Source organism: Enterococcus sp. BWR-S5 (assembly GCF_016745255.1).
Taxonomy (GTDB): domain Bacteria; phylum Bacillota; class Bacilli; order Lactobacillales; family Enterococcaceae; genus Enterococcus_L.
In genome coordinates, this window is the sequence record NZ_JADOEQ010000005.1 from 1 (window position 1) to 57671 (window position 57671).

General features: G+C 39.9%; 49 protein-coding genes (1 of these 49 running past the window's edge). 33 read left to right on the plus strand and 16 right to left on the minus strand.

Annotated elements, in window-relative coordinates:
* Positions 1 to 102: 102 nt before the first annotated feature.
* The 3 genes from IW510_RS07700 to IW510_RS07710 all read right to left on the minus strand — a co-directional run bounded on the left by IW510_RS07700 (position 103) and on the right by IW510_RS07710 (position 2935).
* Complete coding sequence (locus IW510_RS07700; RefSeq protein WP_202058329.1) at positions 103 to 555, minus strand: GNAT family N-acetyltransferase; 453 nt, start codon at positions 553 to 555, stop codon at positions 103 to 105.
* A 190-nt stretch (positions 556 to 745) separates the two neighbouring features.
* The gene (locus IW510_RS07705) at positions 746 to 2059 is read right to left on the minus strand and encodes a murein hydrolase activator EnvC family protein (RefSeq protein WP_202058330.1); all 1314 of its coding nucleotides are present in this window, start codon (positions 2057 to 2059) and stop codon (positions 746 to 748) included.
* A gap of 267 nt (positions 2060 to 2326) precedes the next feature.
* Positions 2327 to 2935 carry a helix-turn-helix domain-containing protein gene (locus tag IW510_RS07710; protein WP_202058331.1) on the minus strand — a complete coding sequence of 203 codons (609 nt, stop codon included), beginning with the start codon at positions 2933 to 2935 and terminating at the stop codon, positions 2327 to 2329.
* Between the two features lie 245 nt (positions 2936 to 3180).
* Here IW510_RS07710 and IW510_RS07715 point away from each other — a divergent pair, with 245 nt between their 5' ends.
* The 16 genes from IW510_RS07715 (at position 3181) to IW510_RS07790 (ending at position 23489) form a co-directional block, all read left to right on the plus strand.
* Positions 3181 to 3744 (plus strand): hypothetical protein, encoded by a 564-nt coding sequence (locus IW510_RS07715; protein ID WP_202058332.1) that lies wholly within the window; start codon positions 3181 to 3183, stop codon positions 3742 to 3744.
* Between the two features lie 105 nt (positions 3745 to 3849).
* Positions 3850 to 5958, plus strand: a complete 2109-nt coding sequence (locus tag IW510_RS07720) for a heavy metal translocating P-type ATPase (protein WP_330932632.1) — start codon at positions 3850 to 3852, stop codon at positions 5956 to 5958.
* 224 nt (positions 5959 to 6182) lie between these two features.
* Positions 6183 to 7655, plus strand: coding sequence for a helix-turn-helix domain-containing protein (locus IW510_RS07725; protein ID WP_202058333.1), 1473 nt, complete (start codon positions 6183 to 6185; stop codon positions 7653 to 7655).
* A 63-nt stretch (positions 7656 to 7718) separates the two neighbouring features.
* Entirely contained in the window at positions 7719 to 8630 is a 912-nt protein-coding gene (locus tag IW510_RS07730; protein ID WP_202058334.1) for an aldo/keto reductase, read from the plus strand.
* A gap of 21 nt (positions 8631 to 8651) precedes the next feature.
* Positions 8652 to 9362, plus strand: coding sequence for a HEAT repeat domain-containing protein (locus tag IW510_RS07735; RefSeq protein ID WP_202058335.1), 711 nt, complete (start codon positions 8652 to 8654; stop codon positions 9360 to 9362).
* An 882-nt stretch (positions 9363 to 10244) separates the two neighbouring features.
* Complete coding sequence (gene polA / locus IW510_RS07740; protein ID WP_202058336.1) at positions 10245 to 12890, plus strand: DNA polymerase I; 2646 nt, start codon at positions 10245 to 10247, stop codon at positions 12888 to 12890.
* A 135-nt stretch (positions 12891 to 13025) separates the two neighbouring features.
* Positions 13026 to 13871: a DNA-formamidopyrimidine glycosylase gene (mutM, locus tag IW510_RS07745; RefSeq protein ID WP_202058337.1), complete on the plus strand. Its 846-nt coding sequence runs from the start codon at positions 13026 to 13028 to the stop codon at positions 13869 to 13871.
* Positions 13868 to 14461, plus strand: a complete 594-nt coding sequence (coaE, locus tag IW510_RS07750; protein ID WP_202058338.1) for a dephospho-CoA kinase — start codon at positions 13868 to 13870, stop codon at positions 14459 to 14461. The genes mutM and coaE overlap by 4 nt, the downstream gene beginning before the upstream one ends.
* Before the next feature lie 156 nt (positions 14462 to 14617).
* Positions 14618 to 14899 (plus strand): hypothetical protein, encoded by a 282-nt coding sequence (locus IW510_RS07755; RefSeq protein WP_202058340.1) that lies wholly within the window; start codon positions 14618 to 14620, stop codon positions 14897 to 14899.
* Positions 14863 to 15330 carry a hypothetical protein gene (locus tag IW510_RS07760; RefSeq protein WP_202058342.1) on the plus strand — a complete coding sequence of 156 codons (468 nt, stop codon included), beginning with the start codon at positions 14863 to 14865 and terminating at the stop codon, positions 15328 to 15330. Before IW510_RS07755 ends, IW510_RS07760 begins: the two co-directional genes overlap by 37 nt.
* 155 nt (positions 15331 to 15485) lie before the next feature.
* Positions 15486 to 15971: a transcriptional regulator NrdR gene (gene nrdR / locus IW510_RS07765; RefSeq protein ID WP_202058344.1), complete on the plus strand. Its 486-nt coding sequence runs from the start codon at positions 15486 to 15488 to the stop codon at positions 15969 to 15971.
* A gap of 12 nt (positions 15972 to 15983) precedes the next feature.
* Positions 15984 to 17396, plus strand: coding sequence for a replication initiation and membrane attachment family protein (locus tag IW510_RS07770; protein ID WP_202058345.1), 1413 nt, complete (start codon positions 15984 to 15986; stop codon positions 17394 to 17396).
* Positions 17396 to 18325 (plus strand): primosomal protein DnaI, encoded by a 930-nt coding sequence (dnaI, locus tag IW510_RS07775; RefSeq protein ID WP_202058346.1) that lies wholly within the window; start codon positions 17396 to 17398, stop codon positions 18323 to 18325. Before IW510_RS07770 ends, dnaI begins: the two co-directional genes overlap by 1 nt.
* Before the next feature lie 445 nt (positions 18326 to 18770).
* Complete coding sequence (locus tag IW510_RS07780; RefSeq protein WP_202058347.1) at positions 18771 to 19247, plus strand: hypothetical protein; 477 nt, start codon at positions 18771 to 18773, stop codon at positions 19245 to 19247.
* A 482-nt stretch (positions 19248 to 19729) separates the two neighbouring features.
* The gene (clpB, locus tag IW510_RS07785; protein ID WP_202058348.1) at positions 19730 to 22348 is read left to right on the plus strand and encodes an ATP-dependent chaperone ClpB; all 2619 of its coding nucleotides are present in this window, start codon (positions 19730 to 19732) and stop codon (positions 22346 to 22348) included.
* Positions 22349 to 22556: 208 nt separating this feature from the next.
* Positions 22557 to 23489 (plus strand): TMEM175 family protein, encoded by a 933-nt coding sequence (locus tag IW510_RS07790; protein ID WP_202058349.1) that lies wholly within the window; start codon positions 22557 to 22559, stop codon positions 23487 to 23489.
* Positions 23490 to 23542: 53 nt separating this feature from the next.
* Here IW510_RS07790 and IW510_RS07795 read toward each other — a convergent pair whose 3' ends face one another.
* Positions 23543 to 23989, minus strand: a complete 447-nt coding sequence (locus tag IW510_RS07795) for a hypothetical protein (protein WP_202058351.1) — start codon at positions 23987 to 23989, stop codon at positions 23543 to 23545.
* Between the two features lie 58 nt (positions 23990 to 24047).
* Positions 24048 to 25403 (minus strand): MATE family efflux transporter, encoded by a 1356-nt coding sequence (locus IW510_RS07800; protein ID WP_202058353.1) that lies wholly within the window; start codon positions 25401 to 25403, stop codon positions 24048 to 24050.
* Between the two features lie 186 nt (positions 25404 to 25589).
* Between IW510_RS07800 and IW510_RS07805 the strand changes: the two genes are divergently transcribed.
* Positions 25590 to 26606: a hypothetical protein gene (locus tag IW510_RS07805; RefSeq protein ID WP_202058355.1), complete on the plus strand. Its 1017-nt coding sequence runs from the start codon at positions 25590 to 25592 to the stop codon at positions 26604 to 26606.
* A gap of 135 nt (positions 26607 to 26741) precedes the next feature.
* Here the strand turns inward: IW510_RS07805 and IW510_RS07810 are convergent, their stop codons facing one another.
* The 5 genes from IW510_RS07810 to IW510_RS07830 form a co-directional block, all read right to left on the minus strand.
* Positions 26742 to 27689: an alpha/beta hydrolase gene (locus IW510_RS07810; protein ID WP_202058357.1), complete on the minus strand. Its 948-nt coding sequence runs from the start codon at positions 27687 to 27689 to the stop codon at positions 26742 to 26744.
* Positions 27690 to 27916: 227 nt separating this feature from the next.
* On the minus strand, positions 27917 to 28606 hold the full coding sequence (locus IW510_RS07815; protein WP_202058359.1) for a hypothetical protein: 690 nt from the start codon (positions 28604 to 28606) through the stop codon (positions 27917 to 27919).
* A 26-nt stretch (positions 28607 to 28632) separates the two neighbouring features.
* Complete coding sequence (locus IW510_RS07820; protein ID WP_202058361.1) at positions 28633 to 29112, minus strand: nucleoside 2-deoxyribosyltransferase; 480 nt, start codon at positions 29110 to 29112, stop codon at positions 28633 to 28635.
* 21 nt (positions 29113 to 29133) lie between these two features.
* On the minus strand, positions 29134 to 29634 hold the full coding sequence (locus IW510_RS07825; protein WP_202058363.1) for an AAA family ATPase: 501 nt from the start codon (positions 29632 to 29634) through the stop codon (positions 29134 to 29136).
* A 15-nt stretch (positions 29635 to 29649) separates the two neighbouring features.
* On the minus strand, positions 29650 to 30870 hold the full coding sequence (locus IW510_RS07830) for a GNAT family N-acetyltransferase (RefSeq protein ID WP_202058365.1): 1221 nt from the start codon (positions 30868 to 30870) through the stop codon (positions 29650 to 29652).
* Between the two features lie 247 nt (positions 30871 to 31117).
* On the opposite strand from IW510_RS07830, the gene lepA reads away from it, so the two are divergent.
* Positions 31118 to 32953, plus strand: coding sequence for a translation elongation factor 4 (gene lepA / locus IW510_RS07835; RefSeq protein WP_330932638.1), 1836 nt, complete (start codon positions 31118 to 31120; stop codon positions 32951 to 32953).
* A gap of 116 nt (positions 32954 to 33069) precedes the next feature.
* Here lepA and IW510_RS07840 read toward each other — a convergent pair whose 3' ends face one another.
* From IW510_RS07840 to IW510_RS07850, 3 genes are all read right to left on the minus strand, one after another.
* Positions 33070 to 33753 (minus strand): phosphoribosylaminoimidazolesuccinocarboxamide synthase, encoded by a 684-nt coding sequence (locus IW510_RS07840; RefSeq protein WP_202058367.1) that lies wholly within the window; start codon positions 33751 to 33753, stop codon positions 33070 to 33072.
* 317 nt (positions 33754 to 34070) lie between these two features.
* On the minus strand, positions 34071 to 35342 hold the full coding sequence (locus IW510_RS07845; protein ID WP_202058368.1) for a RidA family protein: 1272 nt from the start codon (positions 35340 to 35342) through the stop codon (positions 34071 to 34073).
* A gap of 453 nt (positions 35343 to 35795) precedes the next feature.
* Positions 35796 to 36818 carry a LacI family DNA-binding transcriptional regulator gene (locus IW510_RS07850; protein WP_202058369.1) on the minus strand — a complete coding sequence of 341 codons (1023 nt, stop codon included), beginning with the start codon at positions 36816 to 36818 and terminating at the stop codon, positions 35796 to 35798.
* 272 nt (positions 36819 to 37090) lie between these two features.
* Here IW510_RS07850 and IW510_RS07855 point away from each other — a divergent pair, with 272 nt between their 5' ends.
* From IW510_RS07855 to IW510_RS07895, 9 genes are all read left to right on the plus strand, one after another.
* On the plus strand, positions 37091 to 38497 hold the full coding sequence (locus IW510_RS07855; protein ID WP_202058370.1) for an L-fucose/L-arabinose isomerase family protein: 1407 nt from the start codon (positions 37091 to 37093) through the stop codon (positions 38495 to 38497).
* 2 nt (positions 38498 to 38499) lie between these two features.
* Positions 38500 to 39336 carry a transketolase gene (locus IW510_RS07860; RefSeq protein ID WP_202058372.1) on the plus strand — a complete coding sequence of 279 codons (837 nt, stop codon included), beginning with the start codon at positions 38500 to 38502 and terminating at the stop codon, positions 39334 to 39336.
* The gene (locus IW510_RS07865; RefSeq protein ID WP_202058373.1) at positions 39323 to 40264 is read left to right on the plus strand and encodes a transketolase family protein; all 942 of its coding nucleotides are present in this window, start codon (positions 39323 to 39325) and stop codon (positions 40262 to 40264) included. Before IW510_RS07860 ends, IW510_RS07865 begins: the two co-directional genes overlap by 14 nt.
* Position 40265: 1 nt before the next feature.
* Positions 40266 to 41687 (plus strand): FGGY-family carbohydrate kinase, encoded by a 1422-nt coding sequence (locus IW510_RS07870; protein WP_202058374.1) that lies wholly within the window; start codon positions 40266 to 40268, stop codon positions 41685 to 41687.
* A gap of 41 nt (positions 41688 to 41728) precedes the next feature.
* Positions 41729 to 42595 (plus strand): alpha/beta hydrolase, encoded by an 867-nt coding sequence (locus IW510_RS07875; protein WP_236674658.1) that lies wholly within the window; start codon positions 41729 to 41731, stop codon positions 42593 to 42595.
* Between the two features lie 20 nt (positions 42596 to 42615).
* On the plus strand, positions 42616 to 43896 hold the full coding sequence (locus IW510_RS07880; protein WP_202058376.1) for an apiosidase-like domain-containing protein: 1281 nt from the start codon (positions 42616 to 42618) through the stop codon (positions 43894 to 43896).
* Between the two features lie 5 nt (positions 43897 to 43901).
* On the plus strand, positions 43902 to 45224 hold the full coding sequence (locus tag IW510_RS07885) for a PTS sugar transporter subunit IIC (RefSeq protein WP_202058377.1): 1323 nt from the start codon (positions 43902 to 43904) through the stop codon (positions 45222 to 45224).
* Positions 45225 to 45495: 271 nt separating this feature from the next.
* Positions 45496 to 46170: a methyltransferase family protein gene (locus tag IW510_RS07890; protein ID WP_236674659.1), complete on the plus strand. Its 675-nt coding sequence runs from the start codon at positions 45496 to 45498 to the stop codon at positions 46168 to 46170.
* Positions 46171 to 46387: 217 nt separating this feature from the next.
* A complete protein-coding gene (locus IW510_RS07895) occupies positions 46388 to 47158 on the plus strand; it encodes a carbonic anhydrase (RefSeq protein ID WP_236674660.1) in 771 nt (256 codons plus the stop codon).
* A 103-nt stretch (positions 47159 to 47261) separates the two neighbouring features.
* On the opposite strand, the gene fabZ is transcribed toward IW510_RS07895, so the two are convergent.
* Together fabZ and fabF are read right to left on the minus strand one after the other, a co-directional pair.
* Positions 47262 to 47696 (minus strand): 3-hydroxyacyl-ACP dehydratase FabZ, encoded by a 435-nt coding sequence (fabZ, locus tag IW510_RS07900; protein WP_202058378.1) that lies wholly within the window; start codon positions 47694 to 47696, stop codon positions 47262 to 47264.
* Position 47697: 1 nt separating this feature from the next.
* Positions 47698 to 48936, minus strand: coding sequence for a beta-ketoacyl-ACP synthase II (gene fabF / locus IW510_RS07905; RefSeq protein WP_202058380.1), 1239 nt, complete (start codon positions 48934 to 48936; stop codon positions 47698 to 47700).
* A 466-nt stretch (positions 48937 to 49402) separates the two neighbouring features.
* Between fabF and IW510_RS07910 the strand changes: the two genes are divergently transcribed.
* From IW510_RS07910 to IW510_RS07925, 4 genes are all read left to right on the plus strand, one after another.
* Complete coding sequence (locus IW510_RS07910; RefSeq protein WP_202058382.1) at positions 49403 to 50068, plus strand: response regulator transcription factor; 666 nt, start codon at positions 49403 to 49405, stop codon at positions 50066 to 50068.
* The gene (locus IW510_RS07915; RefSeq protein ID WP_202058384.1) at positions 50065 to 51075 is read left to right on the plus strand and encodes a sensor histidine kinase; all 1011 of its coding nucleotides are present in this window, start codon (positions 50065 to 50067) and stop codon (positions 51073 to 51075) included. The genes IW510_RS07910 and IW510_RS07915 overlap by 4 nt, the downstream gene beginning before the upstream one ends.
* Before the next feature lie 125 nt (positions 51076 to 51200).
* Complete coding sequence (locus IW510_RS07920) at positions 51201 to 51962, plus strand: ABC transporter ATP-binding protein (RefSeq protein WP_202058386.1); 762 nt, start codon at positions 51201 to 51203, stop codon at positions 51960 to 51962.
* Positions 51952 to 53955: an ABC transporter permease gene (locus IW510_RS07925; protein WP_202058388.1), complete on the plus strand. Its 2004-nt coding sequence runs from the start codon at positions 51952 to 51954 to the stop codon at positions 53953 to 53955. The genes IW510_RS07920 and IW510_RS07925 overlap by 11 nt, the downstream gene beginning before the upstream one ends.
* Before the next feature lie 140 nt (positions 53956 to 54095).
* Here IW510_RS07925 and IW510_RS07930 read toward each other — a convergent pair whose 3' ends face one another.
* The gene (locus tag IW510_RS07930; protein WP_202058389.1) at positions 54096 to 54473 is read right to left on the minus strand and encodes a hypothetical protein; all 378 of its coding nucleotides are present in this window, start codon (positions 54471 to 54473) and stop codon (positions 54096 to 54098) included.
* A gap of 342 nt (positions 54474 to 54815) precedes the next feature.
* On the opposite strand from IW510_RS07930, the gene licT reads away from it, so the two are divergent.
* Complete coding sequence (gene licT, locus IW510_RS07935) at positions 54816 to 55658, plus strand: BglG family transcription antiterminator LicT (protein WP_202058390.1); 843 nt, start codon at positions 54816 to 54818, stop codon at positions 55656 to 55658.
* A gap of 143 nt (positions 55659 to 55801) precedes the next feature.
* Positions 55802 to 57671: the 5' portion of a beta-glucoside-specific PTS transporter subunit IIABC gene (locus IW510_RS07940; protein ID WP_202058391.1), read on the plus strand. Its footprint extends 20 nt past the window's final position; 1870 of the gene's 1890 nt are visible here — the first part of the coding sequence; its start codon is at positions 55802 to 55804; its stop codon lies off the right edge, out of view.

Here is a 57671-nt window from a genome sequence, read left to right on the forward strand (position 1 = left end):
CTAGAAAAAAATAGAGAGATAGCGGTTGGCGGTCTCTTAAAAAGCTCCCTTGAAGGGAGCAGCAAGTAATGAGCCCTTCTAGGGCTATTAAAAAGCCACCCGCTATGCGGGTGGATAATTACTTCTCTTTCTCATATGCAAAATAGGATAGGGATAGCCTTGCCCATCAATTAGAGATTCTCGAATGACCTCGAAACCATTTTTTTGATAGAAGTGAAGGGCTTGGGTATTTTGCTTGTTTACATCGACAGAAAGAATGACTTGTTTCTTGGCTAGTGAACAAAGGATTTCAGTTCCATAGCCTTGCCGATAGAAGGCGGGGTCGAGAAATAGCATCTCTAGGTGTTCTTCGTTAGTTCCGGAGAAACCGACGATTTTTTCCGTGGAGTCATACCAGATAAGAACATCGACAAGTTCAAAATAGGTGGGTAGATTTGTCTTTATGATTTGCTTATGTTCATGCTTTAGAAAATCATGTGTAGCATCAACAGAGCGTTCCCAGAGCTCGATGAGTGAATCGTAATTCTCTTTTTGAGCTGGTTGGCAGTATAGCATAATTAATACCTCTCTTAGACTTTTTATAGTAATCTTCATATTTCTTCGTTTAACGGCTGATTAATCAAGAAATGGGTTGCTTGTTCAGTTTGAAGAATGCCGAATAAGTGTTTATCTTCTATAGCAATAAAAACCAGCTGAAGCAATCGGATGAGTCCCAATTGATTCAGCTGGTGTGTCTCTTGACTATTTAGATACCTAGAAGCGGTGCTGGATTTACGAATCCAGACCATAGTCCGGTTGAAATACCAAAGTGAAGATGGACACCGGTAGAGTTTCCTGTTGTCCCCATGAAGCCAACTTGCTGTCCTTTACCGACAGTTTGACCGGCGCTCACTGTTGCGCTACTCAAATGGGCATATAAAGAGTAGTAACCATCTCCATGATTAATAATCACGTAGTTGCCAGACATTCCGTCATAGCTGGCTTCAACGACTGTTCCTGATTTGACAGCCATGATAACAGTAGAGGAGCTTCCCCCAAAATCAATCCCATTGTGGAAATTCCCGGAAATACCGGTTGGATCTTCGCGATAACCGTAGCCGCTTGTTACAATAACATTGCTGACAGGCAATCCCCAGCCGCTACTTGTATCTGCAGGTGTTTCAGGCGTAGGTATTGAGCTTTCAGGAACGGATACAGCATCCTCAGTGTCTGCTTCCACATCTGTTGTTTCAGCTGGTGTCACTTCTGCTTCAGCAATTTCTTCTTTTGCCGCTTCAGCCGCCGCAGCCGCTTCCTGTGCTAAACGTTCTTTTTCTTCTTTTTCAGCCAATGCTTGTGCTTCAGCCATTTTTTGTTTTCTTTCTTCAATTGCTTTTAGTTCTTCTTGGCGTTTTCTTTCTGCTTCCGCTTTTTGTTGCTCAAATTGTTCTTTCTCAGCGGTTTCTTCAGCAAGACTAGCTGCCAGCTCGTTTAATTTTACATCTTGGTCAAGCTTTGCTTGAGCCAATTGTTCTTCTTGCTCGGCAAGCGCGGCTGTTTTTTCTTCTAAAACAGTTGCCTGCTCTATCAAAGAATCCTTTAAGGTATTCAGCTCCTGTTTATCTGCTTGCTGTGCTTCGATAATTTCGTTATTGGCACTGACAATTGTATTGACTGCCAATATTTTTGAAATTGCGTCGGAAATAGATGTCGCATTCAGCATAACAGAAAGGATAGAGGTATCTTGTCCGGTTTGAGTCGCACGAGCCTGTGCATCCAACTGTTCATTGCGTTTTTCTATTTTTGTTTCGAGTGTTGCAATTTCTGTAGTCAAGTCATTGATTTCTTGTTCGACTGTTTGCTTTTCGCTTAGTACAGTATTATATTCTTCTTCGAGTTCACTGATTTCAGCTTCCAGCTCGCTTTTATAAGCCTGAGCCTCTTCTTGCGTGCTGATGATTTCATTAATTTTTTGATTTTGTGCTTCGATTTTTTCATCAATTGTTTCTGCTAGGGCAGCAACTGGTGTGCTCCCAAGTAATAGAACAAATGAAAGTGTCAAAATTAATTTTTTCTTCAAACCATAATCCTCACTTTTTATCGTTAAATAGTTTTTCTCTTTTATAATAGCTTATCCATTATTAGATAATGATGAATGAAACCTACATATAAGTATACAATAGATTAAGAAAAAAAGAATCTTCTTTACCTTTTTTTAATCAGAACGCAAAGAGAAAATACAATTGTAACATATGACATTAGAACTTAAAAATCCGTATAAACAAATACTGTAAGGGAAGGGGAGCAGCCATTTATAGATTCTATCCTATTAAAATGGCTAAATCATTTATTTCTTCGTCTTTTTTCTCTCAAGGAATGCAATCGTTTCTATATCTTCTTCTATAAGGAGATACGCAGCGGTTGTCAAAAGCTCAAAGCTGCTGGGTTTATCAGATAGTTTATCAATCAAAGGCAGTAAATGATTACGATAACCATTCTCTCGCTCAACCAGGTAATCAGGTTCTGTTTCTGCAATCAATGATTGTGGTTGCCGCATTTCTTCGCTGTATGGTCGATTAAATAAATGAGGCAGCAGTCTCTGTGCTTCTTGCAGGATTCTGAGATCATCTTCATAAGAGATTGCCTTTTTTAGGAGATGATTAGTTAATTGATCCAGCTCTTCATTTGAGAGTGCTGAAACTGCAGTGGAATCATTCAATAGATTCTGTATGTAGTCTTTGAAATTCCCGTACTTAATCCAATCAGAGCTCGTGTTACCCAAGATGGCAATTTTTTCTAGACGATCGGCTTTGGGAAGGTTATTTCCTTTCTCCCAATTGTTTACTGTACTGGCACTGGAGTTTCCTACCAGCTTGGCAAAGGCTGCCATAGAATAATTGTGTTTTTTTCGAATGTGTTTAATACGGTTTCCGGTCTCAATTAGATTAATAGGCACAGAAACAACCTCCTTACCTCAAGTAATTTCCTTCTTTTATTCTAATATACCATATTTTCACCGTACATTCATCCCGTTTTTTATTCATTTTCATCTTGAGTTTCTTTTTGAAGAATGATATGATTGGTTTACCGAAATTCATTCATTTACTTGTTGCCTACTCATTAGGATATGATAAACCAGCATAGTAAAGAGTGTTTTTATTAGAATTAGTTTACCGAAATTCATGCATTATAGGAGGAGCTATGAAAAAAATAATGGTAATTGAAGAAAGAAACAGGCAACAGGTTTATAGAGTATTAAATGAGCTATCACAACGGATGCCGTTAAATAGTGCGGACACAATTATTTTCGATCTGTATATTCAACAATACGAAAAGGTAGTAAATAGGTTATTCAGTGCACATGTTTTTTATAGAGGGATGAATCACGCTTGTGGTGTATATAAGCATCTGGTAAAGGTGGAATATAGCCGGTTTTGTTCATTGATTATTCAGAAAATAGCCGATGATTTCATAAGAGAACAGCTTTTGTGCAGTATGAGAAAGAAAAGAAATCATTTATTGAAAACTTCCCCTTCTGAGTCAAAGCCGGATAGTGGATTTGAGATATTTTATGGCGTTACAGGTGGATTCAGAAAGAAATACAAAAAGGATCGAAAAGTCATCGAGCAAATGTGCAACGAGATTGAACAAGCCGTGTCAAAACCATTTTATCCAGTGTATTATTGGAGTAAAAAGATTGTTCGACTTTCTGATTATCTGAAAAAGCGACTGCTTTGGCAACTGCGCTCTTGCATCAGAGAATGAAAGGAATTTGAAAGTCAATTAGTGTGAAGGAATATAAACTTATGCTATTCTGTAATTGAGTGAGAAAAGTCTTTCAAATCAAGACTTCAGGAAGGATGGCTTACTATGAAAAAAGATGAGATGCATACAGCACATGAAACACATGAAGAAATGAAGATGACCCATAACATGGACGATCATTCTATGGAGGACCACAATCATTCAATGCACGACCACTCGCATGGTCATGCCATGGAGGGCATGGATCATTCGATGCATATGGGTAATTTTAAGAAAAAATTTTGGTTATCACTTATTTTGGCAATTCCTATCATTTTTTTGTCACCCATGATGGGGGTAGACTTGCCCTTTCAATTTACATTTCCCGGCTCTGATTGGGTCGTTCTTGTTTTGGCTAGTATTTTATTTTTTTATGGTGGACAGCCCTTTTTATCAGGTGCAAAAATGGAGCTTCAGCAAAAGGCGCCTGCAATGATGACCTTGATTTCTATGGGGATAACAGTTGCCTATGTTTATAGCCTCTATGCGTTTGTTGTGAATCATATATCGCCACATCAGCACACTATGGACTTTTTCTGGGAGTTGGCAACATTGATTGTCATCATGCTCTTAGGCCATTGGTTGGAAATGAATGCTATTTCAAATGCCGGAGATGCGCTGGATAAGATGGCCGCTCTTTTGCCGGATACCGTAAGGAAACTATCCGCTGCTGGTGAAGAGGTAGAGATACCGATGAACGAAGTGAAGGAACAGGATCATTTGATTGTTCGTTCAGGAGATAAAATTCCGGCAGATGGAAAAATTCTCTCTGGTTCCACTTCGGTTGATGAGTCAATGGTAACCGGAGAGTCCAAAATGGTCATGAAACAAAAAGGGGATACAGTTATTGGCGGTGCAATCAATGGGAGCGGAACCCTTGAGATAGAAGTAACCGGTGTTGGCGAATCTGGCTATTTGTCTAAGGTGATGCAGTTAGTCCAACAAGCGCAGTCGGATAAATCCAAGCTTGAATCACTTTCGGATAAAGTGGCTCGTTGGCTCTTTTATATTGCGTTAGCTGTAGGTTTGGGCTCCTTTGTTTTGTGGCTTATAGTAACAGGGGATTTGAGTATGGCTTTTGAGCGGATGGTCACAGTATTTATCATTGCCTGTCCCCATGCGCTAGGGTTGGCTATCCCGTTGGTTATTGCGCGGTCTACATCCATTGCCGCCAGACATGGCTTGTTGATAAAGAATAGGAACGCGATGGAACAAACTGAAAATCTTCGTTATGTATTGCTTGATAAAACAGGGACATTAACAGAAGGGAAATTTACAGTTTCCGGTTTGGAGTTGTTCAACAACACATATGATAAGACTGAAGTTCTTAAGTATATCGGGGCTTTGGAAGCAGGCGCAAATCATCCGTTGGCTTTGGGAATCATGAATTATCTTGAGTCCCAGCAGATAGCTCCTTACAAGGCTGAATCGCTTCAAAGCCTTTCCGGAATTGGCTTGGTTGGAACAGTTAACAGTAAACAAGTGAAAATTATCAACGAAAAAGAAGTTAGCCGCTTGTCATTGCATGTAGAAGAGAATCGAAAAGAGAAATATTTACAACAGGGAAATACACTCAGTTATTTGATTATTGAAGACGAGCTTATAGCGTTGCTTGCCTTAGGTGACAAAATAAAACCGCAGGCAAAGGCGTTTATTACTGAACTGAAGAAGCAGGAAATAATTCCAGTTATGTTGACAGGAGACAATCGAACTGCAGCAACTGCAGTGGCTGAATATCTAGGCATTGATGAATTCTATAGTGAGTTGTTACCGGAAAATAAGGAAGAAAAAATCAAAGAATACCTATCAAAAAATGAAAAAGTAATGATGGTGGGAGATGGGATTAATGATGCACCCAGTCTTGCACGTGCGACAATCGGTGTAGCAATCGGTGCAGGAACAGATGTTGCGATTGACTCAGCCGATGTTGTTTTAGCTGACAGTGACCCGATGGACATCATAAGATTCTTGGATCTTGCCAAACAGACCAGAAGAAAAATGGTTCAAAATCTATGGTGGGGGGCAGGCTATAATATTTTTGCCATTCCATTGGCAGCTGGGATACTTGCACCTATAGGCTTTATATTGAATCCTGCTGTTGGAGCCGTTTTAATGTCACTGAGCACAATTATTGTAGCATCAAATGCCATGACTCTACGGGTAAAAGGCGAGTGAGTTTCCTCAATTGGTAAGCAGTTTGTTTACATGTTGTAGGAGCTAGAACCTCTGTACAAATATTGGCTTTAAGTAAAGAGGAGTAAGGCGTTCTTTATTGGCATAATGATGAAGCGTGAGACTAATAGTTGGTCTCGCGCTCATTTTTTATTTAAAAAAATAGAAAAATGGGAAAATAGAGTAATTTATATTGAGAAACGACTAATCAAAATGTGAGGATTTTTATGGATATAACAGAAATATTAGATTTTGAAACAAGAAAAATGTTGGAAATACTGAAGTCTCTTCAAAAACAATCAAAAGAACTGTCACTTAAGAAGCTTGCTGATGAACTAGCAGTACATGTCAAAACAGCTGTGAAATATGTTGGCAAATTGCAACAGCTGATTGGTGAGTACCATTTAAAACAGCAGTTAATTTTATCTGTTCACAAGAGAGACACGTTAAGTTTGGAAATGGAGAACCCGTGGTATTTAGAAAGACTTCGTACTTGTCTGATTCAAAGAGCACCCGAAACAATGATTCTTGATAAGGTGATTCATTCATCCTTTACTACTAGGGAGCTTTCAATGTACTTGGGCGAGAGTGAGCCTCAGGTGAAAAAGAGGTTGACGAAAATAAGACGATGGCTTCAACCTCTTCGACTGACTTTGAGACGGAATACACTTGAGCTGATAGGGGATGAGATTCAACTAAGAGTCTTTATCCACCAGTTTCATCAGGTGTGTTCCTATCATATGGACAAAGACATGATTTCCTTTTCTTCCGAACGAGAGGAGGCTGAGCGGCTTTCTCGTAAAATTATTCTGTTTTTTCACATGAGGCTCAATTATTTGCAGGAACAGCAGTTGTCTTCGCTTATCTTGATTCAACAAATCCGTGTGAACAGAAGGAAAACGGCAGCAGTCAGTGAACCTTTGAAGAACTACTGTCTGAATAGTACGCTTTATTCATCTTTGACGGCACAGCTAAAAGCAGGAGGCAAGGGAAAGCTTTCAGCAGAGGAATATATGTATTTATTTCTCATGGTCCAATCAAAATTTTCCGAAAATTTCAGTCAGGGACTAAAAGAAAAGTTCATTTATGAAAATTATCTAAATAGAACGACAGCTTATATTCAAGCTGCTTATGGTGCGCAATTGCTAAAGAATAGTTTTAAGGAGCAGGAGTTTCTATTTGATAAGCATGTATATACTTCATTGTTAAGCTTCCATCTCTACTATGAACTGACGCATTTTTTATTGTATGAAGATATTTCATTATTTAAGCAGCTGCTTACTACATACCCAGTGCTGTTTTATAAACTAAATAAAGGATTTCGAAAAACCTTGAAGGAGAATGTGCATTTTCAACGAATGACAAAAGCCCAGCTATTCTTTCGATACTTTTTCATTTTTTCCGAGATGCTTTCACCAGTATTGCTGGAGCCACCAAAAAATATTTATCTTGTTCTGGATTGGGGCCCTGAACAGAGACGGTATTTGGTTAAGGCGATATCTGCTCATTTCAGGAATAGGAAGAATATTCGGTTTGTTGAAGGGAAGATTTACAGTGAATATAAAAATGCCAGTGTAATTTTGACTACATCTATTCATCCGTTTTTTATTGAGCAAGAAATTAATTGTCCGGTATTGATGATTACGCAATTACAAGAGGATACTGTACTGAAACAGCTAGAGCGAATATTATCAGATTAAAAATTAAAACCCTTTCAGTAAATTGTGCTAAAATAGATGTATTAATGAATGGGAGGCTTTTCGATGAAAAAAATTCAGTTTGGTACAAGTGATTTAAGTGCAGCTTCAGTTATTTTAGGATGTATGCGGATGAACAATGCAGAGGATCCGCAACGTGTATTGGAGACCGCATTTGCTCAAGGTATTGATTTTTTTGATCACGCAGATATATATGGTGGTGGTGAATGTGAAACAATTTTTGGGAAGGCATTGAAAGACAGTAGTATTTCCAGAGATGACATTATTATTCAAACCAAGTGCGGGATTCGTAAAGGGATGTTTGATTTCTCTAAAGAGCACATCATTGAATCGGTTGAAGAAAGTCTAAAACGACTGGGGATTGATTATGTAGATGCGTTGTTGCTTCACCGTCCAGATACTTTGGTTGAGCCGGAAGAGGTTGCGGCAGCATTTGATCAACTGGAGCAGCAAGGGAAAGTGAAATACTTTGGTGTAAGTAATCAAAAGCCGATGCAGATTGAATTGCTGAAAACAGCTGTTAAACAACCGCTAGTTGCAAATCAATTGCAGTTTGGTATCAAGCATACAGAGATGGTTGACCAAGGGATTCATGTAAATATGACAGATACAGGAAGCTTTGACCATGATGGCAGTGTTCTTGATTATTCCCGATTGAAGCAAATGACAATCCAAGCATGGTCACCCTATCAATATGGCTTTTTTGAAGGTGTATTTATCGGCAACGAGAAATTCCCTGAGCTTAATAAGAAAATGGAAGAGATTGCTGAAAAATACAATACAACTCCGACAGGTTTAGCAACTGCTTGGATTTTGAGACATCCAGCGAATATGCAGGTAATCGCCGGCACAATGAATCTTGGTCGAATCGAAGAAATAGCAAAAGCATCAGAGGTTGTATTGAGTCGTGAAGATTGGTATGCGATTTATTTAGCGGCGGGCAATATTTTACCGTAGAAATCAAGACTGGAGACACACATGAAATCTTCACAAGAGCAGCTTTCTTCTCGGGGATATTTACCGAAAGAAATGATTCTTAATAATTCAATTGGAAGAGAAGGATTATTCAACCAACTAAATAATTCAGATCCCGTTCAACGTTCAATGGCAGCTCGAGCATTAGGAAAGTATTACATTCTCCAAAAAGAGACCGCTCAAAAATTGCTTGAACAATTGTGCATTGAGAAAAAGCTGTACACACGCATAGAGATTTGTGATGCTTTGACTAAGGGAGACAGTGAGACAGTTTCTGCGATGATTCCATATATAACTTATCTTGGAAATAATCAATATCGTTCCATAGAAGAAGCGAAAACTTCCAAAAAGAAATCTTACCCGCTTCCAAGAGGTCTTATTGCTCGTACAATTGGACGTATGGAGGCATCGATAGCAGACACGTTGCTGAAAAATTTATCACAGGAAGAATATGCACCGGAAATACTCGAAGGGTTGGGCTATTTAATTTTCAATCATCCTGAGCTGCAGACAGTGGAAAACTATGAAGAGGCAAGGGGCTATTACGAACAATATAAGAATAACTTGTTATTTGTATGGAAGTTCGTTATTTTTAGTTCTGTTTTTCCATATAGATACGTAGATAAAATCTTATCTGATGTAGCTTTAGAGTTTCCTCAAGAAGCGATTCAACGAGAATTGAAAAGAACGCTTGTTATTTGTAAAAAACATTGATTGAGCGTCAAAAGTTTACAGAATGAAAAAGTTTCAGTCACAAAAAATTCAAATTTTGGCAGTAGAATGTAATCAAATAAGAAATTGAAATTAAGTGTGAATTTCATTTGTGTAAACTCCAATGACCCATTCAGTCCTCCTAAACTGAAACGGTCGTCAAAAAGAATCTCTTCAGCTAGTGTGTGGGCTGAAGAGATTCTTTTTTTGTTTTAGTTAATCCCAAACGACTGGAAGAAGACCTTATTGTGTAGGTGGGTTCTACAAGGCATTGCTAATAAAATTTTTTAGGGGGAACAAGAGAACAAATGTTTTCTAAGATGGAACGCTTCTTACTGCAATTTCTCTCAATATTTGTTAAAATGGTACAGTATACAGTTCTGTAATAGAAAATATAGATACAACTTTTATAAAGAAAAATCAATAGAATAATGAGGTTTGTATAAAAAGTGTTCGATAAAAGAGTTAGCTGTTCTTCATTTTCTTTTTGAGTAAGGATAACAGAAATAATACATCCAAATTTTCTAGGGAGCCAAATATCAGGACACAATAATGAAGAAATGGTTCAATGACTTGAATGATTTCCTCAATATATCAAAGGAGAGCCATTTCCCTTTTACCAAGAATTTTAGAGTATGGAAATGTGCTCCTACGGTTCTCGTATCACTGCGATCCTCGTCGCAAAGCATTAAGCCTAGATCGCTTGGCTACCGGACCACAAAAATGAAGAAAGTAGACAATTACTTGACTACATTCCTCAATATATCAAAGGAGAGCCATTTCCCTTTTATCAAGAATACTAGGGAACTGGACATCGGACCACAAAAATGAAGAAATCAGTCAATGACTTGAATGATTTCCTCAACATAAAAAAGGAGAGCACAAATGGCAAAAAACAAATTATTATTAGTAGATGGAAATAGCGTGGCTTTTCGAGCATTTTTTGCTTTGCACAATTCTTTAGAGCGTTTTAAGAATAAAAATGGGCTGCATACTAATGCTATTTATGCCTTTAACAACATGTTTGAAAACGTGATGACAAAAGAACAACCGACCCACGTGCTGGTTGCATTCGATGCAGGAAAAACTACTTTCAGAACGGAATTTTATGCAGAATACAAGGCTGGACGCTCGAAAACACCTGGTGAATTCAAAGAGCAGATGCCTTATATTCGTGAATTGTTAACGGGACTGGGTGTTCAATATTACGAACTGGAAAATTACGAAGCAGATGATATCATTGGTACTTTGGCAAATAAAGTACCAAAGGAAGAGTTTGATGTGGTTGTTCTTTCGGGAGACCGAGATTTGACTCAACTTGCAACCGAAACGGTGAAGGTTGACATCACGGTGAAGGGTGTCAGTGATATTGAATCGTACACACCTGAATATGTTGCAGAGAAATATGATGGTCTTACACCATTGCAAATTATTGATATGAAGGGCTTGGCTGGAGATACTTCTGATAACATTCCAGGTGTAACCAAAATTGGAGAGAAAACAGCAATCAAGCTTTTGAAAGAATATGGCTCTGTTGAAGGTGTTTACGAGCACATTGACGACATGAAGAAAAGCAAGATGAAAGAAAATCTGATTAATGATAAAGAAAATGCCTTCTTATCAAAACGTTTGGCAACAATAGAAATAAATGCACCGGTTGAGGTTGATATAGACAGCCTGAAATATGAAGGAAAAGACTTGGAAAAGCTTGTACCTTTCTATAAGGAAATGGAGTTCAAGCAATTTTTAAGCAAGCTGAATATAGAAGAAGAAGTTCAGCCAATGGAAGATATTCATTTTGATGTGGTGCATGAATTTACTGAAGATATGTTTACTGACGACATGGCACTTTACGTAGAAATGCTGGAAGACAATTATCATACCTCTCCTATCGTTGGGGTTGCATGGGGCAATGATAAGAAAATTTATACAACAAATGATTTGGCATTGTTTGAAACCCCTGCATTTGTAAATTGGTTATTATCTGATAGCTACAAGAAAAAAGTATATGATATGAAACGGACATATGTGGCATTGAATCGTTATACGGGAAAAATGCAGGGCGTAGTTTTCGACGTGTTGCTTGCAGCTTATCTACTCGATACCAATGACAATAGTGCGGATATTGAAGGCGTGGCACAGCATTACGGCTATACAGATATTCAATCCGATGAAGCAATCTATGGCAAGGGCGCAAAAAAAGGCTTGCCTGAAGATGAAGAGAAATTCTTTAGCCATCTTGCAAGAAAGGTACAGGCAATCAATATTCTTTCTGAAAAACTGGATGAAGAGTTAACAGAAAAAAATCAGGCAGACCTTTTCTATAAGATGGAGCTGCCGTTATCCAAGATTTTAGGTGATATGGAGATTACAGGGATACGTGTAGATGCTCAGCGCTTGAGAGAAATGGGTCTTGAATTCTCCGAACGATTAACAGAAATCGAACAGAAAATTTATGCAGAAGCAGGAGAAGAATTTAACTTGAATTCTCCGAAACAGCTTGGTGTAATTTTATTCGAAAAAATGGGCCTTCCTGTTATCAAAAAGACGAAAACGGGATACTCAACAGCTGTTGATGTCTTGGAACAGTTGAAAGAGCAGGCACCGATTGTTGAAGATATTTTGACCTATCGACAAATTGCAAAAATTCAATCAACCTATATTGAAGGCTTGCTGAAGGTTATTCAGCCGGACGAAAAAATCCATACTCGTTATGTCCAGACACTTACGCAGACAGGTCGTTTAAGTTCTGTCGATCCGAATTTACAGAATATCCCTATTCGTTTAGATGAGGGACGAAAGATTCGTCAAGCGTTTATTCCAAGAGCGGAAAACTGGCTAATTTTTTCTTCTGACTATTCTCAGATTGAGTTGAGAGTATTGGCGCATATTTCAGACGACGAACATCTGAAACAGGCCTTTATTGAAGGACAGGATATCCATGCCAGCACAGCGATGCGTGTATTTGGCTTGGAGAAAGCAGAAGATGTGACACCGAATATGCGTCGTCAAGCGAAGGCTGTAAATTTCGGAATAGTATATGGAATCAGCGATTATGGACTGTCGCAGAATTTGGGGATTACTCGTAAGCAGGCGCAGCAATATATCGATACCTATTTCGAAAAATATCCGGGTGTTAAAAAATATATGGAAGATATTGTACGTGAAGCGAAGGACAAGGGCTATGTAGAGACTCTTTACCATCGCAGACGTTACTTGAATGACATCAATTCACGCAATTTCAATCTTCGTTCATTCGCTGAGCGAACAGCAATCAACACACCGATTCAAGGAAGTGCAGCAGATATTTTGAAGCTTGCAATGATTAACATGGCAGAGCGATTGAAGAAAGAAAAGCTTGAAGCAACCATGCTTTTACAGGTTCATGATGAGTTGGTTTTTGAGGTACCTGAAAAGGAATTGGATACGTTGAAAGAAATTGTTAGAGAAGAAATGGAAAATGCTGTAAGCCTTCATGTTCCGCTGATTACAGATAGCAGCTGGGGCAAAACATGGTATGAAGCAAAATAGGCTGTCGGTACAACGGAAATAAGTGGATGAGTGAAGTGGGATGTTAGCGATTCGGCTAATGTCCCATTTTGTACTATTACCTTGTATAATTAACGTATAGGAAAATGAAAAAGAGCATAGATTGGAGGCGTAAATATGCCGGAATTACCAGAAGTAGAAACAGTTCGTAAAGGGCTGGAAAAACTAGTTGTCGGGAAAGAAATTGCTGCTGTAGAAGTGTTATGGGGAAGAATCATCGAGCAGCCTGAAAAGGAACTATTCGAGTTATCTCTAGTTGGGCAGACAATTGAAAAAATGGAACGACGAGGAAAGTTTTTGATTTTTAAGCTAACAGATTTTGATATGGTCTCTCATCTGCGAATGGAAGGAAAGTATGAGTTCCATGAATCGAAAAATGATCCAGTGATGAAGCATACCCATGTCCGTTTTGCATTTACTGATGATACAGAGTTACGTTATTTAGATGTGCGAAAGTTTGGGCGAATGGTACTGGTTGAAAAAGATACATCTAATGACTACAAAGGAATTTTGTCATTGGGACCGGAGCCAGTTCCGGAAAAGTTTTTACTGAAGCCTTTCCAAGCGGGACTGAAAAAGCATCATAAGGCAATCAAGCCACTTTTGTTGGACCAGAAGCTAGTTACAGGATTAGGAAATATCTATGTGGATGAAGCACTGTGGGAGGCGAAAATTCATCCGGAGCAGCCGGCAAATACGCTGACCAAAAAGGAAACAGAGCTTCTTTATCAAGCAATTATTGATGTACTAGCTCGTGCTGTTGAAGCAGGGGGAACTACGATTCGCAGCTATTTAAATGCATTGGGAGAGGCAGGAAAATTTCAAATATCGCTTCATGCGTATGGTCAAACGGGAGAACCATGTCTCCGCTGCGGTACACCTATTCAGAAAATTAAGGTCGCTCAGCGAGGAACGCATTTTTGTCCGAATTGTCAAAGAGTGAAAGCGAGGAGAAGCAAATGACTCTTGTATTAGGACTGACAGGCAGTATTGCGACGGGAAAGAGTACAGCAGTTGAAGTGTTTCGAAAGGCTGGTTATCCTGTGGTGGATTCTGATTTAATTGCACGCGAAGTAGTAGAGCCTGGAACACCTGGTTTGGCAGCAATTGTTGCTTATTTTGGCAAGAACATACTAAACTCAGACGGCACGCTAAATCGGAAAGCTTTAGGACAGCTGATTTTTTCTGATGACCAGAAGAGGACAGCGCTGAATCAACTACTGGCTCCTTTTTTGGAAGAAAAAATTGTAGGAGATATTCAAGCGGCAAAAAAGACAAGTGATTTAGTGATTGCAGATATTCCATTGCTTTATGAGCAGGGCTATGAGCGCCATGTGGATCAGGTAGCCGTTGTTTATATTCCGGAAAAGCTGCAGGTTGAACGGCTGATGAAGCGTAACCATCTAACAGAAGATGAGGCACAGCAGCGAGTGAAGAGTCAGGAATCAATCGAAATGAAAAAAAATAAAGCAGATGTTGTATTCGATAATCAAGGAACAGTGGCAGAGCTTGAAAAACAGATTCATGAATGGTTAGAAGGAACGTATTATTAACCTGCTTAAGCGATTATTTGGGTAGAACCGGTAGACAGTTTAGGATGGACTGTTTTTAGAGAAACTGTCTATGGTTTTTAATCGTATGAGTAGCTGTTGCAAAGCTAAATAGGAAGAATTCTTTCTATATATTAAAAAGGAAAAGAGGAGAAAAAAATGAAAAAGAAAATAAGTATATTGGTGTTGCTATGTCTATTGTTAGTCGGCTGTTCTGCTGAAAAAGAACCCGAGAAAACAGGTGCTTCTGAAACTGCCGAGCCGTGGATTACCTTTGATACGACAGTAATTGAAGCGAATGAATATGGCAGCTTTGATCTTTCAGGAACATCAGAAAGTTCATTCACTATGCGCTATAAGAAGTCTGTCAAAACAATTCTGGTAAAGGATAATCAATTCAAGCGATGTATGACAAAGATTTTCCGGACGAGCTGGAAATAAGCTTTGAGCGTTCAAGCGATGACGAACCGATTGTCCAAAGATTTACACTGGATTACAGCAAATATATAGCAAAAAATGAAGCAGATGAACAGTTGGTTAAGGACGTTGCGGAGCGGATGCCGCCGCTTTTGGAAACGATTGTTGCTGAGTCCGAAGGTCAGATTCTTCAAATTGAGCCGGTTCTTGGTAACTACAGAATGCTGAAGGTTGTTGTTCCTTTGAGTGTGAAATATGAAAGGAACGGGGAGAAAAAACGGATTATGGACACTCTGGGCCATGATATTCAGGCAAGAACGGCAGAAGTATTATATCCGGATGGAGAGAAGATTCCCTATCTGTATTTCCGTTATAATGAAACCAATGAACTGTTGGGATCGTCTCAGCTGCTTTATAGAAATAGATTTACACTTAGCGATGCGGAGAGCTATTGATTAATCGAGAGTATAGACTGCAAAATCAATGCAGCTCAGCTAGCTGTTTCCTCAGAGCAGCAAGTCATAAGAAATCACTTTGAATAACTGGTATATCAAACATTTCATGTTATAATATAACTACTACTTAAATAAATAAAAATGAGGTGATCATTGTGCGTTGTCCAAGATGTCATCATAATAATTCCAGAGTCATTGACAGCCGTCAAGCTGATGATGGAAGAGCCATTAGAAGAAGAAGAGAATGTGAAAGCTGCCATAACCGTTTTACTACCTTTGAACGAATTGAAGCCGCTCCGCTGCTTGTCATCAAGAAAAATGGGGATCGTGAAGAATTTAACCGAGATAAGATTTTGAGAGGGTTGATTCGCTCTGCGGAAAAGAGACCTGTAACAATGGAACAAATGGTCAAAATTGTAGATAATGTGGAAAACCGTGTACGAGAGCTTGGTGAAAATGAAGTGTCTACTACACTGATTGGCGAGTATGTCATGGAAGATTTAGTTACCTTGGATGAGATTTCGTACATCCGTTTTGCCAGTGTCTATCGTCAGTTTAAAGATATGAGTGTATTCTTGAAAGAGCTTCAGGAAATTGTTGACAAAGCAAACGCTGAAAAAAAAGATGCGGAGCAGGAATAGGGAGGTCTTTCCGTGAAAAATAACAGGAAAGAGGTCCAACCGAAACAGCTATTCAAAGTATTGGTAAATGCCCCGTTTTCCGATGTAGAAAAGGAAATACTGACTTTTTTATATCAGCCAATTGTTGGTGCTGGTGCGTATAGTTTATTTTTGACCCTTCTGTCGGAGGTTCGTTATTCTGGTTTAAGTGAGGCACTGTTTCACAGAGAATTGATTTTGCTGCTGGATATGGGAAGTAAACAGTTGGAGGAAGCACGTACCAAGCTAGAGGGAATCGGTCTTTTAGACACCTTTGTTAAGGAGGATGCCGAGCTGGGATTCACGTATATCTACCGCTTGAATCGTCCGGAAACTGTGGAGAGCTTTTTTAAGGACGAGATATTATCCTTAACCTTATTGAACCAAGTTGGTGAGAAGAAGTTTAATCAGTTGTTTGAACGTTTTCAGCCTCAATATATTGAGCTAGATGATTATGAAAATGTTTCGTCCGGTTTTCGTGAAGCCTATAGCTTTAGAGAAGAACAGCTTATTACAGAGGCTCCCCGTTTACAGGAAATAAAGAGTACATTTGAAGACCCTGTCTCAAAAAGAGACATTTCCGTTGTGGATTCAACGGCGTTTGATTGGGAATTTTTCTTATCGCAGCTAGAGCATTTTGGTTTGAAGCTGCCTGAAAATAAGGATGGGCTGAAGGAAGAAATTTATCTATACAATCGCTTGTATGGGATGGATGAACTGGAAATGTTGGATTTTGTCAAAGATTCTTTTGATTATCATACCAATGAAATCAATCGAAGAGTTTTAAGACAGGTTATTGATCGCTCGTATCGTGAAAATAAACAGCAAAAGCCAAGCCAGGTGAAAAGAAATGATGAGGTTTTACTGACTGAAGAAGAGCAGCGCTCCTACCGTTTCAACTCGTTAAAAATGGACGGCTTCACGGAGGCGGACATTCGCTCAATTATTGACAGTGAAAGCATTCCACCGTTGAAATATCTAGCGGCTGTTCAGAAGCAGACAGGTGGCTTTGGCACAGGGCAAGAGGAACGAATTGTTGAAAATCTAGTAAGACGTTCCGGTTTGCCGAACAGTGTTATCAATATTTTGATATCCTATGTCTTGGTTATCCAAAAGCAACCAACCTTAACGAGTAGTTATGTCAATACGATTGCCAACGACTGGGCGAAAAAAGAGATTTTCTCTCCTGAAAAGGCAATGACTTATTTAAAAGAAAAGCAAACAGAAAACCAAAAGAAACGCCAGAATAGAAGCTATTCATCGAATAGGAATCAGCAAGTTGTGCGGAAAGAGAAGCTACCGGATTGGGTGGATAATCCAGTACCGGAAGAAAAGCTGTCAAGAGAAGCACAGGAAAAGCTGGATAAAGAAATGGAAGATTTTTTACGGAGACGAGGTGAACGATAATGGAAGATGTAGGAAAAGAAATGTCCAAAATCATTCGGAGCAGAGAGTTGAACGATCGTTTTAATCAATTGGTTCAAACGGTGATGGATGATCCCGATGTAAAACAGTTCATTGCTGAGCATCGAGAAAAGCTGACAGATGAGGATATTGAGAAAAGCTACTCAAAGCTTTATGAGTTTGTTCAGGAAAAGAAGAAATTCCATTTGAACGATCCGTCAATGATTGCTCCGGGCTACGAACCAAAGCTAACCTTGAATTTCCATTATATTGATGTCACTTATGTTCCAACCGAACTATTAATTGCACGTCAAAAAGAAGAAGAATTGCGCAAACGTGTCAGTGCAATGACAATGCCGAAGGATGTGCGTCAAGCAACCTTTGCAAAATTTGATCGTTCTTCCAGTGGACGTTTTGAAGCGCTAAGTGAAGCAACAAAATTTATTGATGCCTATGTTGCAGCTCCAAGGGAATTTCATAAGGGGCTATATCTACAAGGAACCTTTGGTGTGGGAAAATCGTATCTTCTCGGTGCAGTTGCCAATGAATTGGCAAAGGATGGTGTTCTAACAACAATCATCCATTTTCCAACCTTTACCGTTGAGATGAAGCAGGCGATTGCGAAGGATCTTGTAGGCCAAAAGCTTGATGCCGTGAAAAAGGCACCTGTCTTGATGATTGATGATATTGGTGCTGAGTCAATGACAAGCTGGATTAGAGATGATGTATTAAGTGTCATTCTGCAATATCGTATGCAGGAACAGCTGGTAACCTTTTTCTCTTCTAATCTGGATATGCGAGCTTTGGAAGAGCATCTGACGATTTCACAGCGTGGCGAGCAGGAGCCATTAAAAGCCAAACGAATAATGGAACGTATCCGTTATCTAGCAAAGGAAATCACCTTAAGCGGTCAGGATCGTCGGAATGGGTAATGGTTTCTATCTATAAGATGTGTAAGTCAATAAAATTATCAAAGAGTTTGGAACAAAATAAAGTTCCAAACTCTTTTCGTGTCTAAACACAGATAAACGGGGTACAAAGCTTCATCATGTTTTGATGATTAGAGCAGCAAAGTGAAAACCGTATAGGAAAAAGCAACAGTTAATCCTAATTCATACTAGCGAAATTATTTTTTAAAAAAAATAATCCCTATCTTCATACACAGATCATTCCGCTACCTTATTTGTTAAGTAGAATTGACATTTCAGAGCTAATCGCTTTTGTCTTGGGCTCTATTTTTTCATCGCTCATTTTATAATAAGAAAAATCAGTTTCATTAATTTTTCTTAATAAAACTCCGTGATTATTTACAGCAACCACTTTTGCTTTTAAAATAATAGTAGCTCGTTTAATTATGAATGTTGGGAGAGTGGAAAGATGAAAAGACTGAAAATGGTTATAGCAGCAGCTGCGATGCTTGTTTTATTAGGTGCATGCGGTCAGAAAAAAGATGCTTCAGAGGAAAGTAGTGAAACAAAGGTGTCAACAGAACAATCGACGAATCAATCAACTGAAAATAGTACTGATTCGGCAGATAAGGTTTCCGAAGTTTCTGTATTTACAGGTACGTTAACAGAGGATGCAACTGTTATGGATAATGATAATGGTATTCGAATTTCACTTAATGGAATAGAAGTGGTCTCTGATCCTGAGGCTATTTTGCCAATGATGGAAAATGATGGTGTAATATTGAATGCACAGGAGAGTCAGCTTTCAGAAGGAGTCACCGTGGATACGTTAAAAGCGGGAGATAAGATTCGTTTTACTCTTACTGGACTTCCGATAATGACTATGTCTATTCCACCTCAAATACCAGGGAATTCAATTTCATTAATCGAAAAAATAGAAGAATAATTATATGATAGCGACCCGTAATCTATTTGACCTTTATCAAATGGATTACGGTTTTTTTGTGTAATCAAGTACTGGTGAAGCAATCGAAAAATTAGCAGCTTGTTTATTCAACCGATTAAAATGCGCAGGGCTTAGTTGAGTTTAGTCCTGTAGACTGATTTCTATTTCCGACAGATTTGCTACACTGGAACATAGGAAATCAAAGGAAAATATTTTTGAAAAGCTCATAAAAAAATAGGAAGATAATGTTTGACCTTTATTGACCAATTGAGTATAATTTATTTATGAGTAGTCGTTATCTTTGAATTTTAAGAGGGACAAGCTCATAATGAACTCGAGGATAGTCAGTCATAAACTCTATTGACGGACGGAACCAGTAGTTGTTTATATTTCACTATAGCATTGAGAGAGTTCAGCTTTTTTATGTACTAAAAACCTTTGTAGGATTTATATAGATTACGATGTTTAGGAGGAAAAAATTTATGAAGATTGAAAAAATGACGACAACATTACAAGAAGCAATTGCTGAAGCGCAGAAAATTGCAGTCACACGTCGACACCAAGAGATAGATATCGCCCACTTATGGAAAATATTTTTACAGCCCAATCATTTTGGACGTAATTTTTATACAGATGCCGGCTTGGATGTGGATGCCTTTGAACGAGAGGTTGACTTGGCATTAGATGAGTATCCCAGTATAGAGGGCGGCAATGTTCAATATGGCCAGACGATGAGTCAGAACCTTTTCAATTTATTTAGTGAAGGGGACAAATTGCGAGAGGCGTTTCAAGATGAATTTCTCTCAACTGAGATTGTGGTCTTGGCATTGATGAAGCTGAAAAATTATCGTTTGACGAAATATTTGCACAGCCAAGGGATCAATGAAAAAGAATTACGAAAAAATATTGAAGCGATGAGAGGTGGGGAACGAGTGACTTCTCAAAATCAGGAAGAGCAATATAAGGCATTAGAAAAATATGGTGTTGATTTGGTTCAGCAGGTCAAAAGCGGAAAGCAAGACCCCATCATTGGTCGTGACGAAGAAATCCGTGATGTCATCCGTATTTTATCAAGAAAAACAAAGAATAACCCTGTTCTTATGGGAGAACCGGGTGTTGGTAAAACAGCGATTGTTGAAGGCTTGGCTCAGCGGATTGTTCGAAAGGATGTCCCTGAAAACCTGAAGGATAAAACAATCTTTTCTTTGGATATGGGTGCGCTAATTGCAGGGGCAAAATTCCGAGGTGAGTTTGAAGAGCGTTTAAAAGGTGTATTGAAGGAAGTGAAGAAGAGTGATGGACGAATCATTCTTTTCATTGATGAAATCCACAACATTGTTGGAGCCGGTAAAACAGAAGGAAGTATGGATGCAGGGAATTTGCTGAAGCCAATGCTTGCTCGTGGTGAGCTGCATCTAATTGGTGCGACAACCTTGGATGAATACCGCCAATACATGGAAAAGGATAAGGCTTTGGAGCGACGTTTCCAAAAGGTACTTGTCAAGGAGCCGACTGTTGAAGATACAATCAGTATCCTAAGAGGGCTAAAGGAACGCTTTGAGATTCACCATAGTGTAAACATTCATGACAATGCATTAGTTGCTGCTGCGACACTTTCAGATCGCTATATCACGGACCGATTTTTACCGGATAAGGCGATTGATTTGGTGGATGAAGCAAGTGCGACGATTCGAGTGGAAATGAATTCTATGCCGACGGAACTGGATCAGGTTACCCGTCGCTTAATGCAGCTGGAAATTGAAGAAGCTGCGTTGAAAAAAGAATCGGATGATGCCAGCAAGAAGCGTTTAAATAACCTTCAAGAAGAGCTGGCTGATTTGCGAGAAGAAGCCAATAGTATGAAGCTGCAGTGGGAAACTGAAAAAGACGAGGTTAACGCTGTTAGCAATAAGCGGGCAGAAATTGATAAAGCAAAGCACGAACTGGAAGATGCAGAAAATAACTATGACTTAGAGCGAGCAGCAGTTTTACGTCATGGTACGATTCCAGATTTGGAAAAAGAACTAAAAGAGCTGGAAGCCAAGAACAGCAACAATAATATAAAAATGGTGCAGGAAGCTGTAACAGAAAACGAGATTGCTCAGGTCGTTGGCCGCTTGACAGGTATCCCTGTAACGAAGCTGGTCGAGGGAGAGCGCGAAAAACTGATGAAGCTGAATGAGACGTTGCATAAACGTGTCATTGGTCAGCATGAAGCAGTTGATGCGGTGAGTGATGCGGTCATTCGCTCACGTGCCGGATTACAGGACCCGAACAGACCATTAGGCTCCTTCTTATTCTTAGGGCCAACAGGTGTTGGTAAAACAGAGCTGGCAAAAGCTTTGGCTGAGAATCTGTTTGACTCCGAAGAGCATATGGTTCGAATTGACATGAGTGAATATATGGAAAAGCATAGTGTTTCTCGTTTAGTTGGTGCGCCTCCGGGCTATGTCGGCTACGAAGAAGGCGGTCAGCTGACAGAAGCCGTTCGTAGAAATCCATATACCATTGTTTTATTAGATGAAATCGAAAAAGCGCATCCTGATGTGTTTAATATCTTGTTGCAGGTATTGGACGACGGTCGTTTAACAGATTCTAAAGGGCGAGTGGTAGATTTCAAGAATACAGTATTGATTATGACCAGCAATATTGGGTCACAATTGTTACTGGAAGGTGTGACTGCGGATGGCGAAATACCGGAAGCGGTGGAAGAACAGGTTCGAACGATTCTGAGAGGCAACTTCAAACCGGAATTCTTAAATCGGATTGATGATACTATTCTATTTACACCGTTGAGTCTGGAAAATGTCAAAGGAATCATTACCAAGATGACAGCACAGCTTTCTAAGCGTTTGGAGCATCAAGAAATCGAGTTGGTGATTTCAGAAGAAGCAAAAAACTGGATTGCTCAACAGGCCTATGATCCTGCATACGGTGCAAGACCACTGAAACGTTTCTTGACGAAAGAAGTGGAAACGCCGCTTGCCAAGGAGATTGTATCAGGCAGAGTGATGCCGAAAACAAAAGTGACTGTTACCTTGCTCAATGATCAATTGGTATTTGAAAACGAGGCAATCGAAGAGGTTGTTATGAGTAAGTAATAGTTGGAAGCTTAGGAGAAGCATTCGAAAGGATGTTATCTTAAGCTTTTTTTGTTGTGGTGGTTAGGGAACGGGCGTAACAAATGGCAGTATGTTGTAATCGTGCTATACTGAAAACAGAGTAATTATTGGTTCTATTAAGTAGAGGAGATGTAGGTTCACAATCTCCTAACTTTATAGAATGCCGTCGTTGAAGGGAAGATGTGTCATGGAGAAAATGAAGGAAAGAATCGTTGCTTTTGGAGATGCGATTATTGCAATTATCATTACTATTATTGTACTGGAACTGCCGATTAAGCTCTCCTCATCAGGAGAAGTGGACATGTATATTTTGTTCCGCTCAATCGGGATTTATTTTATCAGCTTTTGCTTTGTTGCTGATTTATGGTATCAGGGTGCCCAAAAGTTCAATCAGATAAAGAAGATTAAAAATAAAGATTTTGTTATCTATATGCTTTTTCTTTTTGCACTGTCTCTGGTTCCGACGTTTACCCGCTTATTGATTGAGGATACAAATAGACAGGTTGTTTTCTTTTACGGTATTCTTAGTTTTATTGTAACGTTTTTGTGGACACGCCTAATTTATTCTTTAGGAAAGCAAATCGAAGAAAAGGATAAAACTCCGGAGTTCTTTCGGAAACGTGAAAATAAGCGGCAGATGATTCTATTGGGATTCCGGTTAGTGGTCTTAGTGATAGCCTATTTTCTCCCTAAGTGGGGGCTGGTTGTCTATCTGGTACTACCAATTATTGGATTCATGCAGAATATCATTGATAAAGAAGAAGATCGTTACGTTTCTCAAATGAATGAAGAGCAAAAAGATTACTATGTCGGTGATTTGAAAAGAGAACGCGGCAGCAATGTGCGAAAATATATGGAGCTGCTTCGTTCTTCTTTGGGAGATGATTCTAAAAGTGCGGCAGATAGACAGCAATGGTGGCTGAATTTCAATAATCAATGGCAGAAGGAATTGGAGAAACAAACCATAGCTGTTGATGAAAAGATAAGTAACTCAACGAGCCAATCTGAAAAGCAGCATTTTGAAAGAGAAAAGCAACGGCTGATGATGGAGCAACAAAAGATTCAGCAAATTATGAAAAGAACCGGTGAGCGACTGAACCATCCGAGAGGAAGAAGATAAACAAAGTCCCTACAAATCAGTGATGACTAGCTGATTTGCAGGGGCTTTGTTACTTAACTGATTTCCATTAAATACTGTTCAACCTCTTCCGCAGTTAATCTGCGTATTTGCGTATTGGCAAAAGTCTGATAAGAAGTAGAACGATAGACAGGAGCATTATCGGTACATTGTTTACTGCTGTTTTTTTTCAGATAATGAGTCAGCGCTTCGTCAGAAGAAAAAATTTTATAGGATTCTCGTCCATGCTGATTTGTTAGGCAATAAATTCCGCATGCTGTACCTTCAGACACATCGGCTGTTCGTAAATAGAGCAAAGCAATTTCAAGCGAGCGAAAGGGAAAGTTCCATCGTTGAAGTCCACGTTTCTCATCTTTTTGAATACAAATGCAACGACCACAGCTTCCACAAATATACTGTTCATGCTTCTCTAAACATTCTCTCACACCATTTAATGGGGTAATCCTGTTGTGCTTACTGTAGCACTCCTTACAACTACTCATGGCACGTCCTCCTTTTGTTCATACACATCTTCATTTTTCGTTTCAAGGGCAAATTCTATTAATCTATAGCTAAAGCAGCAGCTTCACGCTGCTTTAGCTGGCGAAATGTTAAGAAACAGGCAATGGATAGTGGAATTGCGGCAAGAGCCCAGGCTAAAGGATTTGCCAGTGTCAAACCAAGAAAACCAAACTGCTTAGATAGAAGGAAGGCTGCGATGAACCGACTAATCAGCTCCATAACACCGGAAACTGTAGGAATCACGCTTTTACCAAGCCCTTGCAACGTAAAACGACAGATGAATAAGATAGATAACAGCCAATAGCTCAATCCGTTGATTTGCAAGATTTGAATGCCTAAGTTGATTACTTCGCTTTCATTGCGATTAACAAAAATACCAATCAATTCAGCGCCGAACAGCCAATTGAATGCCCCCATTACAACAGCAATGAGTAGTGAGAGCAGCAGCAGTCTTTTGAAGGCATAGCGAATGCGGTCAAATTTCTCAGCTCCAAGGTTCTGACCGGCAAAGGTAGCGAGCGCTGTTCCCAGTGCTTGGACAGGCATAGAAGAGAAGTATTCAATTTTGCCTGCTGCGGTGAAAGCAGCGACTGCGGCTGTCCCCAGCTGATTAAGAGAATATTGTAGTGCAACCTGACCTAAGCCAATAATAGAGTATTGAAAGCCCATTGGAATTCCTAAGGCCAGTTGTTTTCGTATTTCTTGTGTTTTTAAAGTAAAATCCTTCTTTTTAACCTGTAGTAACGGAAAACGATACGCAATAAATAATCCGCAGCCTATAGCTGCAACTGCTTGTGCGATAACCGTGGCAATAGCTGCACCACGCACGCCCATAGGAATGACCTGAACTAAAAACCAGTCTAGAAAGACATTCAGAATACAAGCAACAATCAAGAAGTAGAGTGGTGTTCGACTATCTCCTAAAGCTCTTAGCATATTGCTTAGCAGGTTAAAACCAAAAGCAGTAATGTTACCTAAATAAATAACTGATAAATATTGATAGGAAAGTTCCATGATTTCGGGTGGTGTCTGCATAAAGACAAGCAGCGGACGAATCGCAAGAAAACTGCCAATCGTCACAATCACAGCGATTATCAAACTAAGGAAGATACTGGTTGCAAAGCTCTCCTTCACTTTTTTCTCATCTTTACTGCCAAAATGCTGAGAAAGAATAATGGAAAACCCGGCACCACAGCCTTGTGTAAAACCCAGCACAACAAACATCAAGCTGCCTGTTGCCCCAACCGCAGCCAACTCATTGACACCGAGCAATCGTCCAACAATCATTGTATCGGCAAAATTATAGAATTGTTGAAATAAATTTCCGATAAAAATCGGAACCATGAACCATAGAATCTTTCGTATTGGCTCACCGTAAGTTAAGTCCTTTTCCATACTATTTTTCGACTCCTTTTTATCGAACCTATGTTCTTTTTCAGTCTAGCATTAGTCTGTGAGCCAGTCAAGATGGTAATGAAGGAACCATAAATTTTATGAAAAAAAGATTCATCCGGAATTTTAGCTATTTCTCGCTCGCTGTATTTGCTATGATGAATATATGTTAGATAAAGGAGCAAGTAAATGGGACAAAGAGCGAATTTGATTATTGTAGAAAATAATGAATACACCCTGTATTATGACCATTGGGCCGCCAATTCTTTGGACTCCTATCTTTTCTGGGGACCGGAACGAGCGACCGCCTTTTTTAGAGACCATGAAAAATCAGGGGAAGAATATTGGCTGGACACAGTCTGGTGTGAAGGCGGTGCTGTGATCGATTTGGATCTGAAAGTTCTGTTGTTTTTTGGCGGAGAAGATATTTACTACGATATTCCCTTGCGGAAGATGTATTTGAAGCTGCTAAAGGCGATGTGGCCGGGTTATTTGATTAAATGGGCATTCAACGGTGTCTTGGATTTGGCAGCGTATGTTAGCTACAATCAAATGGATCGATTGGGTGAGCCTACACAACCAATGAGGAAAGCGGATTTGGAAAGCTGCTTTATTGGCGCAAAAGGCAGGGAATTGGAGGGCGTACTGAGTGTCACTAATCAAAAGGTAGTATCAATACATCCTTTTTTTGGCTATGATGCCGGCAGTAATATTCTTTGGTCAGGTGAGAAGACAGGACAGAATATAAACAAACAGACTGGCCATTCGTATTTTGAGTTTCCAGATTTGTCGACAGAAAGCTATGCTGATTTTGCAAGGGAAGGAATACATTTAGATTTTGATAATCATGTGCTGTTTTATTGGTTGAATAGGCCGCTTGTCGTTCTTGAAAAGCAGTTGGAACTTCTCTGGCCAAATTGGACTATAGTGAATCTTTTGGATGATTACAAAGAGCATGAAGCGCTCACTCAGATGAAGTTGACCTTTTTTGGCTGTGATAACCAGAAGCTGATTGAACAAATTCGTAAAATTGTCTGTCGTCCTTATAGGGATGAAGCAGATACTGCGGAGAATCTAGTAGTGACGCTGGAGGAAAATGGAAAAAATGTTCAAGTCAATCCATTCATTTTTGCGACAAACCTGTTTGATATGCCAGTGGCTTTGAGGGAACAGCTATTTGCTGATATCATCAATGAAATGAAGTAAAAAGCAGTAGAAGTGGTTTTTCTACCAGTGGATAATGCTGAGATAAAAAAGCATGTAGTCTGTGAGAGAGTGTCTAATGGCATCTCTGAACACAGGAGCTACATGCTTTTTATTAAAGAAAAAGTTGGGAATTTTTTATCCCACTGAAAGAACATCCTTCAAGAAGGCCACTCTTTTCGCAATATTTTCATGTGTGATACTGCTTTCTGTTTCAGCATCATAGCAGTGAATTGTTCTCTTTGTTTCATTGAGCTCGACAGGAACGCCGGCTTGCTTCATTGCTTTGGCATACGCGATTCCTTCGTCTCTGAGGCAATCAAACTCGGCAGTTTCCATATAGGCTTTAGGAAGGTCTGCAAGAGAGCTTGCCTGAAGCGGCGAAACATAGTGAGGTGTTCCAAGGTCGCCATTCTTTAGATAGATATCCCACATCGTTCCTGAAAGGGTAGAATTCCAAATGGGTGTATCAGTAAAGGCCTTCATTGAGTCGGTGGACATACTGGCATCCGTTGTAGGGAAACACATCATCTGACCAGCAATCGCCGGACCATTTTTATCTCTTGCCATTTGAGCAACTGCAGCTGTCATGCAACCGCCGGCACTGTCTCCGCCAATCGCAATCCAATTACGATCGATGCCAAGCTCATCTGCGTGTTCCGCTGCCCATTCAAGTAAGGAGTAACAATCTGTTAAGGCGGCAGGGAAGGGATGCTCAGGTAATAAACGGTAATCGATATAAATGACTTTACAAGGAATGGAAAGCGCGTAATCACGTAATAACCCAATGTGATGAGCCATACCTGTCATTAAAAAGGCACCTGCGTGGTAAAACAAAAGGCAAGGAGAGTTTGCTGCATCTTTTAGAGTATGAGGCTCAATAATTTGTATATCACACATGTAGCCGTCAGCGCTTTGAATTTTCTTCTTGGTAACGCTTACCAAATCGTCACTTTTATTTTCTGCCCAAAGCTGACGAAGCTCTACATTTAATGCGGCGAAATCGTCTAAGGTTGCTGAATTTAGAAAATCATACTGCTCACTAATGCTGTCGAAATCTGGATGATAATCATATTTCTTAATCATAAAATCCTCCTTAGGAAATGTAATTTCTTACATGATACCATCACATTGTGAATATATCCACATAAAGAGTGGAATAATTTTTCCAATATAATAAAAGAAAGATTATAAGATAGAAATGAAAAACAAAAAGAACCGGAAAACAGTATGTCCGGTTCACTAAAATCAACTAGTAACTAATGCGCAGCCTCTTTCTGAAGCTCTGACTGTCAGGAGTTCGTGATAACGTATTATGATTTTTTTGAAGCAGTCTCTTTTCTAAATGCGTAGGCTTTAAAATATTCAGGCTTATGGCGCTGAGTAAAGCTGTAGACGGTCAAAATCAATGCACCAACTGTGTTCGTCAACAAATCACCCATCGTATCCATCAGCGCTTCTCTACCAATATAAGGTTGTCCGGCTTCAGTCATGTAACGTTGCAAATTCATATTTCCAAGACTGTCACAAAGAAATTCCCAAAATTCCCAGAAGACTCCGCAAAGGCCTGCAAAGGCAAAGCCCATCACAATGAACAGCCAGGGACTAACCTTGGAAAAATCACTGTCTTTCATGTAATAACCAATCAATGCATAACCAACGGCAACGAGTAAAATGGGACTAACCGCATGAAGAATCTTATCCCAAAAAGGAATGACGATAATCAGTCGTAAGCCGGTTCCTAAAAAAACAGAAATCCATAGGAAAAACCAGTAATAGAGACGAACGATTTTGGGAAAGACAAGTCCGGTAAATCGTGTGAAAAGAAATGGCAGAAAAATGATGGCAATACCGGCAATCATTTCTACTGTCAGCAGCTGATACTGGCTGACAGGCTCCATAATGAACATTTTAACGATGTTTACGCCTAAGGTGATAATGCCAAAAATCAGCAGGAAGAAGAAGGCTGCTCGTTCCTGTTTGTCTTCAAATTGTAGTTTCATTATATTTCCTCCTGAATAATTGCCTGTTATTTTTCAATAAATTCCTGTATAGCCTCTAAAAATGCTGCTTCTGTTGGGAAGACAGCACCGTTTAATTTTACCAGCCCTACAGTATAAAGATTTAGATAGTGGAATTGGTTTTCCGCAGTTTCTTGTAAGGCAGCCAGCTTTTGAGAATTATCAGCACCTTGTTGTCGAGTATCTGTATAGAGAGCCAATACTGGTATTTTCTTTGCGTAGGCCACTCCGATTTCGGAAGCAACACCGGCATCAATTGTCAGACCATCAAGAACAGCGACAAGCAGGTCACTTTCCAATACCTTTTCAGTATCTGCCAATGCAATCATTTTACTGTTGGCATAAGCTGTTTTGTCATTGATGGCTTCATTTTCTTGCGGTAGATAGACTTGAATATCTGAGCTTAACGCCCGAATTTCCTTAACTAAATAGTCATTATAAAGCAAATCTGCTTTGGCGAACATTGGACCAGCGAAGTAAATTTTCATGTAATAATATCCTCCTAAAAATTAAATCAATAATTGCTGCATTAAAATGTCAGTCGTTTCTTGAACCGAATGTGCTGAAACATCAATGCATGTTGTGTCTAGCTGTTGATAGAGCGGCAATCTGTTTAGACTGTTTGTCAGATTCTCAACTGCTCGTTTTCCCTGTGCGGCATCCTTCATAAAGCGTTCAGTGAGTGCCTGCTCATTGCTGATTAGTGAAAAAGAATGGAACTCAAAAGGTTCATCTAAACCATCAAGTAACTCATTGATGATTGCTTGTTCGTGCATGACCCAACAAAAAATCACTGTGTTGATTGTCGAGTTTCTCAAAAAGGAGCCAAGTAGAAACGTAATATTTTTTATGACCATCGCTTTGTTTTCTTCGTTTACGACAAATGGATGAAGGTCCCAGCACCAGTCGCCATCGAGAAATACAGACTGCGTCAGTCGGCTTGCCAATTCTTTGCTGACAGTGGTTTTGCCAATGCCCATTGGACCGCCGATAAAGATGAGCTTCTTCATTTGCGAGTACCTCCTTTAGAAATCATCACTGAAATAGGCTTCCTGGTCGGGAAGAATTCTTTCCAGTGTGTCTAAGGTTTCTTTATCAGTCTCTAATCGTTCAATACGATAAAGATAGTTTGGTCTGCGGTAGTTCATGAACAGACAAGTCAGGGTTTGAATATCTAACGTTATCGAATGACCCAAGGGCTGGTCTCCAACTGTTACTTGCCCATTTTCATCCCATTGAAGAGAAAAAATACCATTATTCCATTCTGCTACAGGATCTTTTACTACAAAATGAAAAGGAGCAGCGGTACTCTTGAATGGGTAAGAGGTCAAAAAGCCTTTAACATCAACAATTCTCGCCATAAAATAAGGTTCGATGGTTTCTTTAATTTGACTGTCCTCTAACAGAAAGGCAAGCGGTTCATTTTTGTAGATGTCTCCCTGTACCCAATAAATCATTGAGAAGTGAGCGGTGATAAAGTTCCAGAGGCCATTCCTAGCTTCTTGATTCAGATAAAACATTTCTTTGATATGAAAGACTTCTTCTGCAACCCAGTAAAACAACACACCCGTAGGCTTTTGATTGGCGTCGTAATAGATAGCTGCGGTTCGTTCTTCCTCATTTTCAAAGCGCCAGTATTCCTTCCAATTAAATTTACTACGAATCATTGCCCCGTGATTTTGTAAGGCAAATTGATCATAAACGGTAAATACATCTTCGTGATCAACTGCTGTTCGTTCAACCATTCCGGATACTTCAACAGCTTTAGGCAGCTGAGTATCTCTAATTTTGAAAGACAGCTTATCCGACATGATTTCCCAGCCTTTTCTTCGATAATAGGGGATGCTGTACGGATATAAATAGGAAATCCATTGCTTGTCTTCCTTCATTGTTTTCAGAGCCACATGAATCAGGTCTTGCATTAAGCCATGATTCGCATATTCCGGGTAGGTTCCGACACCGGTGATTCCACCCATTTCGTAGAGCGATCCATGAATGTTTACACGACAAGGGTAGATGGAAATCTGAGAAATCAGCTTATTTTCATGAAACCATCCAAACACCTTGGACAACTCAAGGATTGGTCGTTTAGAGCGGACAAACTCCCGTTTATTATCGAAGCCGCTTTCTTCTAAATCGGATTCAGTAAATTGAAAGACATAGCTGAGCAGCTCATTGAATTGGTCAAGATATTCTTCACCAACCGGCTTCAGCTTCAATTGTTTTCGAAAGTCATTCTGATCCATTTTTTTCCTCTCCAATTTCCATTTTGATTTATAACAAGTATATCAAAAAACACGAAAACATACAGAAAAGTAGTGTCTATTACAAAAATACTGGTGAAATATGCGCATGAATAGGCTTTTTCCCTTTGATTGGGAGGGAAAAGAACAGAATCGGATGAATCAGAAATGCATTTGATGAAAGTTCTTTAAATCTGTAAAAAACCTTGTTATAATGAGAACTGCTGATTGAAAAGAAATGAGGAAGACAATGAATATAAATGATATGAAGAAACGACAGGAAAAAATTCGTAATTTTTCCATTATCGCCCATATAGACCACGGAAAATCAACACTTGCGGATAGAATCTTGGAAAAAACAAATACAGTGACTTCGCGAGAAATGCAAGCCCAGCTATTGGACTCAATGGATCTTGAGCGTGAACGCGGAATCACAATTAAGCTTAACGCGGTTGAACTGAATTATACAGCTAGAGATGGCGAAACCTATATTTTCCATTTGATTGACACACCGGGACACGTCGATTTTACTTATGAAGTATCTCGAAGTCTGGCAGCCTGTGAGGGTGCTGTACTTGTTGTGGATGCGGCACAGGGAATTGAAGCGCAAACTCTTGCGAACGTTTATTTAGCATTAGATAATGACTTAGAGATTTTACCGGTTATCAACAAGATTGATTTGCCTGCTGCTGATCCGGAACGAGTTCGTCAAGAGATTGAAGATGTTATCGGAATTGATGCCAGTGAAGCTGTATTGGCAAGTGCCAAAGCAGGAATCGGGATTGAGGATATTCTTGAGCAGATTGTTGAATATGTACCTGCTCCTGCAGGAGATGTAGACGCACCGCTGAAAGCCTTGGTTTTTGACTCAGTTTATGACAGCTACCGTGGTGTCGTGTTGAATGTCCGCATCATGGATGGTGTCGTGAAGCCGGGAGATAAAATTCAAATGATGAGCAACGGCAAGACTTTTGATGTAACAGAAGTCGGAGTCTTTTCACCTAAAGGGATTGCCAGAGATTTCTTGATGGTAGGTGATGTTGGTTATATCACTGCCAGTATCAAGACGGTTCAAGATACTCGTGTCGGTGACACTGTCACTTTGGCAGACAATCCGGCAGAAGAAGCGTTGGACGGCTATCGTAAAATGAATCCGATGGTGTATTGCGGCTTATATCCAATCGATAATTCCCGTTATAATGATTTGAGGGAAGCATTAGAGAAATTACAGTTGAATGATGCAGCGTTACAGTTCGAACCAGAAACATCACAGGCTTTAGGCTTTGGGTTCCGTTGTGGTTTCTTAGGTCTCTTGCATATGGATGTTATCCAAGAGCGATTGGAAAGAGAGTTCAATCTGGAGCTTATCACGACTGCACCATCTGTTATCTATCATGTGAATAAGACAGATGGGTCATTAGTGGTCGTGGATAATCCAGCTGATTTCCCAGACCCGGGTGTGATTGATTCTGTAGAAGAGCCGTATGTAAAAGCACAGATCATGGTACCGAATGATTACGTCGGCGCAGTGATGGAGCTTTCTCAAAGAAAACGTGGCGAGTTTATCACTATGGATTATCTAGATGATTATCGTGTAAACGTGGTGTACTATATTCCGTTATCAGAAATTGTTTTTGATTTCTTTGATAAGCTCAAATCAAGCACGAAGGGCTATGCGTCACTGGATTATGAGATGAGTGACTATCGTACAAGCCGTTTAGTGAAGATGGATATTCTTTTAAATGCAGAGAAAGTGGATGCGCTAAGCTTTATCGTCCACAGAGATTTTGCTTATGAACGTGGAAAAGCAATCGTTGAAAAGCTGAGAAAGCTGATTCCAAGACAGCAATTCGAGGTGCCAATCCAAGCGGCGATTGGACAGAAAATCGTTGCTCGTTCTGATATTAAAGCTCTTCGTAAGAACGTACTGGCGAAATGTTACGGCGGTGACGTGTCTCGTAAACGTAAGCTGTTAGAGAAACAAAAAGAAGGTAAGAAGCGAATGAAACAAATTGGTTCTGTAGAAGTGCCACAGGAAGCCTTCATGGCTGTACTGAAAATGGATGAGGATGAACCGAAGAAATAGTATCAAAACTAATAACACAGGAGCAATCACCAGTTTGATGATTGCTCCTGTGTTATTGCTTTTTTTGAAAAATGGGACTGACAGGATATTCCCATCAGTCCCTAAAAGTATAGTTTTTAGATTTTATCCAAAATCAATTGAGCGCAGTCAATTTGGTTAGGAATATTGCCTTGCTCATCTTTGACACGCCAAATATCTGGTGTGATTTCATCAACGACATACATTTTTCCGTCAGCATCATACCCAATTTCAATTTTGAAATCAATGAGGGTTAGATTCATTTCCGCTAACGCATCTTTAAGAACCGCCCCAACTTTTGTTAAAATCTCAAGTGCTTCATCATATTGTCCTGGTTTTAGAATGCCTTTCATTTGGCATAGACGGTCAGTAATCAAGGGATCGCCCTGCTCATCATCCTTCAATGTCACTTCAAGATACGGCGGATCAAAAGGTAATCCTTCCGGTAAAGTAAAACGACGACACATACTACCAGCAGTGAAATAGCGCAAAACAAATTCTAAATTCGGTACCGTTAGTTGGCGAACCTTCATGATACCTTTTTCAATGTCTGCATCTAAATAGTGAGTAGGAATATCATTTTTTTCCATCAGTTCAAAGAAGTATTTAGAAACAGTCAAACCAATTTTTCCTTTGCCATCAACGCTGCCGCCAACTGTGTTAGAGCCTGGATCAAAGACACCATCTTCGCCAGTTGCGCTATCCTTAAATAATAAGTAAACCTCTTTGTTTTCTTCATCAAGTAAGACCGTTTTTGTTTTGCCGTCGTACAATTCCTTCATGTTTTTCCCGCCTTCGTTAAAATTTCTAGTATTTAAATTAATGATACCATTGGATATTTTCACTGTCGATTATTTTTCGGATTTTAGTCTAAATAAGTTGATTAAAGTTCGTGTTTAGCTCGTTATGTGTGTTTAAATCGTATTAAAAGTTTTCCTGATTGATTTTCGTTCGTGTTTTTCGAGTGTCACAAGAATTTTTTAGAGTGCTTTTCACTCCCCTGGTTTTGAAGAGGGGAAAGGAGCAGTTTTTATGTAGCGTTATTGAAAAAGATGCCAGTGATTTCTCACTGACATCATAATTCGAGTGTTTTAATTTCTTATTTTACAATCGGTGGAGTTCCTTCCGCGTTTCCGGCGATTGCTTCGATTTGAATCAACGCATTTTTAGGCAGCTCAGATACGCCCACGACTCTTCTGGCAGGGGTGCCGTCTGGGAAGAAGGTACCATAGATTTCATCTACTGCAGCAAGATTGGCGATATCTTTAAGATAGATATTTACCTTCACTAAATCCTCCAAAACATGGTTCACGCTCTCAATAATCGTTTTGATATTTCTCAGGCATTGCTCTGTCTGCTCTTTGATACCACCAACTACAATTTCACCGGTTTGTGGATTCAAAGGCAATTGAGCTGAGATATTATTATAGTGAGAAAAAGCAACTGTCTGTGTAGCTAGAGAGCAAATAGGTGCTTTTGTTGTATTGTTTGCTTCAAGGATAAGTCCGTGTCGGTCCTCAATTGCTTGCGGAGGAGTACCATCTCCATGAGAAACAACCGCTTCGATTTGTACCAGAGCATCCATAGGCAAAGCGGCAGCTGGAACAACTGACCGTGCTGGAACATAGGCTACAGCTCTGGCAATCGCTGAGTCAGGGAAAAAGGTTTTATACACTTCATCGATAGCGTCAATATCTGCCAGATTTTTAACGAAAACAGTGATTTTAACAATATCATCAAATGGTACATCGATGCTTTCTAAAATCGTTTTAATATTTTTCAAGCATTGGCTGGTTTGTTCCCCGATCCCGCCAACGACTACTCTGTTTGTTTTAGGATCAATTGGTAACTGGGCAGAGAGGTTGTTGTAGTGGGAAAAAGAAACTGTCTGCGTAGAAAGCGAATTGACTGGCGCTTTATCAGTATTGTTCGTCAGTTTTATAAGATCCCCGGCCTGCGGAGCATCAGGGATGGTTCCTTCACCATTTGAAAGAAGTGCTTCGATTTGAACAAGAGCATTCATAGGTAGAGCATCGACTGCAACGACAGTTCGCGAAGGAAGATAGGTTGTGAAATATGTCTTATACACCTCATCTACAACCTCGACATCTTTAATATCTGTCACGAAAACAGTGATTCTGATGATATCACTCATTACATGGTGGATACTGTTTGTAATCGCTTGAATATTTTTGAAGCATTGCTCGGCTTGCTCTTTGATGCCACCGGCTACTAATTTACCGGTTTGCGGATTTAACGGTAATTGAGCTGAAAAATTGTTGTAGTGAGAAAAAGCGACCGTTTGAGAAGCCAGAGGATGCATAGGTGCTTTATCAGTGTTCCTTGCTAATACAATGTTATCTTTTGTCATATTCACGTACTCCTTTGATTTTCATTTTTGTTTGTCGTTCAAGATAAAAGTCTAATCTATTAGATAAAGTTAGTCAAGCGCTTTCATTGTTGTTTTTTAAGGGTTTTGTGTTTTTTTTAGAAGAGAAGAGAACATTTTTTTTACTATGATAAATTGATAGAATAGCTAACGTGAAAATCGTCAATAGTTATCTGTCAGAAAATCGGCATTAGTTATGTTAAATTCTACTCAAGCAAGCTGTAGCTCTGTGATTATGTCGCTTCACATAATAGCGAGAAAATATTCAGATGAAATAGTGGTCTTATTGTGGTTTTTTATCTTACTGAGAATAGTGCTTAAATTGCCAAGTTTGATAGGTTGTCTGGCAATACACTTCAACCAAATAAGAACTCCTACTGCAGCTTTATCATCTGTAGTAGGAGTTCATTTATGATAGATGTTTTATAACCTAAATCAATTCAGCTTTTTTACAGAATCCCGACACACGAGCTTTGTGTTAAGAAAAAGCTGTTTTTTTACTAATGATGCTGTCGATCCTTGTTCAATCAGGGAAATCGCTTCTTGAGCAATTTCTTTGATTGGTACATGTACAGTTGTCAGTTCCGGTGTAATGACACGGCTTTCAGAGATATCATCAAAACCAATGACAGATAAGTCTTCAGGTACACGGATACCAAGCTTTGCCAATGTTTTGATGACGCTGATGGCGATGTAATCGTCCTCGCAAAAAACAGCAGTAATTCCTTTAATAAATTCCAAAAACTGCTCCTGTTTGTTTTGGATTGGATTAATTTCCATACCGGGCAGATAGAATTTAGGCATATCTGCAGGAGTAAGACCGAATGAGTGGATAGCTGCTTTGAAGCCTCGTCTACGATCATAGAAATTGTTGATTCTCTGGATACCCTTGATATAGCCAATACTTCGATGCCCCATATCCAGCAAATGTTGCGTGGCATCATAGGCACCAAGAAAATTGTTCATGGTGATTGTATTGCAGTCAAGACTGCTACACTGTGTATCGAGAATAACTAAATTCTCGAAGTGTTCATTGATTGTTTTGATATGAGAAGCAGTCAGATTTGTTCCTAAAATGATAATACCATCGCTGCTGTCATGCTCCTCGATGGTGGTTAACTCGTTGTAAAGAAGCTCCTTTGGCAAGCTGTTTGTCGTTAAAACATGTCCCTTTGCGCCTATTTCAGTAGAGATATAGGAAAGCAACTCCTTGAAAAAGGGCAGCTGGTCATAGTTTTCGGGAACGACATCTTCATTGGTACAGGCGATAAAGCGAATTTTTAATTTGTGCTCTTCTTTTTTTGTCCGTTTTCTTAATGGACTATAGTTATATTTTTCAGCAATCTCCAAGATATATTTTCTTGTTTCGTCACTTACTCCCGGCTTGCCATTCAATGCCAGCGAAGCAGCCGATTTTGATACCTTGGCGAGTCTAGCTACATCTTCTAATTTCATCATTCATTCCTCCGCATGTTCAATTTATCATACAACTGAAAAACAAGCAAATAAATTTAGTGGAATAATTTATCTGTTTTAGTGGTTTTGTTTTATATACATTATTATTTCTTGATTTTCTAGCAGTATACACCATAAAAACCTTTAGTTTACTAAACTAAAAAACATTTTTAATAAAAATTTACTTTGTTTATTGTTTGTTCAGTTGAACGATGCTATTCTGATTTTGAAGAAAGCGTTTCATAATTATTATCGTTGGAATGGAGTTGGAAATAATGGATAAAATCACGATTGGTTTTGCTCCTACAAGAAGAAACTTATTTAGTGCTGAAGCAGCTATTGAGTATGCAGAGTTAACACGAAAGAAAATGGATGATATGGGAATTTCATATATTGATATCCAAGACATCAACCAAGATGGTTTACTTTATGACGATGAAGGTGTGGAGAAAATCGCTGCTAAATTCAAAGCTGAGGGAGTCGATGGCTTATTTTTGGCAAACGAGAACTTTGGTACGGAGTATGCCTGTGCTCGTCTGGCGAAGCAGCTTGACGTTCCGGTTCTGCTATGGGGGCCAAAAGACGAGATGCCGGCAGAGGATGGCTCACGTTTGAGAGACACTCAATGTGGACTGTTTGCGATTGGGAAGGTTCTGCGAAGGTTCAATATCCCGTTTACCTATATGAAAAACTCTGATATTGATTCGCCTGAATTTGAACGAGGGCTGAATGATTTCATCAAGGTTTGTAACGTGGTGAAAACCTTCAAAGCAACCAGGATTTTACAAGTTGGTCCACGACCGTTTGACTTCTGGACCGTAATTTGTAACGAAGGTGAGCTGTTAGAGCGTTTCAATATCTCACTTTCTCCGGTTCCTATTAAGGAAGTTGTTCAGGAGATTGAGCGAATAAAAGCAAAGGAATATGGAAAAATTGCAGCTGTGATGGACTATTTCAAGAAAAATACAGAGGTACAAATTACAGAAGAGCGGCTAGAAATGGTCGCGGCGCTAAAGGTCGCATTGCAAAGTCTTTGTGTATCCTATGGCTGTAATGCAGGCGTTATTCAATGCTGGACAGCATTACAGGACGAAATCGGTATATTGCCTTATGCTTCGTTGTCACTTCTTCAGGAAGAGGGGATTCCCTTTGTTTGCGAAACCGATGTTCATGGGGCGATTTCAGAATTATTGGTTGAAGCAGCGTCACTTGGCGAGCATCGCGCGATTTTTGCAGATGTGAACTGCCGTCATCCTGAAAATGAGAATGGTGAGCTTTTACAACATTTAGGTGTTTTTGCCTTTTCGACAGCAGAAACCAAGCCTATTTTGCCTAAACGCCATTTCGTTTTTGACTATCCTGGTTCTGTAGCTTTTCGAGCAATTAAGGATGAATATACCTTATGCCGTTTTGACGGAGACCACGGCGATTATTCTCTATTGATGGGGACCGGAAAGGGCATCGACGGTCCGTTCAACCAAGGGACATATCTCTATTTGGAATTTGAAAACCTGAATCGTTTGGAGTTCAAGCTAGTAGAAGGGCCATATATCCATCATGTAGCTGCAGTAAGAAAAAATGTTGTACCGATTCTATATGAAGCCTGTAAGTATATAGGAATTCAACCGGATTTTTATGACCCCATTGAAGAAGAAGTCAAAGCCTATTTGAGAGGAGAATAAGGATGGAAATTATTGAACTGAAAAAAAAGGCAATTGACATTCGAAAGGATATCCTTCAATTGGTTTATGAAGCGAAAACAGGACACACAGGTTCTGATTTATCCTGTACCGATATTCTAGTTGCTCTTTATTATCAAGTCATGACTATTGATCCCAATCAACCGCAAATGGCTAATCGTGACCAATATATTCAGAGTAAAGGACATGCTGCCGAAGTTTTATGGGCGGTACTTGCGGATAAGGGATTCTTAAGTAAAGAAGAGCTGCGAACCTTTTCTAAATTTGGGTCACGCCTAATTGGGCATCCAAATAATAAGGTGGACGGGGTTGAAATGAATACTGGCTCCTTAGGGCATGGACTTCCGGTAGCTGTAGGCATTGCCCTTGCCGGAAAAATGGATGATGAATCGTATCATACGTATACGTTATTAGGTGACGGCGAGCTTGCTGAGGGTTCAGTATGGGAAGGTGCCATGGCAGCGGCGAACTATCGGCTGGATAATCTGACAGCCATTATTGATCGTAATGGGTTGCAGATTAGCGGACGATCGGAAGAGGTTATGTCAGTTGAACCATTGGATGAAAAATGGCGGGCCTTTGGCTGGGAGGTACTGGTCGTGGATGGAAATGATATGGAGGAGCTTGTTCAAGTACTTTCCGAGCCCAATCAGCCGGGGCAACCCAAGCTAATCATTGCTGAAACAATAAAGGGGCGGGGCTTCTCAGAAGCAGAAAACCAAGCGGGCTGGCATCATAAGGTGCCGACAGAAGAACAGTTGATAAAAGCGTTAGCTGAGCTTGACCAGCAAATGGAGGTGTTGACCAATGAAGGAAAATAATATAGCAAATAAGCAAGCGATGTGTGAGGTGTTGATTGATGCAGCAAAGCTTGATCCTTCTTTGCTGGTTCTGACAAGTGATTCTCGTGGATCGGCATCACTTGTCGCGTTTGGAGAGGAGCGACCGAATCAATTAATTGAAGTCGGGATTGCTGAACAAAATATTGTCAGTATTGCCGCCGGACTGGCTCATATGGGCAAACATCCTTTTGTTGCTTCTCCGGCATGCTTTCTGAGTATGCGAAGTATTGAGCAGATTAAGGTAGATGTTGCTTATTCCAATAAAAATGTGAAGCTAGTGGGAATTAGTGGCGGTGTCAGTTATGGGGCATTGGGAATGAGTCACCATTCTTTACAGGATATCGCAGTGGCACGAGCAATTCCAAATTTACAGGTCTTGTTGCCGGCGGATCGTTTCGAAACGGTGCGCATGTTTCAGGCACTGATTGATTCGGATGTCCCAGCGTATATTCGTTTAGGTCGTAATCCGGTTCAGGATTGTTATGAGCAGCTGGATTATGATTTTGAAATAGGTAAGGCAGTTACGATGATTGAAGGACGGGATGTTACTTTTATTGCAACCGGTGAAACGGTAAGGCAGGCGATGGACGCAGCGGAGCTATTAAACCGTAAAGGGGTTCAGGCAGAGGTGCTGAATGTTCATTCTTTGAAACCTTTTGATACTTCGGCAGTCTTGAGAACTGCGAGGAAAACAGGATGTGTCATTACAGTAGAGGAACATAGTATTCATAATGGACTGGGTGCCGCAGTCGCTGAAGCATTGGCTGAGGAAACAGGTATCAAGCAAAAAATCGTTGGATTTCCAGACGAAGCTCTTATCACGGGTTCGGGACCGGAGCTATTTCGTTATTATGGATTGGATGGGGAATCGTTAGCTGAGACAGCTAGTGAATTTATCGGTGGCTGACATGGCAGAAAACTATCAAATCGTCCTCGACCAAAGCACATCGGGCACGAAGCTGCTATTGCTCAAAAATGGCAAAATACTTCAACGCTACGATAAAAAGCATAAACAAATATATCCTCAGAACGGGTGGGTTGAGCATGACCCACTCGAAATCTGGCACAATGTGACGGAGCTGCTGGACTTGGTTTTTGAGGAAAATCTATTGGCTTACAAGGATATCTCTGCATTGTCCATCACCAATCAACGGGAAACAATTATTGCTTGGGATAAAGAAACAGGTCAACCGCTTTACAATGCAATTGTTTGGCAATGCAATCGCAGTTCGGAAATTTGCGACAAGTTGATCGAACAAGGTGTAGAGGAGTCAATCAATCAAAAAACGGGTTTGCGGTTAGATCCTTATTTTTCAGGAACAAAAATCAAATGGCTATATGATGAGCTTCCGATAATAGCAGAAAAATCAGGAACAGGTGAGTTGGCAATCGGTACAATGGATAGTTGGTTAATTTGGAAACTGACTCAGGGAGCTGTTTTTGCGACAGATGCTAGTAATGCTTGTCGAACCTTACTGTACAATATCAACACTGACATGTGGGATAATGAACTGATTCGACTATTTGGCATTGCTCCTGGGGATTTGCCGGAGATTAGAAAGGCTGATGCTGAATTTGGTACCTATCATGGGATTCCAATCGTCGGCGTTATGGCAGATTCCCAGGCAGCACTCTTTGGTGAAGGCTGTACGGAGTTTGGTGATGTAAAAATTACAATGGGAACAGGTTGTTCAGTTATGATGCAAGCAAAAAATCGTAGTACGCTGAGAGACCTTCGGATTTTGACGACGACAGCTTGGCAGCAGCAAAAAAACGAGGCTTATGCTTTAGAAGGAATCATTCGTTCCTGTGGCGATGCAATCAATTGGTTTTGCCAAGATGTCACCGCTATAGATGATGTCACTGAGTTGTGTAATGAGGTATTATTAGAACAGAAAGAAGCGTCCGTCTTTTTTGTTCCGGCGTTACTGGGATTAGGTGCTCCTTTTTGGGACAATAACCGGACTGCGGCGTTCTTAGGGCTTACACGAACGACGGCACAAAAGGAGCTGTTGCGTGCCATTCTGGAAAGCATCATTTTTCAAATCAAAGCGGTTATTGATGTGATGGAAGAGGTCTCCGGGGAACAAATCAACCATGTATTTATTGATGGCGGTGTGTCCAAAAACAGAATGCTAATGGAGTTATTGGCTACTCTACTGAATAAAGAAGTCATTGTGAGGGAAGTGGAGGAATTTTCCGCATTAGGTGTAGCGATGTTGGCTAATCCAAGCATACAATCAAGAATGGCAGAGACCAAAATCAACCCATCTGTGAAACAGACAAAGATAGCTTTGGCTTACGGAAAATGGAAGCGTTTGATTGGATAGTGGCGTGAATCAACTGCATTGACGTAACCAGAAAGAAAGGGATGGTGGCGGTGCAAACAGAAAGAATAATGATAAGTGAGACTGCCTATTTTGATACGTATCTTCTTCATAACTCTAAAGAATACAATTGCGGGAAAAAACGTCCAATCGTGATTGTCTGTCCAGGCGGCGGATATGCCTTTACCAGTGACCGAGAAGCGGAAGTGATTGCACTGAAGTTCAATAGTATCGGCTTAAACAGTGCAGTTCTTTGGTACACGACAGGAGATAAAATAAAGAATGCTCCGGCGAATGCATGGGTAGAAGCTGCTCGGACAGTCAATTATATTCGTGAGCGGGCGGAGCAATGGCTAATAGATGAAGAAAATGTAATAATCTGCGGCTTTTCAGCTGGTGGGCATGTAGCCTTGCAGCTGGCAACACGTTGGAATGACCCGAAGCTTGCGGAGCAAATCGGAGTGCCAAGTGAACAACTGAAGGTTAATTTGGCAATTGTCGGCTACCCGCTAGTTTATCAGGAGAAGGCATTTCCTATAGAAGATATGGGTTTTGGAGCGACATTGATTTCAAAGCCGTTGACGGCCAATGAACGATTTTTTGGAGAAAAAAGACCTTCGAAAGAGGCGATAAGCAGCATGAATATACTAAATCACATGAATGAACAGACACCGCCCATGTTTATCTGGCATACGACAGAGGACAAGCTGGTGGAGGTCACACATTCTTTGCAGTTGGGAGAAGCTTTAGCTAGAGCTAATATCCCATTTGAGCTGCATGTATTTGAAAAAGGAGAACATGGATTGGCTTTAGCTGATCGAACAACGGCACGTAAGTCAAGTCATTTGAACCCTCATGTTGCAAAATGGTTTGAGCTTTGTGAGGGCTGGCTGCAACCATACATTGATTGAAAGAGAGAGGAGTGCGTTTAGTGAAATTAGAAGTTTGTTCAAATAATCGTACCTTGCTTCGTGAGGGAGAACATTTTTTCTATCTCGCCGATACTTGCTGGAGTGCGTTTACCAGCATTAAGGAAGACGAATGGGTAAGGTATTTAAAGAAAAGAAAGGCACAGGGCTTTAATACGCTTCAAATTAACATCTTGCCTCAATGGGATCGTAGTCGCGGTATATTCGACTTACAACCGGCCGAGCAAAAGGATGGTCAGTATGATTTTTCTGTTTGGAACGAAGCGTATTTTGAACATGCTCAGACACTTTGCCGCATTGCACAGGACTATGAGTTTACATTGGCATTAGTTGTTTTATGGTCCAACTATGTTTCAGGTACGTGGGCAAGTAGAATGAACAAAGGCAAAAATATTTTATCAAAGGAACATCGTTACTTGTACTACGAAAAGATCATTACCACTTTTGACTCCTTCAATCCTATCTATTTTATTGGTGGAGATACGGATTTTCCAACACAAGAAACAATTGATACGTACGTGGAGGCATTTGAATTTTTTGAGAAGCATTCTAAAGATACGCTGAAAACAATTCATATAAAGGGACGTTTACAGGAAATACCGGAGGAAATCATCGAACATTTGGATATCTACTTGTATCAGTCCGGTCACAATAACGCCTTTTTGAACATGCCTTATCTACTTGCGGAGCATTTTTATCAATTGGAACGTCAACGCCCGATAATTAATTCAGAGCCTTGTTATGAACAGATGGGTTTTGCCCGTCAGGTTTATGGTCGATTCAGTCAACGTGATGTCCGTAAAGCAGCCTGGCAATCTGTATTATCCGGAGGCTGTGCCGGAATCACTTATGGTGCACATGGGATTTGGAGCTGGCATGGGGAGGAGGCAGCATTTGCTGAAGATATCGGGGAAGCATTTGACAGTCCTGTACATTGGGAGGAAGCGCTGCAATTTCCGGGAGCAAATGACTATGGTTTTCTAAAGCAGCTAGTTGATTTACTGCGAATTCAAAATTTAGTTCCTTGTAACGAATATTTGTTAAAAGGAGACGAGCAGATACGGCTGGCGAAAACCGTTGGCGAGACACATTACTTTATATACGTTCCCAGTAATACAACTATCCGACTGGCAGTTGATTTATCTGATTACCAACTTACGTTAATTGACTTGAAGGAAAATCGTTTATTGAAGCCGTCATATGAGGTTGATGGAAATGAGATGGTGTTTAACACACATAGTTGTTTGGAAGATGTCCTGATTATTGCACAGAATAAGGAGTGAAAAAAATGGATAAATATATGGATAGTGTCTTAACTTTTGCAGATAAAATTTCGAATAATAAATACTTGAAAGCTATTTCCAATGGGTTGATGGCGACTTTGCCCGTCAATATTATTGGTTCGATTGCGCTGTTGCTGGCTGTATTGCCAATTGAAGGCTGGAAAAACTTTATCGCTTCAATCAATCTCGGCGGTTATTTCTCCGTTGGTTACAGCATGACTGTCGGTGTCATTTCGTTGTACGCAGCTTTCCTAGTAGGGCATCGTCTGGCAACGGAGTTCAATCAATCGGCTGTGCCGGCAGGAATTGTTTCCTTGTTTGCATTTTTAATGATGACGCCGTTGACGACACTGGATGAGACAACTACCTTGGACATGAGTAAACTAGGTGCAGAAGGTCTATTCACCGCGATGATTTGCGGACTCGTTTTCGCACGAATCTATTGCCTGATTTTGGAAAAAAACATCTCAATCAAAATGCCGGCAGGGGTTCCTCAGTTTGTGTCGGATACATTTGCCGGATTAATTCCAGCTATTATCGTAGGATTCATTGCAATCATTATCAGTTGGTTATTCAGCTTTACCACTTACGGTTCATTCTCAGATTTTGTGTATCAGCTGTTGGCATCACCGTTGCAAAGTTTATCTTCCAGTGTAGGATCGTTAGTCTTTATCGTTCTTATTCAAATGGTTCTATGGTTCTTCGGTATCCACGGTTCATTGGTTGTTGGAAGCTTTATTACAGCTCTCTACCTGCCAATGGATGTTCAAAATATGGATGCCTTGGCTTCAGGCGTTGCTCGTTCGGACTTACCCAATATTTTGAGCAAATCCTTCTACGATTTATTTGCCGGTATCGGAGGCGCGGGAGGTACATTATCTCTGATTATTGTCATTTTGCTGTTAGCTAAATCAAAACAGTCAAGAACAGTAGCCAATCTAAGTGCAGTCCCGGGGATGTTTACCATTAATGAACCGATGATTTTCGGCTTACCGTTGATTCTAAATCCACTCATGGCCATTCCGTTTATTTTGACACCGCTTGTTCAAACCTTGGTTGCGTATTTGGCAATTTGGAGCGGGTTATTCCCAAGGTTGAGCGGTATCCAAGTACCATTCGGCACACCAATCTTTTTGAACGGCTTTTTAGCTGGCGGTTGGCAAATTGCTTTGCTGCAAATCATTTGTGTTCTTGCAGGCTGTCTGTTGTACCTGCCATTTGTAAAAATTATGGATAAAGAAAAAGTGAAAAGTGAAGAACAAGCAGCAGCAATGGAAGCCAGTGAAACAGAGTCTGAAAAGCTGTCAGTTGATGGAAAAACAGTATAGAAATGCGTGAACTACTTGCTGATTATTGCTAGTGGAGCGGTGAATAAAAGAGGCACGAATCAGAACGAATGCTGGTTGTGTCTCTTTTTTTATGAAAAAGATAAAGAACTATCGCTAAATTGAATAGAGTCACTGCTAGAAGCAATAGGTTTTACCATATTTTCTGACAAAGAGTGAATATAATCTGTTGAATGAAACAAGCTTGCCGTTGCTTTTCTGTCTTTCTTACTGTTGTTTTGTTATAGTTTAGAAAAAGATATAGGAGGGGCGCATGATGAATAGTAAACTCTTGTTTCAAGCACTAAGTAAGTTTTGTTTAGGGCTGGTAGTAATTGGTCTACTCCTGTTTCTTCCGGCGGGTACATTTCAATTCTGGAACGGGTGGCTTTTAATAGGAATATTATTCGTACCGATGTTTTTCCTTGGAATTATTTTATTGTTTAAAGCACCTGGGCTATTAGCTAAACGCTTGAATACAAAGGAAAACGAGAACGAACAGAAACAGGTTGTTCTTTTGTCTTTTGTGATGTTTATGGCGGGTTTTATTGTTTCGGGTTTGGACTTTCGGTTTGGGTGGAGTCATTTATCATCATATGTTGTTATTTTTTCAGCCATTCTTTTGTTGGCTTCCTATGGAATGTATGCGGAGGTTATGCGGGAAAATGCTTATTTATCACGAACAGTTGAAGTGCAAGAAAATCAACAAGTGGTGGATACAGGTTTATACGGTATAATCAGACATCCGATGTACACTGCAACGGTTATTCTATTTCTTAGTATGCCGCTTGTTTTAGGCTCGATTCCGGCGTTCATTATTTTCTTGATTTACCCGTTTGTATTGGTAAAAAGAATTAGAAACGAGGAACAGATACTTGAACAAGAGCTTTCAGGATATAAAGAATATACAAAGAAGGTACGTTATCGATTAATTCCTTTTATTTGGTAGTAAAAATGTAACACTTTTGATAGAAGAAAAAATGCAGAAACGCAAGAAATTTATGCGGAGCTGTGTTTTTTTTGTTTTTGTTTAAAAATAAATAATTTGTAGGCAAAAATAAGCTAGAAAATAGTATTGTCTGGTGGTATTATCTTAATGGGTGAAAAATAAGATGAATAGTTAGCTTGTTTAAATGATTAAATGTTTTTTGAAAGGAAGAGACACATTGAAAAAGGTATCGACATTTGTTTTTTTATTTGGGATGAGCATCATGGTAACTGGCTGTTCTGCAACGAATCAAAGCCAAACGGCAGCATCAAGTACAACAACTGCTGAGAGTACTTCATCCTCTGCGGAAGCAGAAGAGCACCTTGATTATGACAACCAGGAGGAGTGGGAATTTACAGCCGGTCAGATGCAGTCACCGATTGATATCTCTACAAGTAAGGCTCAGGCAATGACAGAGGATAGTGGGACGATTGTGCTGGACTATGATTCAGATGTTGCAAGTGTAGAAAATAACGGCCACAGTATTCAGGTTTCTGATGGAGGAACTGCACAAATTAATGGTAGGAACTTTACATTGACACAGTTTCACTTTCATGCACAAAGCGAGCACACAGTAGATGGCGAACACTATCCGATGGAGGCGCATTTTGTTAACACAGCTCAGGATGGTCGAATTGCTGTTGTGGGCGTTTTCTTTGAAGAAGGGGAAGCAAACAAGGGCTTTCAGGAAGTGCTTGATGATGTCGAAAATGAAAAGGATGATCCAATCACCGATTTAGATGATATGTTGCCAAGCAATAAGAGCTACTATCATTACTTGGGTTCGCTGACCACACCACCATTAAATGAAAATGTAGAATGGTATGTGCTGGAGCATCCGGTGGAAATTTCCACTGAACAAATTGAATCTTTTAAAAAGTTATATTCCCATAATAATCGCGAAGTACAACCGCTAAATGAACGCGTGATACTTAAATATTCTGAGTAATAGAATTGAAAGAGCTGATACCCGTATTCGACTCGGAAATAGGGTATCAGCTCTTTTCATCTATTTAGATAAATTTAGCTACAATGTAATAGGCAAATATTTGTTATCTGCCGACAATAAAAGTCAGCTCGCATTCGCAGACCTTCTTACCGTCAACATAAGCAGTTGCTTGACCAATCCCCACAAAATCCCGCAGCTTTACGATTTCGAAATGCAGTTTAAGAACATCGCCGGGCACGACCTTTTGTCGGAACTTCGCTTTGTTTATACCGCCTATATAGGCCGTTTCACCTTTAAATTGATCCATCTTCAAGATTAAGATAGAGCCAACCTGTGCTAGCGCTTCAATAATCAAAACACCCGGCATTGTCGGATTTCCCGGGAAATGTCCTTGGAAAAATTCCTCATTAATTGTTACGTTTTTTGTAGCAATAATCTTTTTATCAGCAATTATCTCATCGACGTAGTCAATAAAATAAATCGGATATCTATTAGGAATTAAGTCCATTATTTCAGTTACTGTCATTACTTTTTCCATATTATTTATCTCTCCATTTCTTTACACAGATAACAGCATTATGTCCTCCAAATCCAAATGAGTTGCTAATGGCATAGTCAGCTTGGATTGAACGAGCGCCTTCAGTTACATAATCAAGGTCGCATTCTGAATCGGCAATTTTGTATCCGATAGTTGGGTGGGCAACATCATCTTGAAGTGTTTTTACACAGGCGATTGCTTCAATACCGCCAGCTGCCCCTAAAAGATGTCCGGTCATACTTTTTGTACTTGAAATAGGAATATTCTTTGCCTGTTCACCGAAAACACGTTTGATGGCAGTTGTTTCTGCAGCATCATTGGCAGGTGTCGATGTTCCATGAGCATTAATATAGCCGACGCTTTCCGGCTGAATATCAGCTTCAGACAGCGCCATCAGCATGGCGTCAGCTGCACCGCTGCCATCCTTTAAAGGAGCAGTCATATGACTGGCATCGCAGTTACTGCCGTAGCCCACAATTTCTCCGAGGATTTCAGCTCCTCGTTTTTGAGCATGCTCCAGCTCTTCAAGAACAAGCATGCCTGCTCCTTCACCCATGACAAAGCCTTTGCGCTCTTTATCAAAAGGAATGGAAGCCCGCGCCGGATCATCCGTTGTGTTTAAGGCGCTTAGAGCAGCAAAGCCTGCAATACCAATCTCACAGATAGTTGCCTCAGTACCGCCGGTCATCATAATGTCTGCTGTTCCATACTTGATTGCTCGAAACGCTTCACCAATCGCGTTGGTAGCAGAAGCACAAGCAGTTACGATTGTTTGAGATGTACCTTTAGCGCCAAGTCGAATAGAAATATTTCCGGAAGCCATATTTGCGATAACCATAGGAACGAAGAAGGGGGTTACCCGTTTAGGCCCCTTTTTATCCATTACTCGAACCTGATCCTGTAAGGTCGTCATCCCACCGATACCGCTGCCGACAATCACGCCAAAGCGTTTTGCATCAATTGCTGTTTCAGCAAGACCACTCATTGACCAAGCCTCTAAAGCGGCTGTCAGCCCATACTGAGAGAAGAGATCCATTCGTTTTTGTTCTTTTCTATCAAGAACATCACTGGGGTCAAAGTCTTTTACTTCTCCGGCTAATGATACGCCGATTTCATCTGAAGAAAATTTTGTGATTTTTTCTATGCCCAGCTGCCCATTTTTTAGACGCTGCCAATATTCTTTTACTGTATTGCCGAGAGGGGTTACTGCCCCAATTCCGGTTACTACAACTCTTTTCATAGGTTCCTCCTAAATAGTTTGATTTTCAAAGTAATAATTCTTTTATTAACTTATACTTTTGTTAATAAGTCGAGTTAAATAGTTTGACTTTCAAAGTATTATCGTTAATAATGCAGACATTAAAAAATGTCTGTCGTCTTTTTTTATTCTCAATTATGAAATGATATTATCATTCACAACCAGATGATACCAGTTGTGTTTTCATTCGTCAACTTAATTAATTTAAGAACATCTTATATTTTATCTAATTGTTACTTTATTCACAAATGATAATTATTATAAAAACGAAAGTGAATGGGATTTTTTTATGCCGGAAGTGCGAGTACCACTTGTGGAGAAAAGACTTGTAATCAAGTTTATTTATTACGTTTAAAAGCAACGTTTTTCCACTTGTTTAGACATGCTATAATGGAAAAGCATGAGTGATACTTTAAGCGAAGTGACTGTGAATGAAGTGAGGAAAATTATGAATATTTTAATTATAGAAGATGAGAAAAATGTAAGAAATGAGCTCAAGCTGCTGTTGAAAAATGCTTTTTATGAAGTGTTGATGATTGAGCATTTTGACGGAGTGGTAGAACAAATTTTGGCTCATTCGCCTGATTTAGTTCTATTGGACTTGAATTTGCCGAATCAGAATGGCCAGGAAATTTGTCGTACCTTAAGGCAAGCATCAACTGTGCCGGTAATCTTTCTAACAAGTGATAATCATGTAATGACGGAACTGGATTGTATTTTAATGGGTGGCGATGATTTTATTACAAAGCCCTACACTCCTTCCTTACTTTTGGCACGGATACAGGCGGTTCTTAAGCGAACAGTCCATCAGTCAAATGAACAATTTGTAATGACACATAGAGGAGTGACCTTGAACATCAGCACATACAAGGTTTCATTTAAAAGTGAAGAGATTGAACTGACCAAGACGGAGTTTAAACTGCTTCATTACCTGTTTCAAAGAAAGGAAGAGGTCGTTCCCAGGATGGATATCATTGTTTATCTTTGGGACAACGATGTTTTTATTGATGATAATGCCTTAAGTGTTAATATGACTCGATTAAGAAATAAGCTGGAAAATCTTGGCATCTCCGGATTTATCCAAACGAAACGAGGAGTTGGTTATCAGATATGACTCTATTTCGCTATATCCATGACAAGCTGCTGCTGATTATTCTAAATTTTTCTGGTCTATTGCTATTGTCCTTTTATTTGCTCACTGTTGGAAATACGCTCCTCACGATTATTTTAATTGATCTTATTTGGGGAAGTGTGCTGTTTATCTATCTGGGGATTGATTACTATCAACGTCAACGCTATTTCAATGGTATTACCAGACAAATGGCTCAATTGGATAAGCCATATCTGATTTATGAGCTGATGGAGCATACGTGGCGTTATGAAGATGAACTGCATAAAGAGATTCTGCGAGAATCGACGCTTTCTGCAATGGAAGCAATCGTTTCGCTGGAAGAAGACCAAAGTGACTATAAGGAATTTATTGAAGCTTGGATTCATGAAGTGAAGCTGCCGATGACCAGTCTACACTTGATGAGTGCTGAGATGAAAGGGAATGCAGCGAGGAAGCTTGAGACTTACTTGATTGATTTGGAAAACCAAGTGGATCAGGCTCTTTTTTACGCACGAAGTGATTATGTCCATCAAGACTATCTTATTCAAGAAGTTTACCTGCAGGATATTATTAATGAGCTGATTAAGAAGAATAAGTATTTGCTGATTCACAATCAAATGCAGGTCACCGTTGATTGTGAAGTTATGGTCCATACCGATAAAAAATGGCTGACCTTTATCGTCAATCAAGTGCTGTTCAATGCTGTGAAATATAAGAAAGCCGATTCCGGAGAGCTTTCTTTTCGAACGATTTCTACAAAGGATAATACCAAGCTGGTAATCCGAGACAACGGAATCGGTATCAAGGCGCATGAGCTGCCGCGGATATTCACTAAAGGGTTTACAGGAACAAATGGCAGGGATGCCGGAAAAGCGACAGGCTTTGGTCTTTACTTGTGTAAGAAGCTATGCGCAAAGCTGGGGTTAACAATTACCGGGGATTCTGTTGAAGAGGAATATACAGAAATAACCATCACCTTGCCAAAAAATAGTTATCTTTCAGAATTGTAACTTTCATGCAAGCTGGATAGATATAACAGAGAGTCGGTTATGACTATACTGAAGCTGTAAAGTTATTTGTTTCTCTAAAAAGTCAGTCCACAACAGGCTTCTTAGGGAAGGAAGGATGATATAAAATGAAGCCGTTGATAAGAATTGATGATGTAGAGAAATATTATGGCAATAAAGGCAGTACTACGAAAGCTTTAAATAGAGTGAGTTTTTCTGTAAGTGAAGGAGAATTCACAGGAATCATGGGGACGAGCGGCAGTGGTAAAACGACATTGCTGAATATGCTGGCGACAATCGATCGCGTCAGTGCCGGCCATATTTATTTTGACAAGCAAGATATCACTTTGCTGGACGAGGACGGTTTAGCGCAATTTAGGAAGGAAAATCTGGGCTTTATTTTTCAGGATTTTAATTTGCTGGATACGCTAACTTTGGAAGAAAATATTACGCTGGCCTTAAGCCTGAAGAGAACAACAGGAGCAGTAGCGGAACAGGCAGAGCGGATGATGAAGCAGCTTGGTATTTATGAGCTAAGAGATAAATTTCCCTATGAAGTATCTGGTGGGCAAAAGCAGCGGTGTGCCTGTGCGCGCGCGTTGATTACTGTACCAAAGCTGATTTTGGCGGATGAACCGACGGGAGCATTGGATTCGAAATCTTCTGCAATGCTTTTGGAGACGATGGAGAAAATGAATCAGGAAATGGCTGCGACGATTTTGATGGTTACCCATGATGCGTTCAGCGCCAGCTACTGCAATCGAATATTGTTTCTTGGGGATGGAGAAGTCTTTCAAGAGCTGTATAAGGGAGAGCGGACCAGGCGAGAATTCCTGAATGAGATATTGGATGTATTAGCGACTATTGGAGGCGATAGTCATGCTGAATAAATTATCCTTTAGAAATGCAAGAAGGTCTGTGAAGGATTACCTTGTTTACATTATTACGATGACAATCATTTCGTCACTGATGTTTGCCTTCAACGGCTTGCTCTTCTCGTCTTCGGTAAGAGAGCTGCTTAACGAGGTAACGTCCATTGCTGTATTCATCGGCTTAGCTACTTTTTTTGTAGTTATCATTGTTATCTGGCTAACGAAATATATCATTAATTTCATGTTGGAAAAGCGGAGCAAAGAGTTCGGCACATACTTGCTGATTGGGATGGATAAAAAGCAGGTAAGCAGAATGTTTAAGCGAGAGCACCTGTTGCTTGGTACATTCACGTTTTTATTAGGATTGATTCCCGGTTATTTGCTTCATCTGGCGTTAATTACTATCTTTTTTACGGTATTTGATTCACAGTACCAGTTTGTGGTCGATATAAACATTTATACGTATCTCCTCACATTGGCTGTCTATTTTTTCGCCTACTTCCTTGCATTATTGCGGATAAACAGAAAGTTTAAAAAAATGGAGATTCGCGAGCTGCTTTATCTGGAAAATAATAACGAGGTAAGTACAAAACGAAAAAGCTTGTTTCTAATCAGTCTTGCGTATCTCTTTTTTTTCCATCTGATTGTTTATACCGGTCATGCGAACGTCCAGCTTATTTGGCCGTTGCTGGCAGGCTTGTTTGCTTCAATCTATGGTCTGTTTATCGGTTTATCAGGGTACTTGACCAGCTATATTCAGAAAAAGGGTAAGGCAATTACTCATGAAGCCAATATCTTCATTTTTCGCCAGCTGGCATCGAAAATCAAAACGATGCGTTTTACAATGGGTTCTCTTACGATTTTGTTTGCAGTGACGATTTTAAGCTGGATGTTTGTGTTATTGTTTTCCAGCTATCAAAAAGAGGTATTCGATGGAAATCTGATGGATATCGATGTTTTTTATCTTAAGGATCACGTGGCAACAGATTTCAGTCAGCAATTAGGAACGATAGAAAAATATGGTGAGATAGAGGAATCCTACACTTATCATGTCTATGACAACGACAAACAGACGAAGCTTAATGAGCATTTATATGAAACGGTCAAGGGTGCCTATGATTCGGAAGGACGTAGTGCTTACTTTGATTACGATACATATATGCTGCTTTCCGACTATAATCATTTGAGAGCAATGGCTGGTTTTGAAGCAGTTAGTTTGGAAGATGGGGAGTATCTAATTCAAGGAAAGGAAAAGCTGGTAAATACACTTACTGCGTATGGTTCTGATAATGATTTATCCATCAACAGTGAGCGATTGACATGCCGCCAAGTAATAACAGATCCTTTTTCTCAAAGCGGTATGAATGGTGCAGACTATATTTTAGTTGTTCCAAACAGCTATGCTTCAAGTCTTACACCATACTACAGTATTTTGGCAGCAAATGTGGCAAGTGATTCGATGTACGAAATCGAACAAGCACTTGAAAAGGATTCAGGCTACTTGGAAGATGGAGACATTGAAGACAAGCTACTGGCTATTAAATATGGCACGAGTAGTGAGCAGCTTATTACCTTCAGTACACCCATTTTAGTAAGAGAAAGCTTAGTCACAGAATTGGATAGTGTGACGGCAAGCGCCAGCTTTACCCTAGGGTATGTGGGAATCGTCTTTTTAGTTGTGGCGATGAGTATCTTGGCTGTTCAACAGCTGTCGGATGCTTCTAAGTATAAATACCGTTACCAAATTTTGAAAAATCTGGGCATGAACCGCAGAGAAAGAAATAAAGTGATAGTGAAGCAATTGGCTATTTATTATTTATGTCCGGTAGTGATCGCTACGCTTGTCAGTGCATTCACAGGTGTATTTGCAAGTGACAGCTTCGCTTATTACACAGGCTTAAGCATGTCAGGCGTCTACTATTATCTGATTGCACTAGTTTTATTTTTAGCAATTTTCTTTATCTATTTCTTAGTCACGTATATTAGTTTTGTACGAGCGGTGGAGAAATAGGGGAAGAGTGAGAGGGAAATTATTTCGAGCTTGGGACATTACTCATATCCAAGCTCGATTTGCATATTAACTGATTAGATGATAGTTACAAAGCTGTGAAATGTATGAATCGTGGCTTCGATATTTTATAGGAAAATACGTTACATATGAAACGCTGTAAATAAAAGTGAAAATGCCGTAATGGCTGCTAAGGGCGTCATAACAAAGCGTTCCTTGTTGCTTTTTGACATTAGGTTCATCAATACATTGAGAGCAAAGTAAAGCCCAAACCCAATACAAATATATTTTGCTACAGTATCAGGTAGACCGATAGAAATTACTTTTCCGGCTTGTAAAAGAGTGAGTGCTGCGAAAATCTGAACCGGTATGGAGATGGCACAGGCGACTCTTTTTTTCTTAGGCATGACTCGATCAGCACCTCCCATGGCAAACTCTCCTAATGGAAATCCTAAGGCCAATGTAATATAGAGTAGAGCAACGAAACCAAGCAAACAACTTCCGATTATTGCAACAGTCATTTTATCTTCTCCTTTTTATTCGTTTTTAGTATAAAAATCTTAAAATCATGTAGAAGTAATTAAGAAATGCTCCTTTTTTGTTACTATAGCATAGATTTCTATAAGGAGGATAGCGGTGATTTGAAACGACTGTTATTTTTTACTGAATGATAAGGTTTTCAATAAAATGCACTGAAATCGTTTTTTCGGCTTGTAAATTCAAAAAATACGTGGTATTCTGATTGTGTTAATGGATTGTTACTGTTAGGCAGGCAAAACCAGAATCAACTTATGTTGGCTATATTTAGCTAAAGAAGTAGGCGGATTCTAGGTTTTTTTATTTTGAAATGGGGAGCGTTCATTATGATTATTGAGAAAATTTTGAATAACAATGTAGTGATGGCGCTAAACAGTTCAGGAGAAGAGACAGTCTATATGGGACGAGGGCTGGCTTTCAAAAAGAAGATTGGTGATGAAATTCAGCAGGAGTTTGTTGAAAAAGAATTTGTATTAAAGGATTCTGTACTTTCTACCCAATTTCAACAGCTGTTTTCTGATTTGCCGTCTGAAGAGGTTGAAGTCGTAAAAAGAATCGTTGACCTTGCTGAGGAGAAATTAGAAACAGAGCTTTCTTCAAATGTTTACCTAACCTTGACAGATCATATCCATTACGCACTTGCACGAGCGAGAGAAGGGATTGAGCTTCCCAATCCGTTGAAATATGAAACTCGAAAGTTTTACCCAAAGGAGTTTGATGTTGCAAGACAGGGTATTCAGCTGATTAATGAACAGTTTGATGTAGACTTTGCAGACGATGAGGCTGGATTTATTGCTTTTCATATCGTTAATAGCGAACAAGACAATAACTCTATGGAAGAAACGATGACTGCGACAGAGATCGTTGGCAATGTGTTGACAATTATCAGCCGATACTTCGGTGTACCCTTTGATGAGGACTCACTGAACTACCAGCGGATGGTTACTCATTTGCAGTTTTTCAGCCAGCGTTACTTAAAAGATGAGTTGAACAGTGATGAAGATGAATTTCTTTATGAGTTGGTTCAATCTAAGTATCCAAAAGCATTTCAGGCGGTACAGCGTATCAATCAATATTTAGTGACGAAATACGACAAGCCCGTTGGGAAAGCGGAGCAAACCTATCTGACTATCCATATTCAACGGCTGGTTGGAGAAAAAAACGAATAATATACTACTCAATCATAGGATTGTTACTGATAATGCAGGCTAAACCCGGATTGAAAAGATAAGTGAGTACAACACTGCTTTGTACTACTGTTTTTTCAATTTGGGTTTTTCTTATATATAAAAACAAGAAAGAGGGATAGATTATGAGCAAAAATCAAGAAACAGCCAAGCGTGTACTCACGTTGGTTGGAGGAGAAGGAAATGTCAACAGTGTGGTTCATTGTGCGACACGTTTGCGTTTCAACCTAAAAGATGAAAGCGTTGCAGAAACAGAAAAATTAAAGAATGATCCTGACATTATTCAGGTTGTTCAAAGCGGAGGACAGTATCAAGTAGTTATCGGCAGTCACGTGAGCGATGTCTACAAAGAGCTGTTGGCGCAAAGTAGCTTAGGTGATGCGGGAAATGAAAAATCAGAAGGTTCAAAGGGCAATATTTTCAATCAATTAATTGATATTATTTCTTCCATTTTTACACCATTTTTGGGTGCAATGGCCGGTGCAGGGGTTTTGAAGGGCTTCCTAACGCTTGCATTGACAATGGGCTGGTTAGCCGCTGATTCAGGTGCGTACTTGGTATTATTTGCTGTTGCAGATGGCATCTTCACATACCTGCCGATTTTACTGGCATTTACCGCTGCAAAAAAATTCAATACAAACCAATTTTTAGCCGTCTGTCTGGCGATGGCTTTAGTTCATCCAAGTATCAATGCATTGGCTGGAACTGAGCTGAGCTTCTTCGGTATTCCGGTAATTCTAGGTGCCAGCGGTTATACCTCTTCAGTTATTCCAATCATTTTAGCAGTGTTTGTTATGCAGTATGTGGAACGCTTCTTCAAAAAAGTTATTCCTAATGCCTTGCAAATCATTGTTGTTCCATTAGCAATATTTTTAGTAATGGCGCCATTGACATTCATTTTGATTGGCCCAATCGGAACAGTTGCGGGTAATTTACTTGGTGGAGCATACAATTCTATTTACGGTTTGAGTCCACTATTAGCTGGTGCAGTGATGGGCGGCTTGTGGCAAGTATTTGTTATGTTCGGTATGCATTGGGGCTTTGTGCCAATCATGATGCTGAACCTATCAGAAGCAGGTGGCGGAATCGATTCAATGATGCCAATGCTTTTACCGGCTGTTATGGCTCAAGGAGGAGCGGCATTGGCTGTCTTCTTGAAGAGTAAAGACGTAAAATTAAAAGGTTTGTCACTATCTGCAGCCTTAACTTCTATTTTCGGAATTACAGAGCCGGCAGTTTACGGAGTGACCTTACCGCTGAAAAAACCATTTATTGCCGCTTGTATCGGTGGTGCAGTTGGTGGAGCTTTCGTAGCCTTCAGTGGTGCTAAAAACTATGTCTTTGGTTTAGTTAGTGTCTTCAGTTTACCTGGATTTATTGCTCCGGGATCAAACGATACGTCTGGTGTTGTTTCGGCAGCAATCGGAACGGGTATTGCCATTGTTCTGGCATTTATTTTGACATATGTTTTAGGTTTTGATGACCCAGTACAGGCAAATGCTGCTGAAACAAAGGATGCCGGATTGGAAAATGCTGGAAATACAGCAGTTTCCGGTGGACAGAAAATTGTATTGGCAAGTCCAATTAGTGGAGATATCCTACCGTTGTCTGAAGTGAAGGATGATGTATTTGCGTCTGGAGCAATGGGTAAAGGCTTAGCGATACGCCCAATGGACGGTGCTGTTTATGCGCCGATTGATGGAGAAATTACAACAATTTTCCCGACAGGACATGCTATTGGTATCACATCAACAGAGGGTATTGAACTATTGATTCATATTGGGATGGACACAGTAGAATTAAATGGCGAAGGCTTTGAGACTTTTGTGAAAACTGGTGATAAAATCAAGAAGGGTGATCTTCTGGTGAAATTTGATGCGGCCTTGATTACCGACAAAGGCTATTCTGTAGAGACACCAATTGTTGTAACGAATACCGCAGATTTTATGGATGTTTTAGATTTATCTCAGGAAAATGTTTTACATGGTGAAGATT

Excerpts from the sequence above, each read along its gene's own strand:
- IW510_RS07700 (WP_202058329.1), bottom strand. The coding sequence starts at position 555 with ATGCTATACTGCCAACCAGCTCAAAAAGAGAATTACGATTCACTCATC.
- IW510_RS07715 (WP_202058332.1), top strand. The coding sequence starts at position 3,181 with ATGAAAAAAATAATGGTAATTGAAGAAAGAAACAGGCAACAGGTTTAT.
- IW510_RS07720 (WP_330932632.1), top strand. The coding sequence starts at position 3,850 with ATGAAAAAAGATGAGATGCATACAGCACATGAAACACATGAAGAAATG.
- IW510_RS07725 (WP_202058333.1), top strand. The coding sequence starts at position 6,183 with ATGGATATAACAGAAATATTAGATTTTGAAACAAGAAAAATGTTGGAA.
- IW510_RS07730 (WP_202058334.1), top strand. The coding sequence starts at position 7,719 with ATGAAAAAAATTCAGTTTGGTACAAGTGATTTAAGTGCAGCTTCAGTT.
- IW510_RS07735 (WP_202058335.1), top strand. The coding sequence starts at position 8,652 with ATGAAATCTTCACAAGAGCAGCTTTCTTCTCGGGGATATTTACCGAAA.
- polA (WP_202058336.1), top strand. The coding sequence starts at position 10,245 with ATGGCAAAAAACAAATTATTATTAGTAGATGGAAATAGCGTGGCTTTT.
- mutM (WP_202058337.1), top strand. The coding sequence starts at position 13,026 with ATGCCGGAATTACCAGAAGTAGAAACAGTTCGTAAAGGGCTGGAAAAA.
- coaE (WP_202058338.1), top strand. The coding sequence starts at position 13,868 with ATGACTCTTGTATTAGGACTGACAGGCAGTATTGCGACGGGAAAGAGT.
- IW510_RS07755 (WP_202058340.1), top strand. The coding sequence starts at position 14,618 with ATGAAAAAGAAAATAAGTATATTGGTGTTGCTATGTCTATTGTTAGTC.
- IW510_RS07760 (WP_202058342.1), top strand. The coding sequence starts at position 14,863 with ATGTATGACAAAGATTTTCCGGACGAGCTGGAAATAAGCTTTGAGCGT.
- dnaI (WP_202058346.1), top strand. The coding sequence starts at position 17,396 with ATGGAAGATGTAGGAAAAGAAATGTCCAAAATCATTCGGAGCAGAGAG.
- IW510_RS07780 (WP_202058347.1), top strand. The coding sequence starts at position 18,771 with ATGAAAAGACTGAAAATGGTTATAGCAGCAGCTGCGATGCTTGTTTTA.
- clpB (WP_202058348.1), top strand. The coding sequence starts at position 19,730 with ATGAAGATTGAAAAAATGACGACAACATTACAAGAAGCAATTGCTGAA.
- IW510_RS07790 (WP_202058349.1), top strand. The coding sequence starts at position 22,557 with ATGGAGAAAATGAAGGAAAGAATCGTTGCTTTTGGAGATGCGATTATT.
- IW510_RS07795 (WP_202058351.1), bottom strand. The coding sequence starts at position 23,989 with ATGAGTAGTTGTAAGGAGTGCTACAGTAAGCACAACAGGATTACCCCA.
- IW510_RS07800 (WP_202058353.1), bottom strand. The coding sequence starts at position 25,403 with ATGGAAAAGGACTTAACTTACGGTGAGCCAATACGAAAGATTCTATGG.
- IW510_RS07805 (WP_202058355.1), top strand. The coding sequence starts at position 25,590 with ATGGGACAAAGAGCGAATTTGATTATTGTAGAAAATAATGAATACACC.
- IW510_RS07810 (WP_202058357.1), bottom strand. The coding sequence starts at position 27,689 with ATGATTAAGAAATATGATTATCATCCAGATTTCGACAGCATTAGTGAG.
- IW510_RS07815 (WP_202058359.1), bottom strand. The coding sequence starts at position 28,606 with ATGAAACTACAATTTGAAGACAAACAGGAACGAGCAGCCTTCTTCTTC.
- IW510_RS07820 (WP_202058361.1), bottom strand. The coding sequence starts at position 29,112 with ATGAAAATTTACTTCGCTGGTCCAATGTTCGCCAAAGCAGATTTGCTT.
- IW510_RS07825 (WP_202058363.1), bottom strand. The coding sequence starts at position 29,634 with ATGAAGAAGCTCATCTTTATCGGCGGTCCAATGGGCATTGGCAAAACC.
- IW510_RS07830 (WP_202058365.1), bottom strand. The coding sequence starts at position 30,870 with ATGGATCAGAATGACTTTCGAAAACAATTGAAGCTGAAGCCGGTTGGT.
- lepA (WP_330932638.1), top strand. The coding sequence starts at position 31,118 with ATGAATATAAATGATATGAAGAAACGACAGGAAAAAATTCGTAATTTT.
- IW510_RS07840 (WP_202058367.1), bottom strand. The coding sequence starts at position 33,753 with ATGAAGGAATTGTACGACGGCAAAACAAAAACGGTCTTACTTGATGAA.
- IW510_RS07845 (WP_202058368.1), bottom strand. The coding sequence starts at position 35,342 with ATGACAAAAGATAACATTGTATTAGCAAGGAACACTGATAAAGCACCT.
- IW510_RS07850 (WP_202058369.1), bottom strand. The coding sequence starts at position 36,818 with ATGATGAAATTAGAAGATGTAGCTAGACTCGCCAAGGTATCAAAATCG.
- IW510_RS07855 (WP_202058370.1), top strand. The coding sequence starts at position 37,091 with ATGGATAAAATCACGATTGGTTTTGCTCCTACAAGAAGAAACTTATTT.
- IW510_RS07860 (WP_202058372.1), top strand. The coding sequence starts at position 38,500 with ATGGAAATTATTGAACTGAAAAAAAAGGCAATTGACATTCGAAAGGAT.
- IW510_RS07865 (WP_202058373.1), top strand. The coding sequence starts at position 39,323 with ATGAAGGAAAATAATATAGCAAATAAGCAAGCGATGTGTGAGGTGTTG.
- IW510_RS07870 (WP_202058374.1), top strand. The coding sequence starts at position 40,266 with ATGGCAGAAAACTATCAAATCGTCCTCGACCAAAGCACATCGGGCACG.
- IW510_RS07875 (WP_236674658.1), top strand. The coding sequence starts at position 41,729 with ATGGTGGCGGTGCAAACAGAAAGAATAATGATAAGTGAGACTGCCTAT.
- IW510_RS07885 (WP_202058377.1), top strand. The coding sequence starts at position 43,902 with ATGGATAAATATATGGATAGTGTCTTAACTTTTGCAGATAAAATTTCG.
- IW510_RS07890 (WP_236674659.1), top strand. The coding sequence starts at position 45,496 with ATGATGAATAGTAAACTCTTGTTTCAAGCACTAAGTAAGTTTTGTTTA.
- fabZ (WP_202058378.1), bottom strand. The coding sequence starts at position 47,696 with ATGGAAAAAGTAATGACAGTAACTGAAATAATGGACTTAATTCCTAAT.
- fabF (WP_202058380.1), bottom strand. The coding sequence starts at position 48,936 with ATGAAAAGAGTTGTAGTAACCGGAATTGGGGCAGTAACCCCTCTCGGC.
- IW510_RS07910 (WP_202058382.1), top strand. The coding sequence starts at position 49,403 with ATGAATATTTTAATTATAGAAGATGAGAAAAATGTAAGAAATGAGCTC.
- IW510_RS07915 (WP_202058384.1), top strand. The coding sequence starts at position 50,065 with ATGACTCTATTTCGCTATATCCATGACAAGCTGCTGCTGATTATTCTA.
- IW510_RS07920 (WP_202058386.1), top strand. The coding sequence starts at position 51,201 with ATGAAGCCGTTGATAAGAATTGATGATGTAGAGAAATATTATGGCAAT.
- IW510_RS07925 (WP_202058388.1), top strand. The coding sequence starts at position 51,952 with ATGCTGAATAAATTATCCTTTAGAAATGCAAGAAGGTCTGTGAAGGAT.
- IW510_RS07930 (WP_202058389.1), bottom strand. The coding sequence starts at position 54,473 with ATGACTGTTGCAATAATCGGAAGTTGTTTGCTTGGTTTCGTTGCTCTA.
- licT (WP_202058390.1), top strand. The coding sequence starts at position 54,816 with ATGATTATTGAGAAAATTTTGAATAACAATGTAGTGATGGCGCTAAAC.